Raw genomic sequence first — 57671 nt, forward strand, 5'->3', positions numbered from 1 at the left:
TTGGTTTTATCCTCCGCCACTTCAAGGCTAAACATTTCAAGTCGCTCGATTAAAGCTTTGTAGAAGTTTTCAGCATCACTACGCAGTTGAAAACAGCACACAAGGCAAGTAGACCACTGGAACCTCCCCAGTAGTCCCTCACAGAACCGGACGTGAACCTCTCAGCTCATCCGGCTCCCATTATTCAGCTGATGGTTTAATACCTAATTCCCAGTGTTTAAAGAGTCTGGGATTTTGTTTTGCAATTCTACCAATAAAATGTTCCGCCCTTTTCTTATGACGAGCGAGCCTTTTATATTTCTTTCGTGCCCACATTATTAAAGCTTTATTAATATGCCTTAACGTTGAGTACATTTCTGATTTGTAGAACTTGCCATAGTAGTTAATCCAACCTTTTATCTTTGAGTTAAACATATTTGATAGGTCCGAAAGGTCCTTTCCAGCTTTCAACTGAAGCTTCCAGTCCCTGACTTTTTGCCGAATTGATTTCTTAGATTTATTACTAATCGCAGGTGTAAAGTTTACAAAGTGCTTACCCCACCTGTTTTTGGACAGTCTTGGTCTGAACGTGTACCCCAGGAAATCAAACGTAGTGTTTTCGTGATTTTCTTTTTCTATCTTCATCCTTACAGTAAACAATCCTTGTTTTAGTTGGATGTAGTTCAAGTTTACATTCGTTCATCCTAGTGTTTAAGGATTCAAGCAGTCTCAATGCCTCATCTTCTGTCTTACAGTGGATGACTGCGTCATCCGCATATCTTGCGAATGGGTTGTTTGAATGGTTAATAGCCATCCATTTATCAAATGTGTAATGTAGAAATAGGTTCGCAAGAACAGGACTTATGACTCCACCTTGCGGTGTGCCAGCGGTACGTTCCTTTACACCTTCTTTCGTTTGGAAAGGTGCCTTTAACCATCTTTCAATATATAGTTTTACCCATCTGATATTTGTGTGCTTTTCCACTGCTTTCATTAGTAATCCATGATCAATGTTGTCGAATAAGCCTTTAATATCAAATTCTAGAACCCAATTGTATTTCCAACACCTTTTGCGGGTTATCTCTAATGCTTGAATGGCACTTTTGTTAGGTCTATACCCATAGGAATCCTCGTGAAAGAAAGTTTCTACAGAGGGTTCAAAATATAGTTTTACTACCATTTGTGCAACTCTATCTGCCACAGTTGGAATCCCTAATGTCCTAGTACCACCAGCTTTCTTCGGTATTTCTACAGCTTTAACTGCTGGAGGAAAGTAACTTCCTGAAGACATTCTATTCCATAGTTTATAGAGATTATCTTTTAGGTTCATTTCGAATTGTTCTATTGACTCTTCATCAATCCCAGCTGACCCTTTATTTGCTTTTACTCTTAGAAAGGCGTCATAAACTATCTTTTTAGATATTGCATATGGCTTTGTTTTATTCATAAGTTCCTCCCACTAATGGTTGACTTGCTCATAAAACTGAATAACATAACCCCTTTGCTCCACCTCCGTTAGGAGGTTTCATAGCTACTACGAGTTATTCCGCCCCTATACATGGCATTGGTACTCTGATTCTTGTGGGGCTTCCACTCGAATTTCTCCCTTAGCATCCATGTCGTAGGTTCCCACGTTCCACACAAAAGCCTATATTAAGTTCACGCCGCCTTTATACCGGTCACCGAACGGACAGTAAAACAGGTTTCTTCCGAACTTATCCCGAGTTAACGACTCCCCCTCGGTTTTGATGACATCTATACGCTTTCGATACTTCCTCAGCGGTTCAATGGTTTTCGTCTCCTTAATATGTACCTGACAGAATCTTGTTCTGCCTTTTCCCTAACGCTCAATACCATAGCTTTTGACTAAAGCACCTTAGGGTGGTTTGCAATCTCCACCTGTATAGCGATTGCGAGAGGCCTACTCTCATCTTAAGTGCAGCACGGCTTACTAGGTGTGCTTTTCAAGCACACTTTGTTTGCCTTCGTGGCACACAATCATCAGCATAACGAACCATATAAGCTTGACCTTTGCACTGCTTTCTGACCACCTTCTCAAACCATAAATCGAGGACATAATGAAGATATACATTAGCGAGAACGGGTGAGATAACACCCCCTTGGGGTGTTCCTTTGTCTGTATCAATGTACTTACCTTCCTCCATATACCCCCCCTTTAAGAAACGGTGGATAATCCTTAGGAAACTTGGGTCATTAATACGGTGATTTAGAAATTTCATCACCCACTCATGATCCACATTATCAAAGAATCCTTTTATATCTGCGTCAACTACATAATTAGTAGATCTGTTTTCTATATAGACATTCAGAATCTTTAACGCATCATGGCAGTTTCTATTTGGACGGAATCCAAAAGAACAATCAAGGAAGTCATTTTCGTAAATAGCGTTTAGGATTTTAGTTACCGCACGCTGAACGATTTTATCCTCGTGGTCTGGTATACCAAGTGGTCGTTTGGTCTTCGACCCAGGCTTATCAATGTAAGTCCTTTTAACAGGTACAGGTCGATAACTCTTACTCTTTAGTCGTTTTACTAGACTGTTGATGTTATCATCTAACTTGTCGCCATATTTCTCTTTAGTGACTCCATTTATACCTGTAGCTTTGCCACTTTTTAGTTCATGGTGACATTGTTTGAGATTATCTTCCGTTAATAAGTGCGCAAGAGTTGTGAACTTCATATCATGATTGGTTCTTGCTAATTCTGCTATCCTATCAAGTTTTGTTTCCATTATTCCCCTACCTCTACGTGTAGTTAATGTTTCCCAATCAAGGGTGATGACGGGTAGTGTCCTTTCCTCCGTTCGAATTACCGAACTTCATTGGTACTATGACACTATCCGACTACCTTTAGGCATTTGACAGCCCTTACTTTGTTATCGCTTGTTCGTCATTACTTATCCTTGACGGATAAGACCTAAAGGTTCTCCCGAGTTGCCGTAACATATCAATGTGTAACGTGCCATGGTCATCGACTCCGAGGAAGTTGTAATCCTCTCACCTTAGCGAAAATTACAATATTGCCTTCTGCACCCCTGAACGCATCGGCCTTCCCAACTCACACTCATTTCGAAGCTCAATCCCTTCAACCTTAAAGGCTTACGGCCCATTACCTAACTGTCTACGCTTAAAAGTAATTGTTACCAATTACTCTCCAAGACTCGCTACGAGCGAATGGTTAGTTCTTTCTCGACGGGAATCCCACCCGCTATATGTTACGACCTAGGCTCGGTCGCTCCAGGAGTCGAGCGTCTTTCGCTCCATTCCACTAGTTTTTAAAAATAGAATGCACTTTAATTGTTCGGGTTTTTCACTAACTGAAATACTTATGTCTCAGCCTCCCCTTCATTTATATCTAATAAGCAAAAGTATGGTTCCCGATTGTAGTTGATACCGTTCTACTTTTCAACCATACACTACTTGTTTTTGTGGGATTATAAAAATAAAGGGAGCCGTTTGTTGGATCTTCACCTTTAAGTGCTCGCATGGCAGCTTCGATATTTTGAGAATTAGGAGTTGCTCGATTTAATGTGCCGCTTTCCGCTGGAGTAAATTGATAATAACCATTACTAATCTGAAATAAAACTTCTTTCACGCTGTTTGGGAATAATGGGCTCTTCACACGGTTCATAATGACAGCCCCTACTGCAATTTGTCCTTGTAACGATTCTCCTCTTGCCTCACTATAAATCATCTTTGCTAGCCACATAAGGTCTTCCTGATTAACGGTTGATTCTACTTTAATAGAATCACCAGGTGTAGAATTAGCTTTAGAACCCGAAGGAATGATTAATGATTGACCAACCCTTAGGAAATCAGTACTTAATTGATTGGATTGCTTAATGCTATCAACTGTTGTGCCATTTCTTTTTGCAATATGGGATAATGTATCTCCTGCCACAACTTTATACATAGTTGTGTTGGTAGAAGCTGTATTCGTTTCAGGTTGAATGCTTGTCCCAGATGGGATTGTTAAGATTTGTCCAATTCTCAAAAAATCAGAGCTTAACTGATTAACCTGTTTGATGGTTTCCACCGAAGTCCCACTTCGTTTTGCTATAGCTGATAACGTATCACCTGAAACCACTTGATACTTACCAGAAGCAGCGTCAGTGGCAGTTCCATTTAATACAGAGGTATTTTTTGTACTCGTTGGAATTATTAGTGGCTGGTCCATTCTTAAAAAATCGGAAGTTAAATGATTCGTTTGTTTAATTTCCTCAACCGTTACTCCATAACGCTTCGCAATTCCAGATAATGTGTCACCTGAGACTACATGATACATTTCCGACGAAGTTGTTGTTTTGTTCACTATTTCGTCAGCTTTGGTACTGGATGGTATTGTGAGTAATTGGCCGATTCTTAAAAAGTCGGTGGTTAATTGATTCGTTTTTTTGATTCCCTCAACTGTTACAGCAAAATGCTTTGCAATTCCAGATAATGTATCACCTGGTGACACCATATATGAAGTATTGGTAAGATCTGAATCAGTGGTTACCAATAAGCTATTGCTAGTTGGAATTTTTAGCATTTGACCAATTCTTATTAGTTCATTACTTAATTGATTTTCATTTCTTAACGCTTCAACCGTAGTACCAAAGCGTTTTGCAATTCCGGATAACGTATCACCCGAGACAACCATATAAGATGAATTTGCTATTTGAGGCTGAATCTCTTCGGTTATTGAAGCTGCAGATGCATTTTTTGATGAAAATGTCCCGATCCCAATTGATGTAAGAACAATCGCACCTACCATTACTTTAATACTTGATATCTTTAAACTTGGTAGCATTCTTTTTACATAACCTACGGCTTCTTGTTCAATATTCTGGTTTGCTTCTTCAGATAGCTGTCCCAATTCTGATGAAAACTCAGTTCCAAGTTGGTTCATATACAAGATCACTTCAGTTTCATTACCAATAGTACTAATTTTATAATGAGTAAATGTATCCATTATTTCCACCTTTCCATTATTCATTACTATTTCCCAAAATTCGATTGGATAGTAGTAAATTTTGTTATGGAGGGAGGTTGAATTTATTAAGCAAACATATTGGCTGTAAGCTAAAGTAAAGTTCTGTTTCAATTTAATAGAACGGTCCCCTGTTAAAGAGATCCGTTCTTTACTTTACTCTTAGTTACAATTACAAATAAGAGTATATTGAGATTCCACATATAAAAATGATATTTATTCACATAATAGAAGTAATTAGAAAGGAGGTTTTCTCGTGGAAAAGGAAAACAAAATTCGAGACAAAGAAAATTTAGAAATTGCTGGGAAACAATTTGACCCATCAGATCATAATGGTAACACACAGGTAGAAAAAGGACTTGCTACTACACATGAACAAGCTGAAGACGACTACATGGAAGGTACTATTGACCAGCTCTTAAAATAGGACTTCATCCCAAATAGGTAACTCTTACAATTAAAGAAATTACTAGTATAACCAGAATGCCCTACTAGCCGTAGGGTATTTTTACTTATATGAGTTGAAAAGGATTTTTTAAATCTTCTTTCTATTCAATAAATTCTTTTAAGCAGACGAGACTTCCAGTCCAAAATATGGTATAATTTACATAATAACCAAACTATTTTATAAACCAAGGAGGAAATCTATGTATCAATTAAAAGAAAAAGAGATGCTTTTCATTTATACAGGTCCAGATGGATCTGGAAGAAAAACGTTAGCAAAAATGGTTTCAACCGCATTTGATATGGAAACCGTCCCCTCATTTACTACTCGAGCTCCTCGTCCTTTTGAAGTTAATGGTAAGGATTATCACTTTATTAAAGAAGAAACATTTCTCCAAATGAAACATCAGGATGAATTTATCGAAACCGTCAACATTCATGGAGCTTACTATGGGATTCGTGAGATTGATATTCAAAATATCTTTAATAACCATAAAGTAGTTTATTTCACCGTAAACATAGAAGGTGCAGAGCTTCTTAAAAAATTATATGGAGATCAAGTCGTCCGATTATTTATATCAGCTGACCGAGACACGGTTATTCAAAGACAAAAAGAACGTGGTGACGATGCTGAGGCTATAAAAGTACATATGGAATACTACGATCAAACAATGGCATACAAGTCCCAATGTGAGCATTCCTTTGAAAACTATGATTTACCTCAAGTGTCCTTCCAAATTAGCGAAGTAATTGAGTCTTATCTAGAAAGAAATTTAACAGTTACAGATTATTAAAGGTAAAGAGAGTAGCATTTGTTTATGCTACTCTCCGTTATTTTTAACCTGTTTTTTCATAATCATATTATTTACCTTATAAGTAATTACTAATAAACCGACATGCTTCTATAGGAGTTGGAAGAGAACCACCAGACAAAGAAGCTAATCCACTTTTCTCGGTTTCTGTTGAATAAATAATAAAATCATCTTCAATTAACCGTTTAATATTCTGTTGAACACTATTCTTACGCCACATTCCAGCATACATACTTGGAAAAAAGATGGTTGGCGTTTCAGAAGCCAGAATAGTTGCAGAAACAATATCTTGGGCAAAGCCATGTGCTGTTTTTGCTAATGTATTTGCTGATGCAGGTAAGATGACAATTGCATCTGCCCAATGTGTGAGCTCAACGTGAGGCATTTTAAAAGGGCCTTTTTCTGATAAATCTACAAATACAGTTCCATCCACACTATGTATAAGGGTACTAGCTGGTATAAAGCTCTGTGCTGCTGGCGTCATCATTATATGCATTCTACATCCGAAGCTGTTTTGTATAGCTCCAATATAAGGAATGATGTTAGAAACGCTTATCGATCCCGTAAGACCTAGTAATATATTTTTAGGCTTTGACAAAATACTACCTCCTTCTGATGATTTATTTTGATTCTATCATATATAACAAGGGAACCTGTCTAAACTGTCCCCTTCTTTGGTAAAACTCTAAACTAAAAATGAGGTGAAAGGTTTGGCAATCATTACAGTTGATTTTGATGGAACCCTATACCAGGGTAATTCCTTTAAAGCAATGTTTGAAATTGGTAAAAAGAGATTCACTACAAAACAGTGGTTAGCAGTCATTCAAGGATTAATTAAAGCAGTGTTCATTGGTCTTAGGAAAGGAAAAATTTCATTTCAACATGAATTTTTTAAAGCATTTGCTAAAACATTTAAGGGACAAACAGCTGAAGAGTTAGACATATTTTTTCAGGATCTTGTTGAGTTAGGCAAATCAGAAATTCATCACAAACTAGTCAGCAAAATTAAAGAACATCAAAGAAATGGTGACACTATTATCATATTATCAGGAGCACTTCATCCATTTTTAGTCGCTTTTACAAATTATCTAGGATTAGAGGTTGAGGTAATTAGTACAAAATTACTATTTGATCAAAGAGGTTTTTGCTCTGGTGAAATTGGCCAAATTATTAATGGAAATGTGAAAGTTGAGAAACTGAAAGATTGGATTGACCACCAACAATCCAATCAAACAGAGGAAATATGGGCATATGCTGATAGTGAAAGTGATATACCCTTATTGAAATTTGTCACTCATCCTGTCGTTGTCAATCCTAAAGAAGATATGATGAAAATTGCAAAGCAAAACCAATGGAAGATTTTTGCATCGTAAGCCTAAGATAATACGAAAAATTTAAAAACAGACCTAATTCAGTCTGTTTTTTTATGTTATAAAACTATATATTTCTGTCAATTTCTTTTAAAAAACTTCCTATTACCTTTGTATACTCTTCAGGTTCTTCGATATAAGGTAAATGAGCACTTTGTTCAAATATATGAACTTTTCCGTTGGGTGTGAGTGAACTGAAATATTCGGTAGAAGCTGGGGTAGCTTCATCATATCTTCCACATGTAAACAGTGTAGGAACCGTGATCGAATGTAATTGTGAGGTACAGTCAAAATCTTTAAGATTTCCTGTTACATGAAATTCAGATGGGCCCCACATAATGTTATAAATTTCAGGATTTTGTTGGTCTTTTCCGGCCTTTAGAAACTCTGGAAAAGGATTGAGTCGACACACAAAGTGCTGATTGAATACTTTTGTAGCTTCCTTATATTCTTCAGAATCAGTAGTACCATTAACTTCACATTTTTTTAACGTATTTTGAACTTGGATAGGGAGTTGTTTTCGATTTTCTTCCTGATCATCAGCCCACCTAGGTGCACTTAAACATGGACTAGAAAAGGTAACACTCTTTATTCCTTCCGGTTTTACAAAATAATAGGCTGCTGCTAGTGTCGTTCCCCAAGAATGACCAAGGATATGATACTCATTTAGAGATAGTGCATCGCGTATTTGTCCTAACTCCTCTACAAATCGATCAATTGTCCATAATGAAGAATCTGTAGGTCGATCCGACTTTCCACATCCTAATTGATCATAAAAAATGACAGGACGTTCTTTTGCAAGTTCCTTTAGCACCTGTATGGAATAAGAAGAAGACCCCGGTCCACCATGTAAAATAATAACCGGCGTCGTGTTAGTATGGTTATCATGAATCTGATACCATACCTTCCCACCAGTAACCTCAATATAGCCCTCTGTAATAGACATTTCTTTATCCCCTTTTCTTTAAATATATAAAATTACTTAATCTTCTAGTTACTATGTAAATTATAAAATACACAAATATAAGGTAACCAATAATTCTAATGTAACGTTATTTTCTACCTATTTCAATAAATTGGTAGAGTTATAGAGGCCTTTTTACTCTTTCTTAGATCGATCATGGCCCAATATAAAAACGTGCAGAGTCATAATGACTCTACACGTCTAATCCTTCATTTATCTAAAATTCATCTCATTTGGGTGCTTACCTCTACGTCTATTGATGTTAAGTCCATCAATCTGTGTCATCTCATCAGCCGTTAATTCAAAATCGAAAACATTAAAGTTTTCTTCAATTCTAGAAGGTGTAACTGATTTAGGGATCACAATCGTATTATTTTGTACGTGCCATCGTAATACAACTTGCGCTGGAGACTTTTGATGTGACTCAGCGATCTTTGTAATCACCTCATCCTTTAACACATCTCCTCCTTGCTCAAGTGGGCTCCATGCTTCTACGAAAATGTTATGCTTAGTACAAAATTCCTTTAGTTCATTTTGTGCTAAGTAAGGATGACATTCAATTTGATTTAATACCGGTACAACCTCACACTCATTTAATAGACGTTCTAAATGCTCAATTTCAAAATTACAAACACCAATCGCTTTTACCTTACCGTCCTGATAAAGTTTCTCTAGTGCTTTATATGTGTCTACATACTGATCAAATTCAGGAGTCGGCCAATGGACTAAGTATAAATCTACATAGTCTAAACCAAGTCTTTCCAAGCTTTCATCAAATGCCCGTAATGTATTGTCATAGCCTTGATCACTATTCCAAACCTTAGTTGTGATAAATAATTCTTCACGTGGTACTGAAGAATTTTTAATTGCTTCTCCTACACCTCGTTCATTCTTGTAGATCATTGCTGTATCAATAGATCTGTAACCAGTATCAATTGCTTTTGCGACTGCTGTGGTTGCTTCCTCGTCAGTAACTTGCCAAACGCCAAATCCAAGCTGAGGCATTTTTAAACCATTATTTAATGTAACAATGTTCATCTTCATTTCTCCTTTTTTATATAATGAATGAATTCTTCATCTATATGTAAGATTAAGTAATTCCAACCGTTATTTTGCCATTTGGACCGGTAATGATGCTCCTTGATACTAATCAAAAAAAGATATCAAAGATTCGTGCAATAATAGTAAATTATGTAATGATACCAGTACTCCGAAAACGAACTCTTCGATAATTATTTCGCGCTTCGAAATTATTAGAATATATTAAAAATCTAGCATGATAAGAATAAGTGGTCAAGTAATAAGCTTGAGAAGTCAAAAAAAGTTCCTACCAAAGTTACTATTCCTCATTTTAATCATAAATTTGAGAAATACTACCTTCAGGAGGAACAAAAATGAAACGAATCCTTTTGAGTATTTTTTTGATAGTCTCATCCGCAACTGAACATGATTTTGATGATTTAATTCTAACTTATCAAGGAGAAACTATTGCTACTATAAATCATGATGCGTTTACCTCATCTTTAACAGATCTACCATTAATCAATCATCAAATGTTTTCACAACTTCTCGATAAGCTTGAGCAACAAATTAATCAAGACCCCGTTGATGCGTTTATTAATGAACGAAATGAGATCGTCGCTGGTAGTCCAGGATATAGGCTAGATCGTGAGACTTTAACCAAAGAACTATATACCTATTTCTTAAATCATAATCCGAAAACACTTGATATCCCTACTCGTATCATTCACCCTAGAGTAAGTGGTGAGCTTCTAGCCGAGATATATGTAAAAGAAATAGGAAGCTATGTTACTTATTTTAATAAACATAAAACGAAACGTTCACACAATATTCACCTGGCTACTGAGGCAATTAACAACCAAGTTGTTTTCCAAGGAGAAGTATTTTCTTTTAACAAGATTGTAGGTAAACGAACGGTTGAAAAGGGTTACCTTCCAGCTCCTATCATTATAAAGGGAGAACTTTATGATGGAGTTGGTGGTGGAATCTGTCAAGTTTCTTCTACCTTGTTTAATGCTGTGGACAAAGCAGGAGTAAAAATTATTCAACGGTATTCTCATAGCCGAAGTGTTCCGTATGTGCCACCTGGAAGAGATGCGACAGTAAGTTGGTATGGACCGGATTTCACATTTAAAAATGAATTTAATCAGCCTATTCTTATTCGAGCAAACGCTAAACATGGTCGTGTGTTCATTCAAATTTATTCTTCCGAAGTTGTCAATGATTCAAATAAGCGCTTAAGTTTCGATCTATCAGCTCTAAATTAATAGCCCTTTACGAAATCAACCTTGTTAGATAACTTCTCATTATTTTCTACTTTTTTAAGTGTGTCAAAAAAACAGGATGTTGCTTCGTTTAATTCTGTTACAGCTGAAATATGGGGAGTAATCATCACATCCTGTCTTTCCCACAACATTGAATGTTTTGGTAAAGGCTCTTCGGTTACAACATCTAATACAGCAAACCGTAGATTACCATTGTTTAAAGCTTGAACCAACGCTTCTTCATCTACCGTTGCTCCTCTTCCAACATTGATGAAGAAAGAATTTCTCATCTGTTTGAAATAATGTTTGTTAAAGAGTTGGCTCGTTTCATTTGTTAACGGTAAGGTACTAATAATGTAATCTGCTTTTAATAAAAGAGCGGGTTCAGAATTAATTTCTACAACCTCTTTAAAGTAATCTTTTTGCTGACCCATTCTAGAAACACCATAAACGGTTGCACCAAAGAAATGAAACGATCTTGCCAAATCTTGACCTATTTCACCGGTTCCATATATGAGAATCGTTCGGTCTTTCAACATTTTAGGGGTTTTAGGCTGCCAATTTTTATCATGTTGCTTTTGTTGGAATTCCGAATGATATTGTAGATCTCTTAATACATAACTTAAGCAATACTCACTAATTCTTTTTCCAAACGAGCATATTGTTCGAGTTAATAAGATATTTTGTTCCTTCCAGCCCTCCATTGCTAAGAAATTATTAACCCCTGCGTTAAAAGAATGAACCCACTTTAATTTTGATAAATCGAAATTAGTACTGGGCCTTGAACCAACATACACATCTGCCCATATGAAATCCGCCTCTGTTATCTCTTCGACCGAGACGAAACGGAAATTCTGTGTATACTGGCTCAATTTTTGTTTCTCAAATTCCTCTTGAACGTTACCGACTATAAGGATATTTTTTATGTCCATGTGAAATCTCCTTCTTACTTTTTACTATGTAAATAATATAACTGACCAATAATGAAAACAGAGCAAATAATATTCCAATAAAAGAATAAGCCATTACATACGCGTTATACTCCGCTACTTTTATAACCAACAGATGACTATCAAACCCTAAGAGCCCCGCACCTAGCTTGATTAAAACAAGGACCATAAAGATTGTCAAAAGGCCTCTTGCTGAACCCTTTATATCCTGCTTACTTAAAGCCATATGAGAACTTATACACATAGCTAGTACGAGATATATCCAAAATAAAGGATGAAAGAGATGATCTAGAGTAAACATACTTGTCATTAATAGAATCACCGTATCTAAAGTAGACCAGACCATATATTCCACACTGTAATAGTCTATTGTAATATTCTGATGTAGACTTGCTGTAAAAATCTGAAAAGCCTCTGGAATGAAGACATACATCCCAAGTATAAGGGAACCAATTCCACTAATAATAGGCCCGATTCCTATGAAGAAATTACCGACCTGATGGTAAAGGCTGTTTAGGTTGTATTGATGTTCAACATAACCAAGAACACCGTTTGGAGCATGAACTTGTAAAAGCTTTACCTTCTTTACTCGATGCCCCCAAATAAAGCATTGGACCAAATGTCCTAATTCATGAATAGGCGTTCCGATCCATGCGGTAAGAAGAATCCCACGTGGACCAAAAGCTCTAACCAAATAAGTGTGAATTTTTCTTTCTATCCACCCAATAATAAAACCGACGGTAATGATGACCCCAAAAAGGTAAAATAATTCTATAAAACTAATTAGCATAGCTTTTAAAATGATAGACAGAAATTCCATTTCCTTACCTTTCTGAAAGTGTAAATGATGAAATCAAACTATATAATCTTTGCTATTTCCATTATACACATTAATGATTCATCTCTATCCATTCAAAATCATGTTCATCTAGTTCTACTATCTTGTATTAATGGTTAAAAACAATAATAAACAATAAAAAAGAAGTAGTTACCCTAACCTTTTAATTAGTTACTAACTACCTCTTTCCCCTATATTAAAGTGCCTCTCGAATAACCTTCTTATAATAAAGCACAGATAACAGAATAAAAATCGAGTACAGAGCTGTGTACAGGATCATCACAAGAATCATCGGTGTCCAGAGTTCTGTACCAAATAAAAACCACCCAGATTGTACCGCAAAATAACTATGAAAAAGTCCTAGAACTAATGGAATACCAAAGCTAAACAATTGTCGCACTTGAATTCCTTTAAGCAGGTCTTCTCTAGTAAATCCAAGCTTTCTTAAAATTGTATATTGTCCCTTCTCTTCCTCGCCTTCCCCCATTTGTTTAAAGTAAAGAATGCATCCTGAAGTAACAAGAAAAGTTAATCCTAAGAACCCAACTATAAACATCATAAGACCCATTGTGTTTTTCTGGCTTAGAACTAAATCCAACTGGGAATGATGTCCTGAAGTATTTGTAAACAAGTTTTGGAACAATTCATTTGCTTGCTGAAGCATGTTTTGATCGGATATAGATATTCCGATATAAATGGAACTCTCCCCTTGGATATCTGGAGGCTGATCTGCCTTTAAGCGGTGAAAGATTGAATCATCGACTATTGCTGTGGGAATACCACCATTCGTAAAATACCAAGAAATTACATATTCTTTATTTAATCCCAAATACGTTTGTGTAATGGACTCCTTTTGCCCTTTCCATATAATAGAACCTGAACCTTCCATAGGCATAAACTTTCGAAGGATATCACTATACCCAGTAAAAATCATCTCATTATCGTTTACATCAATATCCTTTAAGGCACGATCACTAATAACCGGTACTCTTAATGCAGCTGGATCTAGTAGTACATTGCTTAGAGTTATATCAAAAAGCTCTGATGCATCTACTATAGCCATCAATACCTCAATCCTCGTCTCACCATACTTAATTTCATTTTCCTCTAAAGCCTTCTTAAATAAAACAGCATCTTCTTCATTCGTTAACGAAAAATCAGCAGGAACATTATTTGACCCCATTTTCTCCGCACCATAATAAGAGATATAGCTTAATGATAATAATCCAATTGCCAAGGCTGATAGGGTCGTAATGACAGTAAGTAAGAACGAGTTCGACTTTATTCTAAACATGATAGTTGATAATGAAAGCACTTCGTGAATAGCTAAGTACCCCTTCTTCCGCTTCCTTACTAGGTTTGAAATAAAGCCTACAGAACCTTTATAAAATAAATATGTCCCAATAATGACAGACGCTAATATAAATGTCATAGCTAAAAATAACTCATTTAATTCAGTAAAATCACCAGTAAAAAGCTTTGAAGATATATAGTAGCCTATAAGAATAAGGGCAATTCCGACAACACCTACCAACATTTCAATCATGGAAAAATGCATGGTTCGGTTTTCTGTTCGTGAAGTCACATGGAACAACGATAATATGGTTTGCCTTTTGATAAAAGAATAGTTCATGATCATCATTAGTAGGAAAATGATTCCAAACACGATAAGTGTTTGTGTAAATGCTTGAACAGAGAAATGTAGCCGTGCTATCTCATTTACACCAACTATTTTGAAAAGGATCAACGACATCAACTTCGAAAACGAAAAACCTATGAAAATACCAAAGCCTAATGAACAAAAATAAAGCAGGAAATTTTCAATTGTAAGTATTCGAAAGATTTTACTACGTGTCATTCCAATTAATTGAAACAACCCAATCTCCTTACTACGTTGTTTAATAAATAAATTGTTTGCATATATGAGAAAAATCGTAACAATCCAAACAAGTAGAATTGAACCTGTTCGAATAGCTGCAGCACCTTTAATGCTGCCCTTTGTTTCATCTAAAGCTGGATCATATTGTAGCGTTACAAAGGCAAAATATAACGCTACGCTAAACACTAGTGCAAATACATATAAGTAATAATTTTTAACATTCTTCTTTAGATTTCGAAAAATAAGTTGGTTAATGCTCATATTGAACACCACCTAACACACCCTGTATTTTCATTATAGCTTGGAAGAATTCTTGTCTCGATTCCTCTCCTTTATTTAATTGTGTGTACATTTTTCCATCTTTTATAAAAATAACTCTACTGCAATAGCTTGCAGCAACTGGATCATGTGTCACCATTGCAATCGTAGTTATACGCTTTTGATTAAGTTCACTTAATTTGTTCAATAAATCTGAAGCTGACTTGGAATCTAAAGCTCCTGTAGGTTCGTCGGCAAAAATGATACTTGGATCATGTATAAAAGCTCGCGCTGCCGATGTACGCTGTTTTTGGCCTCCTGATATTTCATTTGGATATTTATCTCTTAACTCAGAGATTCCTAAATCCTTTGCCAAACCCTCAAATTTTTCAAGTGCAATTTTTCTAGGTGTTTTTGAGATTGATAAAGGTAATAAAATATTTTCTTTTACCGTTAATGTATCTAAAAGATTATAATCCTGAAAGATAAATCCTAAGTTTCTTTTTCTAAATTCAGCTAGTTGTTTTTCTTTCATGGAAGTCATTTCCTTCCCTTCAATTTCAATACTTCCATTGCTAACTTGATCAATCGATGAAAGGACATTTAGTAAGGTTGTTTTTCCTGAACCAGAAGAACCCATAATACCTAAAAACTCTCCTTTTTTAATGGTCATATCAATTCCTTTTAGCACTTCCTGCTTGTTTAACTTGTTTCCATATGTTTTATATATCTTTTTTGCCTCTAAAATGTTCATCACTCATTCTCCTTTTACTTGATAGCTTTATTATAAAAACTGCGTTTATCGTTTTCCTTCGTTTCACCTAACAAATACAAGAAGCATGTGACATTTTTGTCACATGCTCGTTATATGTACAAAATCATTATTCTTAGGAAAAGTTAATTTGCAGGTCGTACCTTCTCCGAGATTCGAGGTAATAGTTAAGTTTATGTGTAAAAAATCAACAGCTTTTTTAGTTAAATAGAGACCCATCCCCGATGCTGATTGTTCAAGATGATCTAAAGTAGATGTAAAGCCTTTATCATATATACGCGGAAGATCTTTTTTATCAATCCCTCTTCCCAAATCCTTTACTTCTAAGACTACTTGCTCATTTTCCATATAGCTAGTAATGGTTATATCCGCATCACTATACTTGATGGCATTTGTTATAAGCTGCCTTATTATAAATGCCAACCATTTCCCATCAGTTAAAACATGGGGAGCCTCAAGGTTAAGATCAAAACCGATTCCCTTTTGAATACACCAGGATTGAACAGTCTTTAACTCACTAAAAACAATTGGTTGAAGGTCTAACCGTTCAATACACACATCGTTTTCAAGGGTGAAAAGTCGTTTTTGGTGAAGCTGCTGATCTAATAACAAATATATTCTTAGCCATTCAAATGTAAGATGTGCCTTAAGTTTCTCATCCTCTATTCTCTCGATCATTAGACTCATAGCAGTTAAGGGGGTTTTTACTTCGTGAACCCATGCTAAAAGGTCATCCTTCTCCTGTTCAATCGTTATAGAATAATCAGAGAGTGTTGTTTTTAGTTGTGCAAGATGTTCAGTTATACTATTTTCAATAACTTTTTCAAAAGGACTAGTAGACTCTGGAACTGAATCTAGATCTAAGTTTTGAACTCGCTCACTAATCTTTTTGTAAAATGAAGTTTCTTTATTAAAGCGAATGCCTATGAAAATAACAAAGATGATGATTGAAAGAAAACTTATATACAAGATTGGTTGGACTGGAATGCTTACATCAAGTAAAGCAATAAAGATAATGAGAAGTTGTTGAATAATAAATAAGAGTATCCAACTACGTCTCTCTATTAAAAACTCCTTAATCATTGCTGACCTCTTCCGTTGCCACATAGCCTTGACCAACCTTCGTTTGGATAAAGTGACCCAAGTTAATTTCATCTAATCTTTTTCGTAGCCGGTTAATATTTACTGTTAATGTATTATCACTAATAAAACGTTGGTCATCCCACAAGCTATTTATGATCTTTTCACGACTTACAATTTTGTTCTTATCCTCGACTAGAACTTTTAGAATGAATATCTCATTTTTAGTTAATTCAATGCTTCCTACTTCATTAGAGACCGTATTCTTTTCAAAATCTATTGTGGCATTACACCATGTTTTTAAATAGGTCTGTCCTATACTGTAATTATATACACGGCGAAGAGTAGCTTGTATTTTTGCCACTAGCACATCAAAATGGAAAGGCTTTTGAATAAAGTCATCTGCCCCTAACTGCATAGACATAACCATATCTGATGGATGATCACGAGATGATAAAAATATAATCGGTACATTGGAGTGCGCACGAATCATACGACACCAATGAAAACCGTCGTATTTCGGTAGTTGAATATCAACCACTACTAAGTCTGGATTAATGGCTGAAAATTCTTGAATCACTTGGCTAAAGTCTGAGATACCATTTACCTCATACCCCCATCCTATAAGCCGACTCTTAATCTCTTCAAAAAGAGTTGCGTCATCTTCTATTACTAATAGTTTATACAAATTAATCACCACGTTCTTTTTGCTAGTTTGTACAATAAGCTATTATTGCTACTATAGTATAAATCATCATTATCCTATTTTGTTAAATAATGTTAAAAGATTAATCATGTTTTTTGATAAATAATCTATTGGATGATTTCACAATTCTTTTACTGAGACTGTTTTTTAATAAGTTACTGGATAGAAAAGTCATAGCTCTATCATCTCTATCATTATTCCAATAAAAGATAAAAACCCCTTATTTATCTGATCAACAGTTAAATAAGGGGGATTTTTATATGTGTTGGTTTCTACAAGGCTTTATCATTGATGGAATCTAAGTAAACCTCAATTTCATTTATAACTGATTTCACACAACCATCTTCAAATGGAGAAATTAAGTTCGCTTCTTTGACAAGCTCTGTAAAGGATTTACTTCCACCCTGTTTACATAGGTGTAAATAATCTTTCCATGCAACCTCTGCATCATCTTGATTTCTCTTCCAGAATTGAAGGGCACAAATCTGTGCAAGTGTGTAATCAATATAATAGAATGGGACTTTGTATATATGACCTTGCTGTTGCCAGAATCCACCGTTTTCTAAGAAATCATTTCCTTCATAATTTAAATGAGGTAAATACTTCTTCTCGATTTCTCTCCATGCTTGCTTGCGTTCTTCCGGAGTAACCTCTGGATTTGCATATACGAAATGCTGGAATTCATCTACCGCAACTCCATAAGGGATAAATAATACAGCTTCACTTAAATGTGAGAACTTATACTTGTCGGTATTCTCCTTGAAGAACAACTCCATCCATGGCCAAGCGAAGAACTCCATACTCATTGAATGAATTTCACAAGCTTCTAGAGTTGGGAAACCATATTCAGGCACTTCAAAACCACGGCTTTCAAATACTTGAAAGGCGTGCCCTACTTCATGCTTTAACACCCGTACATCACCGTTTGTTCCGTTAAAGTTAGCGAAGATATAAGGTGATTTATACTTGCTAATGTATGTACAATAGCCTCCACCTGCTTTTCCTGACTTACTTAATAAATCCATGAGATTGTTTTCCACCATAAACGTGTAAAAGTCATTCGTCTCAGGGGACATTTCTTCATACATCTTTTTTCCTTGTTCAACGATCCACTCAGCGTCTCCTTTAGGATCCGGGTTTCCAGTTTTAAAGCTAAAGCTATTATCATAATACTTTAACGTATCTACGCCAATCCGTTCCTGTTGTTTTTTCTTTAATTTCGTTGCTAAAGGCACAATATACTCTTTAACTTGATCACGGAATTTTGCAACCATCTCCGCATCATAATCTGTACGTGATAAACGAGCGTAGGCTAACTCTGTGAAAGAAGAGAATCCTAGTTTTTTAGCAATATTTGTCCGTACTTTTACGAGCTGATCGTATAACTCATCTAACTTTTCAGCATTCTCGACAAAGAATTTATATTTAGCTTCATTTGATTCTTTACGTACATCTCTGTCTGGAGATTGCTGATATGGAACAAGTTGAGATAAGTTCTTCACATCTCCATCAAATGGAATCTTCGCAGCAGCAAGTAAATTCACATATTCACTTACTAGTTTATTTTCTTCCTGCATGTCTTTTAGAACTTCAGGTGAAAAGGTTTTAAGCTGACTGTCAGCAAGTTGGAATAACTGTTTGCCCCACTTCTCTTCTAGTTGAGTACGAAAGTTTGAGCCTGTAAGAGCTTCATAATATTTTGTAATTAGACCTTGGTAAGCTGGTCCGACTTCATTAAAGAATTCTTTTTCCTTTTTATAAAATTCATCTGTCGTATTGATCGTTTGACGAATCTGAACAAGCTGTCTCATTGATTCAAACTCAGAACGTAACCCATTTATTTCTTTCATGACTTCATTTTGAACTTCAAAAGATTCAGCTGATTGGAATTTTACCAATAGTTGTTGGAAACCTGATTCTACCTCTTCCACGTTAGGTCTTATGTATTGATAGTCATTAAATTGCATAAAAATCCCCCTTGATACTTTTCGTATAGATATGTAAATATTCCATAAATTGAATATATCACAAAATTCTATCATTTTCGATAATAAATTTCGTGATACGAAATACATATCTGCTGTTAAAACGATAAAAACAATGTTCGTTTGGTATAAATCTAGAGAACTGAAAATATTTTATATGAAGGTTACAGTATGAAGAATGATGTAATCATTTTGATAAGAAATAGGTGAAGATCATGTTTAATGTCCATTTTTTTGAAAACAAAAACCTCTTATTAAATCAGTTGCGAAGACAAGTACCTTCTGAAGGAGAATCTTTAACGATCAAGGGGCGAAAAGGTAAAGTCACAAAGGTTACTAAAGTCGATGATAAGAAAATATTTGTTGAAGTCAGTTTAGATGCCATTATTAAAACTACTCAAGCAGCCATAGATTCTAAGAAGAAAAAACGTTAAGTTTCACAAAAAGATTATAAAATATAGAAAAGGGGCTTCGTTAAACAATAGCTCCTTTTTCTACTACCCAGAACATAAAAGAATATTAATAAAAATCTAAATTCCCCTTCATTACCTCGCAGCCCTCGCTTCAACTTCAACTTTGATTTCTGGTTTAGCTAACGCAGCAACATATGCTAAGGTCGTAGCTGGTGGAGATTGATGATGGAATTCACTCCATTTTTGTGTATAAGATTCTCTATTCATTTTTTCAGTTAACCAAATGTAAATTTTAAAAATGCTATTTGTATCGATTCCTTCACTTAATAAAATAGATTTAATGTTATCTAAAGCATTAGAAAATTGAGTTTCAGTATCAACCGGGATTGAACCATCTTTATCATTTCCAACTTGTCCAGATAAAACAATTAATTCAGCATTTCTAGGAATAACGGTTACATGATGGTATTGAGCAATCGGTGGTGCTACATTTTTAGGATTTAATTTTTTGATTTCCATGTAAGGCTCCTTTTTATACTTGATTTAAACACCCCATTCGAAAAAGTTATTGATCGTTTTTTAATTTTTAGGCTAAAGTTAAGTAATAACATCACTTTTTTTCATTTTTTTTTATTAAAAATCGTAAACCTATACACACTAATAGATATTAATCTTATAATTTGGTATAATATGTTCGTTGTTAAAAGTTTTAAGGGGGAAATTTTTTGTCAATCGAAATCGGAAGCAAGGTTCAAGGAAAAGTAACAGGTATTACTAATTTTGGAGCATTCGTAGAATTACCAGGAGGCGTAACAGGTCTCGTCCATATCAGTGAGGTTGCAGATAGCTATGTTAAAGATGTGAACGAACATCTTACAGTTGGTGACCAAGTTGAAGTGAAGGTTATTAGTGAAAAGGACGGAAAAATTGCACTTTCTATTAAAAAGGCGATTGATCGACCTGAAGTAAAAACCTCTTCTTATTCTCAACGTCCACCTCGTCAAGGTAGAGACGGTGGCTCATCTAGAGACTCTCGTTCTAAGGGTAATTTCAAACCAAAAGAGAGCTTCGAAGATAAAATGGCACGTTTTCTAAAGAGTAGTGAAGAAAACTTATCTACTCTAAAACGTAGTACCGAGACAAAACGTGGCGGTAGAGGCGGAAGACGCGGATAATTCCAACAATAAATTTTTATTTATATAACAAAGGCAAGCCAATTCATTGGGTTGCCTATTTCCTGTTCCTTAAAAAATAGTATATAATACTCCCCTCTCCCGGAAAGAATAATGATTAAATAAGAATCACAAAGGAGAGAAATATGGAATCCTCAGACCTATACCGTTCAGAAAGTGATCCACTTGGTGAAATTAAGGTACCTGCCTCTGCTTACTATGGGTCCCAGACTCAACGAGCTGTTATTAATTATCAAATCAGTGGGATCCGTTTACCCCGGTCTTTTATTAAAGCACAAGGAATTATTAAAGCTGCTGCTGCAGTTGCCAATATGGAAACAGGAAAACTTAATCAAGACAAAGGTAAGGCTATTTTAGTTGCTTCTGAGGAAGTCATCCAAGGCAAATGGGACCATCAATTTGTCATTGATGTTTATCAAGCAGGAGCTGGTACCTCACAGAATATGAATGCAAATGAAATTATTGCCAATCGTGCCTCTGAAATCATGGGGGGATCTCTAAAATCTAATCTCGTACATCCTAATGATGATGTAAATATGTCTCAATCTACAAATGATACCTTTCCATCTTCTCTACATATTGCCGCAGCAGAGAACACTGTAGAGAACCTACTACCCAATTTATTAAAATTGCAGCAGGCTCTAGAAAAGAAATCCATTGAATTAATGCCAATCCTTAAAAGTGGTAGAACTCATTTACATGATGCAGTGCCTATTCGTTTAGGACAAGAGTTTGCAGGCTTTTCTGAAACAATTAAAGAATGTTATAAAAATATTGAAACTGTCCTAGATTCTTTTTATGAAATTGGTGTGGGTGGAACAGCAATTGGAACAGGGATGAATAGTATACCAAGTTATCAGCCTGTTGTAATACGAGAGATTTGTAAAAGAACCAACCTTCCCTTTCGTAAGCCTGAAAATATGTTTTCTTTCATGCAAAATAGAAATGCCTCAATGCGAATGTTATTAGCGCTAAAGGAATTGTCTGTTCATTTAATAAAGATTACTAGTGATCTTCGGTTACTTAGTTCAGGGCCTAGAACAGGTTTAGCGGAAATTACTCTTCCTTCAGTACAACCAGGATCGACAATAATGCCGGGGAAAGTTAATCCAGCTATTTTAGAAATGACACATATGGTATGCTGCCAAGTTATTGGATTTGAGAGTGCTATGGCGACAGCAATTATGGCAAGTCAACTAGAAATAAATGTGATGATGCCAGTGATTGCTCATACCTTACTTCATTCTATTGATATCATGTCAAATGCACTTATGACATTGGTGAATAAGTGCATAAATGGTATACAGGCAAAAGAGGATAATTGTAAGAAATGGATGGAAGAAAGCTTATCATTAGTTACAGCGCTAAGCCCAATGATGGGGTATGATCTCGCTTCTCAGATTGGGAAACAAGCTGATACAGAGAAGAAAAGCTTGAAGCGGTACTTGAAGAAAAAGGATTATTTACTCCAGAAATAGAAGTATTATTAGATCCTAGAGGAATGGTTTAGATTTCTGAATTTTACAAAAATGAATAAATAATTATTTGTAAGATGCCCTACTAAAGAGAGATTAACAACCAGGTAAATTAAATTCAAAAGAGTTGATAATATGAGTATTATTCTAGCCCTTCTCGCCGCATTATTTGCATCATTTACGGCAATCCTTGCAAAAATTGGAATCGAGAATGTCGATTCCAATTTAGCTACTGCCGTTCGTACAATCGTCGTTGTTCTGATGGCGTTTATAATGGTCGTCATTACTGGACAAACTGGTGAGCTGTTTTCGGTCACGATGCATTCTTTAATCTTTCTAATTCTCTCAGGTATCACCACCGGATTATCATGGCTATGCTTTTTCAAAGCCATTCAAATTGGTGATGTGTCTAAAGTGGTTCCGATTGATAAAGCCAGTGTTATCCTTACCATACTCTTATCATTTATTATACTGCAAGAGCCTGCAACACCTCTCGTTGTAACGGGAGGAATCATTATTTCAATTGGAACATTTGTATTGATAGGAAGAAAAGAGAAACAAAAAAAGGATATTAAGTCCAATTATATATTTCTAGCAGTCCTCTCGGCTGTTTTTGCTTCTCTGACTAACATTTTAGCGAAGATTGGAATTGAAGATGTTGATTCAAATGTTGCTACGTTTATAAGAACTGTGGTGATTATTATTTTCGCTTGGGGAATTGTGTTTTTTCAAAAAACAACAAGAGAACTGAAAACTATTTCAAAAAAATCTTATATATTTTTAATACTTTCAGGTGCAGCAACTGGGTTCTCATGGTTATGTTATTTCGCAGCAATTGCAATTGGAAAAGTAAGTGTTGTCACACCTATTGATAAATTTAGTGTCGTTATTACGATGGTACTAAGTATCTTTATTTTAAAAGAAAAACCAACTAAATTTACTGTTATAGGTGGAATGCTTATCACTATTGGGACCGGTTTTTTAATCTTGTAAGCAAAAAAGCAGTAGAGCCTTTGTCTCCACTGCCGCTTTCTTTGTTTCTAATTACTATAGCATTTCACTAATTGTCTTCGGTTGCATATGAAGAGTTAAGTAATCTGGTCCGCCTGCCTTTGAATCAGTACCAGACATTTTAAAACCACCAAATGGGTGGTACCCAACGATTGCTCCTGTACAATTTCTATTAAAATATAGATTTCCTACATGAAATTCTTGTTTTGCACGCTCAATATGCTGTCTGTTATTCGTTATGACTGCACCAGTTAATCCATATTCTGTGTTGTTCGCAATTTTTAGAGCGTCGTCAAAGTTCTCTGCTTTTGAAAAAGCAACAACTGGGCCAAAGATTTCCTCCTGCATTAATCGGTCCTTAGGATTTAAATCAGCAAATATGGTTGGTTCTATAAAGTAGCCTTTTGAATGATCTCCCTTACCACCACTTACCAATCGCCCCTCTTCCTTACCAATTTCAATATACTCCATAATTTTATCAAAAGACCCTTGATTAATAACAGGACCCATATAGGTCTCCGCATTTTCCGGATTTCCAGTTATTTTTTGCTCAGTAATCTCAATCACTCGTTTTAATACTTCGTCATAAACATCAGTATGTACTACTGCACGAGATCCTGCTGAACATTTTTGTCCAGAAAATCCAAACGCTGAGGTAAATATCGATTGAGCAGCCAACTCAATATCACAATCTTTGTCAACAACGACAGTATCTTTTCCTCCCATTTCAGCAATGACTCTTTTTAAATGAGTTTGTTCTGGTTGAACCTTAGCAGCCCGTTCAAAAATACGTGTTCCCACCTCTCGAGACCCTGTGAACGTTATAATACTTGTTTTCGGGTGATCAACTAAGTAGTCACCAACTTCAGCTCCACTCCCCGGAACAAAGTTAACTACACCTTTTGGTAAACCTGCCTCTTCTAATACCTCTACAAATAATGCAGCAATAATTGGTGTGGCACTAGCTGGCTTTAGTACAACTGTGTTACCCGTTACGATTGGTGCAACGGTTATACCTGCCATGATGGCAAATAAGAAATTCCAAGGTGGAATAACAACGGATACACCTGTAGGAGTATAAATATATTTATTAATTTCTCCTTCACGACTGTTAACAGGTTTTCCTTGTGCTAGTTCAATCATTTGACGACCATAATATTCTAGGAAGTCAATTGCTTCAGCCGTATCAGCATCTGCTTCTTTCCAAGGCTTTCCAGCTTCCTTTACTAATAGAGCAGAGAAAAAATGTTTCTTCCTACGGATAATGGCTGCAGCACGAAATAATATATTCGCTCTTTCCTCTGGATTCCAATATCTCCATTCTTCAAAGGCATCTGCCGCTGCTTGAATGGCCATTTCAGCATGTTCTTGTCTGGCTTTTGAAACAGAACCGACAATCTCCTCTTTATTTGCTGGATTAATAGAATGAATTTTTTCCTCAGTAGAGAGTCTTTCTCCATTGATTACAAGAGGGTAGTCTCTACCTAAAACATTTTTTACGTTTTCTAGTTCCTGTTCAAAAGCAACCCTGTTTGCTTCATTATTAAAATCTGTAAATGGTTCGTGCTTATAAGCTGTTGTCATGTTTCATCAACCTTTCTGTTTTTCTATTTTTTAGCTAGTCCTTTCAAAACAAACGCAAGGTTAGCAGGTCGTTCCGCAAGTCTTCTCATGAAATATCCATACCAATCTTCTCCATAAGGAACATATATACGTACGTTAAATCCTTCATTCAATAGCTCCATTTGGGTCGTGCTCCTCATACCGTATAACATTTGGAATTCAAACGTATCTAACCCTATACCGTGCTCCTTTACGAGGTTTTTGGTGTACTCAATGATTTTATCGTCATGTGTGGCAATTCCGGTGTAATAACCATTCAGTAAATTATTCTTTATCAACTTTTTAAAGTTTTCATCCACGTTTTTTTTCTCAGGATATGCCACTCTAGCTGATTCCTTATAGGCACCCTTAACAAGTCTTAAGAACGGGTGGTAGGATTGTAAGTCAGTAAGGTCATCCTTGGTTCGATAAAGATAGGCTTGTAGGACAGTACTAACGTAGGTGTATTGTTCTTTAAACTCTTTAAATATGTCAATTGTCTTTTGACACCGCAGTTCGTCTTCCATATCAATCGTAACCATAACTTCATGTTTATCAGCAGTATCTAAGATTCGTTTCATATTTTCATATACTAACCGATCATCAATACCTAGTCCTAACGATGTCAATTTTAATGAAACATGAGAGTCTAATCCGTTATTTGAAATCATTTCGATCGTTTTTATACATTCATTAGCACGTTCAGTTGCTACTTCCTGATCAGTAACAAACTCTCCTAGATGATCAACCGTTACAGAGAATCCTTGACTATTTAACTCATTAATAGTGTGGATGGAACTTGAAAAATCTGTTCCTCCAATAATATTCCCAGTAGCAAGTTCTCCCCCCCAGTTTTGGGCTGCTCTATTCAATGTTTTATTTTTTGATAGATATAAGAATAAGTCTCTTGATATTGCCTGCACCATTTATCCCCCCAATCATGTCTGGTACTATACCATCATTTCCTTAAGCTCTTGTTAGAATTTCCTTCCTTAATCACATTCCCGACGATTAAAGGTACAAAACGTTTAATTTGAGATTCTTATTATAAATTCATCATCTGAAACGAATTAAAACAATTTGAACAAAATACAAAATTAGTATCTAAACTGTGTAAAACATTCAAGTGACTTGAACAAAATAATGCTCAAGCTTCGGTTGATCCAAGCTTGAGCATTAATAGTTAATAATGATTTAGTTTGATAATGTTACAGTTAATACTTGAAGGGCATTCATTACTAAATAATGTGTATCCTTTTTGTTAAATTTCCCTTCACTTTATTATTCACCCCCAACAACCTTAACTTTAGATAAAAGAGCAGTAATACACTTATGTAGTAAATTGAAATTCATACCCTATATAATTATAAGTATTTTTAAAACCGATGCTTTCAGCAATTGAAACAGATGGACTATTTTTTTTCCATACAATCCCAGTAAGGAAGTAAACTATTCGCAAAACATTCTTTCACATACATATGCACTAATTTTTGAGCTAATTTTTTCCCTCGATGTTCCATCATTGTCTCAATATCAATACCATGTACATTGTTAAAGACAAAACCTGAAAAACAAACACTTACAATGTCATTGTTATGAACCATACAATAACCTATTCCATGATCAATAAAGCTTTGCATCGAAGACCAGAACTCTAGAATTTTCTCATGCAAGAACTTAATGTTGTGAATAGAAGAATCCTTATTTTCAAGTAAAGTGGGGTTAATTTTAATAATAGTGTATGGACGTTCAATAGTAGGTTCATGTTCATACCTATAATCTTCTACTTTTAAGGTGTACACTCGTTGATTCCAACATCCTAAATTACGATGTTCAAACAGTTGGTTAATTGTTGTGTTCCAGCTCGAATGATTACCTACACCTTCAAACCAGTTCAAACCAAACGCCTTTGCTTCCGGTATAATGACTTGATCAAAGAAGTGGTTAATCTCACTATAAAATTTCTTATTTTCGGAATCTCCAATAAAGATAAACCCATCATTATTTCCTAACCAAATAAACCCAGAGGAAGGTGCTGTTAGATGATCAACAAAGATTCTCCCAGGGTTAACACCACTAACTACTGCTTTTGCTTCTACTTGCCCTCTTTCATTTAACAAATGCTTACACTTATAAAAATCAGTCTTATTAAGCTCTGTAATCATACATTCCCTTCTTTCTAAGAGACTCTGTTAAAGACTGTTGTTGATTTCCGTTCCAGGACACTCGCTTGGTTCGGGAGCCTCCTCGGCGTTACCGCCTGTGGGGTCTCCTTCACCACGCTTCTACCGCAGGAGTCTCGCATCCTTCCACTTCAATCAACTCTGATAAAAATCAACACTGTACTTTAACACAGCTTTCTAAAAAAGTACTAAGCTATAAACCCTCTATAACTATAAATTTTTCTCAGTGATTTCAAACTACTCATTAACAAATATTTGTTATACCCATTAGGATTTAAAATAAGTTCTACATTAATGTGTAAAATTCCTTTATGTCACTTACGGGTTATGTTTTTTAAGATGAGAGGTTACAATAAAATAGAGTATTTATTTTTATACATTCTATTAAAATTTGTATTTCTAATACTAAAGAAGGTTTGAGTTTTATGAATAAACAGAGATTTACATTTGTCGGAGGAAGAATCATTAAAACAGGAATCGCGGTCTTTTTAACGGCATTTATTTGCCATATGCTAAATTGGCCAGCAATGTATGCAGTTATAACGGCGATTGTAACAATTGAGCCAACTGTTGGAGATTCAATTAAAAAAGCATTTGTCAGATTTCCCGCTTCAGTAATTGGAGCTGGGTTAGCTGTAGTTTTCACGTATTTATTAGGAGATACTCCATATACGTATGCACTTGTTGCATTTACAACGATCATTTCCTGCCATAAGTTAAAGCTACATGATGGTACCCTAGTTGCTACCTTAACAGGGGTAGCCATGATCTCAACTGTTCATGACCACTATGCTGCTTCTTTATTTATACGCCTTGGCACAACAAGCACCGGACTAATAGTATCCACACTCGTGAATTTCTTTATCTTGCCGCCAAATTATTCTAGGACTATAGCAAACGAAGTCCAATCGTTGTTTCAGAAATCAGGTGTTATATTAGAAAAGCGTGCTAATGAATGGTTTCAAAAACAACCCGCTGATAAGAAAATCCGACAAGATTTTCAATACTTAATCAAACACATTGATAAAGCTGAAACCATCTGCCAGTACCAAAAGGAAGAATGGAAATACCATCGGGTGAATCGGAAGGCTATTCGACTGTTCCATTATGAATTTAAAAAATTAATCCTCTTACGTCAACTCGTGTTTCATATTGGCAACCTAGTATACCTACCTTTTTATCATGTGAGCATAGAGGAAAGTAGAAAAAAGTTAATTCTTTCTACGGTTACCTCAATTAAGAATACACTAAGTAATCAATCGTTCCTGTGTGAGGAAGACTTTCATCATAATATGGAAGAAGTTAGCACTTTATTTTCCAATCAACATTTTTCTGACCATGAAATATCCGAAACTGGACACCATATATCTCCCGAAACCGCCATTCTTTATGAGTTACTTTCTATCCATGATCTGATTAATGAATTGTGTAAAGTACAATCATTGGAAATGAAATATTTAAACCAAGGATAATGATCATTGAAAAAAGACATAAAACAAAAAAACAGCTTAGCACTTTTGGCTAGGCTGTTTGAAATTCTATTTACTTTCAGCACGTAATAAAGGAAGTGTACAGCAACGGAATGATCCACCTGATTTAATAATTTCGGTAATGTCTACTTCAATAACCTCAAAGCCTCTGTTACGAAGCTCACTATTTACTTTTTTATTAACGGGAACGCTAAGGATTTTCTTATTTCCAATCCCCAGTACATTTGTACCCAATGTAAACTGCTCGTCTTCGTCTACTTCAATTAAATTATAACGAGTTTTAAAAATCTCAATTTTGTCAGGTGTAAATGCATCTGGATATATAAGCGCAGTATCAGGAGAGACAATGTTAAATACGCAATCCAAATGTAAATACTTCTCTTGAAACTCAACTGAAACAACTTTATGGTCACTTAATATACTTTGTAAGTGATCGGCAGCTTTTTGATTCGTTCGATTACTCAAACCAACAAAGACTGTATCACGATCAATAACCACATCTCCGCCTTCAATCATATCCTCTAATAGGTTAAAGTAAGAGATTTCCTCATCATCAAGCCATTGCTTTAAGACATTTTCTTCCCCTTTTCTTAACTCATGGGCCATATGAGTAACAAAAATCGTTTGTCCAATGGTCACTCCAATATCACGTGTAAATACCTGCTCAGGATATTTTTTATGATATGGTAACAGGGTGACTTCAATTCCGTGATCTTTTAATGTCTTTACTAAATCATTATGCTGTTTAACAGCTGTTTCAATATGTATTCCCTCATTCGCGAAGTGCTTTTGTGTTTCATTTATAGCATCACGTATTGCCATATATTGAGGCTGACATAAAACAACCTTTTTTAACTCATCATATTCCGTAAAGCAAAACGTTTTTTTATTTTCATTTGTTATTTTTTCCATATTGACACTCCTATTAAAGAATTACTAATAGGTTTTCCAAAACTGATGGTATTATTTATAACCAACTTATATCCTTACAATTAGATTTTTTCTCCGATATACACTTAATGTAACACCAATAAGAAAAGAGTTTAAAACAGTTGGCGTTAATCCGTAACTTATAAAAGGAAGTGTCATTGAAATGATTGGAAGAAAACCTAAGACCATTCCAATGTTATACACAAATTGAATAGAAAAGAGTAAACATACACCTATAACAAGCTGTTTCCCAAAACGGTCTTTAATCTGAATTGAGACCATTACCATTCTAACCAGTAGTAAAGAAAGTAAACAAAATAAAAAGCCCGCTAATAACCAACCATAAAAGTAAGTAATATTTACAAAAGCTAAATCTGTGGTCATACCCACTTCAAGTTTTGGAGTTACTTGATTTCCCAACCAACCACCACTATTTAATAATTCCTTAATCCTTATATACATATAACCAGCATTTTGCGCGTATTCTTCAGGTTCTAAAAAAGCAAGGATTCTGAGTTTCTGATAATCGGCAGATAAAATCCAAAAGGCTATTAAAGAAGTAATTAAAGTGCCTATACTAGCTCCAATTATTATTTTTTTGGTTTTTCTTTTAAATGAGCTACCACAAAATAAAGCCAAGACTAGAACGCTGTAAATAAATAAATCCGGTAAGCTTGGTAATCCCAGAAACATGAATACAGTAAATAGGAAAATTCCTAAAGCAATCAATAAGTTTGGGTTTTCCTTTGAGAAATAAAAAGCCCAAAATACAAATAATAGAGGTAATACGGTTGTACCGCTTATTGTAAATCCTGCGATATTGATATAACTTGTTCCATTCACCATTGCATTTGGAAATTGATTTAGAGCTAGTAATAGTAGCAAACCTCCTGCAAGAAAGAACCAGCCTGTTTTTTCTATTTTTCGATAATCAATCAACATTGCTGCAAATGCAATTATAGTTCCTAAAACAATATAAATCATTTGTTTCAAGAAGTAGTTTTCAGTATATTGATCTTGAATAGAAATAATGGGCAGTAAACTCATAAAAAGAATGACAATATATAAGCTAGATAGCTTCCAGTCTATTTTAGGACGATAGAGTCTATTAAAATGATGGCCAATCTCAGTTGGGCTTCCCATTTGTTTTACTGCTTGTTCTTCTGCCTCTACTTCATTAATACCATTTTTTAACAACTCCGATTTAGACTGTTTTATATGATAGTTTAACTCTTTATGCACTAGTTCCTTAGCCTCTGTTGATTTTATGTTTTGGAGCACTTCTGATAAGAAGCTATCCTTTAATCTACTCACAAATTGTCACCTCTCTAAGTAGCTCTTTTAAATTATATAGCTTTGAACGGTCTTTATTTTCAATCGTTTTTAATATTTTTTTGCCCTTGTTAGTAAGCTGATAGGACTTCTGTTCATAATCTTTCCAATTTGAATGTAGATAACCTTTTTGTTCAAGCTGATGCAATGATGAATACAATAAACCCTCTTTATCTTCATACTGTTTTAAACCTCTCGCACGAAGGAGTCTATATAATTCAAATCCTGTTCTTTCTTGCATGAGTAACTGCAGAATGGATAAAAGCATATTTTCTTCCGAAGATTCATTCATATTCTTAATCTGCTGTCTAATGCTCTTCTTTTGATCTTCACTGAACGTAAGATCTTCTAATACATTTTCTTTCATTGCTCTCTTAAAGTTTTTTAAACGCTCTTCCATGATTTTACCTCCAAGCATTCTCTTAATAGTTCCTTTGCTCTTTTTAGCCTGGTTTTTATCGTATTTTCATTTAATTTTGTTAGATATGACATTTCCTTAATCGAAAGCTCCTCAAAGTAAAATAAATAAATGACTTCCCTATAGGGGTCTGGTAAATCCATCACGGTGAGTGCTAGTTCCTCGTCTTCATATTTTTGAATGATTAAGTTTTCAACGTCCGATTTTTGGCTTGAGGAAAGCTTAGATTTTTCTTCAGAGACTACAATATGTCTGTATTGCCAGCTTTTCAAGTAGTCTTTACAGTGATTAATGGCAATTCGCCAGAGCCAAGTTTTTAGGGAGGATTTCTGGTTATATTGGTTTAATTTCTGGAAACATTTAATAAATACTTCTTGGGTAAGGTCTTTTGCAACCTCCTTGTTTTTTACGTAAGAATATATAAGATATAATAATTCCTCTCCATATTGCTCCATTAAAAGATCAATAATTTCTTCTCTATCCTGTATTGTCATCTGTGCAACAATGCTCTGTTCCAATATAACCTGCTCCTTTCAACCTATTAGACGACTTTGTGTTAATTTAAGTTTTACAGTTTAAAAAATATCCTTAAAATTAGATCCAAAAACAGAAGAAAAGAGCCTGATAAATCCAGGCTCTAAATTTAAAATACTCTTTATCAACTAAGTGAGCAGTCACTAAAATATGTATGGTTTGTTAGTAAAAAATATCTTTATTTATTCTTGAAATAGAATGAATGAATAATTAAGGCAACAAGATGCTCTGGTTTGTTTTCTTTTATGTCAATGACTTGTATGTTACTAATTATATGATTTCTCTTTAGTGTACCCAGTGAAGAGTCACCTTCAGTAAGAGCAATGGTTGAGGTTACAGTCGACGCCGACGACATGTAAGTATTATTATAAATTTTATAGTTAATAGCCTCTTTAAGTTTTGCTGTGTTTTTAAGGTTAATCAATGTGTGTGCTTCTCCAATTTTTTCACCGTTTCTACTTATAAACCATTGATCTTGTTGGGTAAACCATTTTTTACGATACCAACGCACATCGTATTGATCTTGGTCAATTTTAATTTCAAGAGACAAATACCAATTAAAACCGAAAATATCAGCAAAAGCATATTGCCATTTTTGGGGGAAATACCGTTTTACATACCCTCTCTGAATATCTCCATGAAATAAGGGTTTTCTAATCATAATAGACTTTTGAATATTATAAAACGACCACCCTGGAATATCTTTAGGTTGATAGAAAAGTTCTTTTCGGGACATTCTTTTACTAATTATATAGATAACTAGAGCTCCAACTGGAAATAAGAAAATAGTCGCAAAAATATGGAGTTCAAACACACCGAATACAAGATAACGAGCAAGTGTTGTTAGTAAAAGTAAAATAAATAATAAGTTTAGTTCAATCACTTAATCACCTCAAATATTAAGAATCCACTTTCATAATGGTATATCTTATAAATCTTCCTTACATGATTTTACCATTAAAATACATTTTTTGAGTACAAATATTCATTCAATCCAAATAGCCATTCTCTAATTTGAAAATAGCCCTTTTACTTTTTATTATTATGTTACTTTAACAGATTACGTAGTTTTCCCATATAAATACTTATAAAGATGATTAAGAAAAGCGAGGTGTTTAATTGGAAAATTGGTTAAAAACAGTGATTTTAATCTATCTTTCATTATTGTTTTTTGGTAGCTTTTTAGCTGTCGGTTTCCTTTGGACGGGTTATTTTGATGATACATTCCCAGTGATTACTGAGATTAAAATCTTTTTATATTTTTTCTTTGCAGGAGCTATAGGTGGATCCCTTCGCCATCTTTACATGTTTTGTTCTAATTATATGAAGGGAGAGCTAGATGATTATAGAGTTTGGATCATGTATATCTTTTACCCAATATTCGCAACAGGTACGGCTGTTATTGCCGTAACTTTAATTGAAAGTGGAATTTTATTTATTGAATTCACAGATCATGCTGACGGACCTTTTGCCCAAATTTGCATTGCATTCTTTGTCGGATTCGGTTTTAACAGGTTTCTAAATAAGCTAAATTCAGTTTCAAAAAATATGTTTGATTCTTCCATTCAAAATAAACCCGAAAGTGAAACATTAGAGAAGGTAAATAAGAAGAGTAAAAATGTTTAGTTGGTTTGAATAACATTCAATATACCTCTGGATACAAAACAATAAAAGAGTAGATTTTGAAATCTACTCTTTCACTGTTTTAGTTATGATTTTTAAAGTTTAAACTTTTCAACAGAACTCGTTAATTCACTTGCCATTCCAGAAGACTCTTCCGATACTGCACTAACATTCTGCATAGAGGCTGTTGTTTCCTCAAATGAAGCCATCATTTCTTCTGCACTTGCTGCTGTTGTTTCTACAATCGTCGATAAATTGTTTATTAAATTTACAATTGCATCAGAAGTGGCTACTTCATCACTTGTAATTTCATCTATTTCACTTATCGCTTGTACAGTTTCGTTTACAGCCTCAACTATTTGATTGATCGATTTGCCTGCAATTTTTGCAACGTTTGTTCCTTCGTTGACAATATTTCTACTCTCAGTCATTGAAATAGCAGATTTTTGAGTAAGTTCTGCAATCTTTTGAGTTAGTTTTGATACTTCTGCTGCTCCTTGATTAGACTGTTCTGCTAGTTTACGAACCTCTTCTGCTACTACGGCAAAACCTTTACCATGTTCACCAGCTCGAGCCGCCTCAATGGAAGCATTGAGAGCCAATAGATTTGTTTGCTCGGCAATTGATGTAATTGTACTAGTAATTTGACCAATTTCATTTGAATATAATTCTAATTCCTTAATTAACAATTGGGTTTCTTCTGTTTTAAATTCAATTTCACCCATTTTGTTAATCGTTTCTTCTACCTTCTCAGCACCGCCTTTAGCAGATTGCATGGTATTTTGAGAACTAACAATACCAGTTGATGCTTTCTCCTTCGCTAGTTGAATTAAAGAAGATAATTGTATTAATGATTGTGACGCTTCTAATGTTGCATCTTTTCCTTTGGTAGAATCTTCAGCAAGTCCTTGTACCACTCGATTTAATTCTTCAACCGATGCAGTAACTTGCTCAACAGATGCTGCTGTTTCCTCTGAACCGGAAGTTAATTCTTCTGCTGATTTCCTAATTCCACCAACTAGTTCATGCATCTTTTTATTCATAGCATTTAATGCATGAACAAGCACACCGACCTCATCATTACTACTTACCTTCAGAGGATCATGAGAGAGATTTCCTTTTTCAATTTCTTTAACTCTTTCACTTGCTTCAATAATTGGTTTACTAATCAAACGAGCAAAATAGATTGAAATACCTGCAACGATTAACGCTGAAACTCCTAAAAGAGTAATAGAAGCTATTGTTAATGTTTTTATTGGTGCTTTTGCCTCTGCTTCATCAATTTCAGCAACGATTGCCCACTGCATCCCAGCAATCTCTAACGGTGCATATGCACTATATACATTTATTCCACGATAATCTTTAATGAGTTGTACATCGGTAACTCCTGCTAATGCTTCCTGTGTTGCTTTTGTATCAATTTCTTTTACACCAATATCCAATTCTTCTGTAAAAATAGAATCTGATCGCATGAATTTATTTGGTCCTACTATATACGTCTCACCAGATTCACCCATCCCAGTTCTCTCATTCATAATTCTTTGAATGGCTTCATCAGAAATTTGCAGTGCCACCACTCCAAGGAAACGACCGGTTTTATCATTAATCGGTGCTGCAATAAATGATGCATATGTTTTAGAAGGCTCATAATAATCATAGTCCTCTAAAGCTGAATCTGTCTTAGCAACATCAAATGCGTGCGCTAAGTTCGTATCTTTTAATGTACCATTGACAACATTTTCTCCCAAATCTGATTCTTTAGCTACGGTATACACAATGTCTCCTGCTGAATCAATAAGAATTAAATCATAATAACCATATTTGTTTGTAAAGTACTCTAAATCTTCATGATACTTAGAACTAACTTCGTTATATGCTGAGCTATCTATTTCATGAATAGCCGTTACTTCATCAAACTCGCTCATAGAACTTATAATTAAATTTCTCTTTGAAAGTATTTCTATATCTCCAAATCTCTCAATAAAATAGTTTTCAATCTGTGTTTTTTTGATATCTCTCACAGCCGTAAGTTTACTTGATTTTTCTTCTTCAATAGCCTCTGAAGAATTATAAATACTTACAAAACTCAAAATACCCATTGGGATAATACTCAGTGTTAATAATAAGATCGTCATCTTGGTTGCAAGTCGTTTTATTTTTATCCTTTTCATGATGGTTCACCTCTTAGTAGTAAGTCACAGTATATTATTTAGTGTCAAATATTAGATTTAATCTTGTTAGATTTAAAATCTCTTTAACTGGTTCACTTAGCTTTATTAGCTTTACTCTGCCATCCATTCCTACTACTTTCTTATGAAGACCCACTAAAACACCTAAACCAGCACTATCAATGTATTCAAGTGATTCCATATCAAAAGAAAATTCCTTAAATCCTTGGTGAATATATTGGTATGCTTCTTCTCGTAGAGTAATAGATTGCTTGACATACATTGAACCCTTCAATGTGATCTGGACCACATCATGTATGACTTCGATTGTTATGTTCATTTAAATTCTCCTTAAGGTTTTTATGTCTATGTCTCTGGCGTTATCCTTGTTAGCGCTTTAAATATATCATCAATCCTCCACTTACCATATAGTAATACGTTCCTATACTATTGTAGGAGGGTCCTATTTTTTTTAGAGTATATAAGCTAAAAGTCTGCGCTTTACAAATAATTAGTGCAGAAAAGTATCTTATTTTAACAATTGGTAAATAGACCCACAAAAGTTAATATGAGGGTCTATTTGCCAATTGTTAAATTTTTTTTAAAATTTGCTTTGTCGTCATAATCGTTGCAAATTCTTTATGTAACGTAGCAAGTTCGACTCTTTGAATCTCATCCGGAGTATGAAGGTTTCCATTCTGGTCATTAATTTCGAAGGCAGCAATTGCGTCAGACACTAGGTATGTATCAAACCCTAAATTACCACTCATCCTGGTGGTTGTGGATACACAGTGCTGAGTTGAAAGACCTGTAATGACAACTGTAGAAACCTTATTTTCTCGCAAATAAGACTCTAGTTGAGTACCAATAAATGCACTATTAACATTTTTAGTAAATACTTTTTCGTTTGGTTCCGGTTTAATCTTTTCTTTAAAATCTGTACCTTCCTTATTCTTATGATTAAGTGGAGATTTAGGTAAAAGCGATAAATGTAGAGAAAAGACAACCTTCCAGCTTCGCTTTCTCCATTCCATTAATAATTGAAGAATATTCTCCTCCGCATTCGGATTGTTTCGTTTCCCCCAATATGGATCGTCAAACCCCTTTTGAACATCCAATATCATAAGTACCGGTGGATTAAGAAATTGGTTCATAACGGCATTCTCCTATCTTTATTTACTTATTTTTACTTACTGCTTAATTCTATTCTGCACAGTACCTTATTGGTCATACAAAAAAGGTGTAGAGAACACACTCTACACCTTTTTGTAAATGAGAATTATTCATTTAATACTTTATCCATTACTGTTTTTGTATTTGGACCAAAAACTCCATCGTTTACTAATTCAGGAAATCGTTCCTGGAACTTCATTACTGCCGCTTTTGTTTGCGGTCCATATATACCATCTACTGTTACTTCATAGCTCATATCCTTTAAGCCCATTTGAAGAGTTTTCACGGCTTCCCCGCGACTTCCTAGCTTTAATAGAGTATCATCAAAACCAAATGAGTTTACCTCTTTTGATAAAGCAGCATGTGTATTAGGTCCGTATACACCGTCTTTAAGTAATTTTTTTGATTTTTGAAAAGCGATAACAGCTCTCTTAGTATTTGGACCAAACATACCATCTTCTGTTAACTCTGCACCCATAGCCTCGTTCAAGGCACGTTGCATCATTTTCACATTTTCTCCTTTTGATCCTTCTTTTAACATTCCTGATAAATCAAAAATTGAGTAGTTAATATTTTCTTCGGCAGCAGTAGCTCCTGTAGGTACTCCTAACAACAACACAGATGCAGTCAAAACTGTCGCTGACAACGTCTTCCATTTATTCAATGTATCCATCTCCCTTAATTGTCATTTCAACTATGTAACGGGAGATTTATATAAATTGTTTCAGAATTCAAGAAAATTATGAGGTTTTTAGATAACCATTTCTTATAAGACTTCAAAAATGGCTTTCGCAACACCGTTTTCATGATTCGAATCCGTAATGATATGAGCATGTTTTTGGACCTCCACAGGTCCATTCCCCATCGCAACAGCTCTTCCCGCTATTTTAAGCATCGAAATATCATTGTAATTATCACCAATTGCCATCGTCTCATTTAATTCTATTTTCTGCTCCTTTACAAAGGCGGAAAGGGCAATCCCTTTTTGAGCTTGAATACTATTAATTTCAATGTTTTCTTTACCAGATGAGGTAATCGCAACATCGTGTAGTTGCCTGAGATCATGATGAACCGCTTTTAGTTTTTCTTCATCAAATGAAAAAACAATAAATTTGTATAAAGGTATTTTGTTATCTTCAAGTAAAGGTTTAAAAGTATCAACGAGATGGACCATTCCCTGATCAAAACGGTCTTTCGCTGCTTCTATTGCTTTATCATAATTACTTCTTATACTTGCACTCATAAATATATCCATGATTACGGTTAATGCCTTATCATAATCCTTTGTATAAGTCCCTTCACTTGTATATAACTCATAATAAGCATCATGTTTTTGAAGGAGTTCAGCTAATTCTCTCGCTTTTTGTTTGGCAAGTGGATTTGAGTAGATTGACTGTCCTTCTTCGTTACGCATTTCTGCGCCATTTACAGCAATAATAGGGCAGTGAATCCCGGCTTCAACAAGAACATATTTAGCTTCTTTAAAAGACCTTCCTGTTGCAACCACTACCTTAATCCCTTTTGATTGTGCCCTCATTACAGCTTGTGCATTTTCATTGCTTACAATATGATCGTTATTCAATAATGTTCCATCCATGTCTATTGCGATACATTTTATAATAATTAAACACCCCTTGTATTGCTATATGAATACCCTCTAGTTTTTCCTTTCAAACCTTTAACTATAACTTGATCGTTTAATCAAATTGTGTGTACAGATTAGTTTGTTAAAAGAAATGAAAAAAGGCCAAATCATTAAGACTTGGCCAAGTTTAATTTCTTAAAATTTATTCGCAATCGATAGTAAACTCTGTTATTAGTAATAGATACTAAACCATTAGCAATTCCCGGATATCCTCTTCAGTAAGTGTAGATAATCCTTGATGATTAACTTGGACGATTTCGTCCACGAGAGTCCGCTTTTTATCTTGAAGATTATTAATTTTCTCTTCGATTGTTCCCTTTGAGACTAGCTTAATAACATGGACATTATTCTTTTGACCCATACGGTGTGCTCTGTCTGCTGCTTGTTCTTCAACGGCAGGATTCCACCACATATCATACAGAACAACTGTGTCAGCACCCGTTAGATTAAGACCAGTGCCACCTGCTTTTAAGGAAATTAAAAAATAGTCTCGATCTCCGCTATTAAATCGATTACAAATTTCCAGTCTTTCATCTGAAGGGGTTTGACCATCTAAATAGAAATACGCTAACCCTTGTTCAGTCAGTCTACTACCAATCAGCCCTAACATCTTGGTAAATTGAGAGAAGATGAGTACCCTTCGACCTGATTGTTTAGCTTCTTCAATAATTTGAAAAAGCTGCTCGAATTTTGCAGAACTACCTTTATAGTTATCTACAAATAAGGCAGGATGACAGCAGATTTGCCGTAATCTGGTTAAGCCTGCCAATATTTTAATTCGATTTTTCCGCAGTGTTTCTTTATCAAGCTGCTTTAATGTTTCATGCCGAAGCTTTGCTAAATACGCACCATATAATGTTTTTTGATCAGGCAACAATTCAATAGATTCAAGTGACTCTATCTTTCTAGGGAGCTCTGAAAGCACATCTTTTTTTAATCTTCGAAGTAAGAAAGGACGAACTCTCCTCGCAATTGAATCATTGTTCAACCTACTGTATTCCGTCAACCCACGAAACAGTTCTGGAAACACAATATGGAAAATTGCCCATAGTTCTTCAATTGAATTCTCTACAGGGGTTCCTGTTAGAGCAAATTTATGATTAGCTTTAACTTTCTTTACGGCTTTGGCAGTCTGTGTCAATGGATTTTTAAATGCCTGTGCTTCATCAAAAAACACTGTATGAAAGTACTCCTTGTCTATCCTATCAATATCACGTCGTATTAATGGATAAGAGGTAATAATGACATCCATGTCCTTAATCCCTTTTAAAAGTTGGTGCCTCAAACGCTGGTTACCATCTACTACTAAGACTTCAATTTCAGGAGTGAAATGAGTAAATTCATTCAACCAATTGTACGAAAGGGACGTTGGACAAACAATTAATACAGGACATCTTGATTCACGTATCTCTGAAAGATTAGATAAAATGTATGTGATTGCTTGAAGTGTTTTACCAAGTCCCATATCATCTGCCAAAATACCACCAAATCCATAACTAGCTAATGATTTCAACCATTTATATCCATTAATTTGATAGTCCCGTAGGATTGGCTCAATAGTCTTTGGAACCACAAACGACAGACTCTCTGGATTTCTTATACTTTCAAGAAACTCACGAAATGAATCTTCCACCATAAAAATATTTTTTGTTTCAATCGTATCAAGATAGTCTATACTCTCTAAAGCCGAAATACCTACTCCATCAGCCAATTTTAATTTATTATTAGGAAACCCATGAAGGAATCGTTGAATTTCGGCAAACTCATTAGTTTCTAATGAAAGCAAAGAGCCGTTTCTCATTCGATAATATTTTCGCTTTTCTTCAAGAGCTGCTAAAACCTCTCGAATATCATCATCAGGAATCCCTGTCATTTCAAACTTAAATTCTAACCAATTTGTTCTTTCCTTTTTTATCTTCACTCTAATCTTAGGTTTCGGATTATTTCTAAAAACCCTGTTTCTAACTGCAGTTGTCGCGTACAATTGAACTACTTTTTGAAGTTTAGGTACCATATAGTGTAAGAACTCATATTCCAAGTCTTCATTATGCAAATAATAACCCTCATCATTTTTAATAAAGGAACTTTCTTGCATAAGCTGAAGAATTTCTTGTTCTTTCATTTCGTCTCTGATAATTAATGAACTCGATTTTAGGTCCTGCTCTACCAATGGATTAAACATATAATGGTCATAGTAAAACTCTAAGCCGGCAAGGAGTCGGTCCTTTACACGATCTAAATAAAGTTTTGCTTGTAATGGAGTTTTTACAATATGAGCAGCTATTTGCCCTAATACATTAACTTCCCCTAGTTTTCTTAATCCTGGAACTACTTTCTCAATGAAAAATCCAATTTCTTTGTGTGGGATGGAAATTTCATTTTTTCCTGTAACGTCCATGATTCTTCTCAATTCCATAAGACGTTTTAAGTCATCCCGATTACAAGGTATCAATTTTCCATCAAACAAAATAAACTCATATAAATCTAATATAACGATTTGGTCGTAGCCATTCACGGTAAGTGTAAACTCTTTCTCTTTTGTTTCAGATAGCACAAACTGTAAAGGAAGTTTCTCAGTTGTCACTTGAAGACCTTCAAATGTTTGGCCGTTTGTATAAATCTTTACGTTTGGAGCATGTGCCAGTAAAGGAAATAACCTTTCCCAAGTAATCGGTGATAAAGGTAGCATGTCTTCTTTACCTTTAAATGAGGGGTCACTAACGAACATGTTCTCAGTTTTTATCACTTGATTAAGTACCTGGATCACATCATCTATCTCTTTTAAGAAGCAATCCTGTTCTGGATTGTACGTTAAATTAGTAGATATATGACTAGCTGTTCCGTTATACACATCCTCAAGAAACTCACGCACATACCGGACTAATATTTGGTTAACTTCCAACATTAGAGTGAGCAAGACTTGTCCAGTCGGTAATTGGTAAGGGCTACAAATAAACGTAACATCAAGAATTTTTCTATCTTCAAAATGTAATCTATATCCACTTGAATAGTTTGGCTCATTTCTAAAAATGGAGAGTAACTCATTTGATGAAGAAGGATTAAGTAGTGTATTAGAAGAATCATCAACTTGAGAAGATTGATAGTTTCCTTTTTGTTGATGTTCAAGTAATAAAAGTAAAACAGCTGCGACATGCTGACATTCTTTTTGAAAGGAGGAAAGTTTAGGACAGCTACAGTTTGTCTGAATGGATCCGGTTTCCCAATTAATCAAAACTTGAAAGTTTTCTGTTCCTTTTACTGTAGCTTCACAAAAGTTGACTCCTTCACTTTCAATGACCACTTTGTTTCCACGATAAAAAGAATCTCCTCTTTTGAAGGAGACGGTACCACATATTTCTTTTATCTTTTTTTGACTAAGCTTAAAATCCATATGCCTCCTCCTTCTAAGGAAATAAAATCTACATACACTTTTCCTACACTAATTATATCATAATATAAATCCCTTGTTGAAATTAGAAAGGATCACAACGTTATGCTGTGACCCTTCTATTTCTTATATCGTACGTTGTAAGAACTGTCTTGTACGTTCTTGTTTCGGATTATTAAAGATTTGTTCGGGTGTCCCTTCTTCTGCAATAATTCCCTTTTCCATGAATACAATTCGATCTGAAACCTCGCGTGCAAATTCCATCTCATGGGTAACTATAAGCATCGTAAGCCCAGATTGAGCAAGTTCCTTCATAACTCTTAGAACTTCTCCTACCATTTCCGGATCAAGGGCTGACGTTGGCTCATCAAAAAGCATGACGTCTGGTTCCATAGATAGGGCTCGAGCAATTGCTACACGTTGTTTTTGACCACCAGACAACTGTCTTGCTTTTGCATTCACATACTGATCCATTCCAACAACTTTTAAATATTTTTTAGCAATGGTTTCAGCTTCTTCTTTTGAACGTTTAAGAACCTTCACTTGACCTACTACACAATTTTGTAAAACATTGTGATTATTAAACAAGTTAAATTGTTGGAATACCATTCCTAGATTTTTCCGATATGCATGGACATCATGCTTATCATCCAGAATATTTTCACCTTTATAAATAATTTGGCCTCCAGTTGGCTTCTCTAGTAGATTAACGCAACGTAGAAGAGTAGATTTACCTGAACCTGAAGAACCAATGATGGTCACAACCTCTCCTTTTTGAACAGAAAAGTTAATGTCTCTTAATACTTCATGGGTTCCGAAGGATTTGCTTAAATGTTGGATGTTTATGATATTTTCCATTGCTTCCTCCTTACAACAACTTTAAATTGCAGTATTCGTGTTTTTTGAATCAATTTGATTAGGCGTTCCAATCATTTGATAATTATCTGGTCCATCAAGCCTACGTTCAAAATAACGTAATAGGATGGTGGATGATAGGGTTAATACTAAATAAATCGCTGAGGCGATGAAGAAGGATTCAAAATATTTAAAGTTATTTCCTGCAATAGATTTGGTTTGAAAATATAATTCTGTAACAGAAATAACGTTTAGAACAGATGTATCTTTTATATTAATAATAAATTGATTACCTGTTGCTGGGATAATGTTTCGGATTACCTGTGGTAACACAACATTAGTCATTGTTTGAAAATGATTCATACCAATTGCTTGTGCAGCTTCATATTGTCCCTTATCAATCGAAACAATACCCCCACGGACAAACTCAGCCATATAGGCGCCAGTATTAATAGAAACAATTAGGATTGCAGCCACAATTCGATCCATATCTAAACCAAATGCTAATGCTGCCCCATAAAAGATAACCATAGCTTGTACAATCATTGGAGTTCCGCGGAAAATTTCAATATAAATGGATAAAATCGCGTTTATTACTTTTAATAATACTCTTCTTATTCCACGCTCTGGTAGTGGTATGGTTCGGATCACACCAATTAATAACCCAATAATTGCCCCGAGAATCGTCCCTACTAGCGCAATTAATAGAGTAACCCCGGCTCCCCGAAGAAACATTGGCCAATTTTCAACTAGTATTCTTATAACCCATTCGAAGCTCATGATTCTCCTCCTACAAATGGAAACCGACTACAACTTTATGTAGCCGGTTTCTCTCTATATATTAGTTTGCTGATGGCTGGTTTTGAATCGCAGCATCCATAATGTTAATACGGTCATCTTCAGAAATTCCTGCCAATATTTCATTAATCTTTTCTGTTAGCTCGCTACCTTTTTCTAGACCCACGGCGATTGCAGTATCATCTTCAGAGGTTTCAAATCCTTCAGTGAACTCAACCATCGCGAAGTTTTCGTTTGCTGCTGAAGCACTAATACCTTCTGGACGTTCTGAAACATACCCATCAATTACGCCGGACTCAAGTGCAACTCTCATTGCAGGGAAATTGTCCATCGCTGTTTGTAACTCAACACCCTCAATTTGTTCAATTACTGAATAATGGAAAGTATTTAATTGTGCTGTGATCTTTGCTCCACTAAAATCTTGGATCGATGTAGCACTTTCAAATTCGCTACCTTTTTTTACCACCATGACTAAATCCGTTTTATAATAGTTATCAGAAAAATCAATGGTTTCTTTACGTTTTTCAGTTGGAGACATCCCAGCAATAATTGCGTCAATTTTACCTGAAGTTAGAGCTGGCACAAGTCCATCCCACTCAGTCTTTACAATCACTAATTCTTTTCCTAAGCCTTCAGCAATTTTCTTAGCAATTTCTACGTCATAACCTCCAGCGTATTCTGCATTGCCTTCAATCTTTACTCCACCATTTGTATCATCCTTTTGCGTCCAATTAAATGGTGCATATCCAGCTTCAAGACCTACCTTGAATGTATTATCTTCAGACTCTGATCCACTATCGTTTGCTGTTCCACATCCTGTTACTAGAATCATAGCCGTTAAAGCAACTGCCAAAAATAATGATAATTTTTTTCTCATAATAAATTTTTCTCCTTTTTTGTTAAAATCTTGTTGTTCAAAGGAACAAAAGGCGCAAGCGCCCCGTTTAGCCCCGACAAGTAAATGTTCTGAAGAGAAAAAAATGGTGCTCTTTCCATTTTATTCTCTTCAGGTTATTTAACCTCGAGGGGCTGGGCGCTGGAGCTAGATTGAAATGCACAGACTTGAGTTACCCACAAATGATACATTTTATAATTTCCTAAGCTACAAAAAACGACCTGAGAATGAACTCAGGTCGCCGTTATACAGAATAACCCCTAATTCCTCTTCTCAGATGAGATAGCACACCTCAATAAACAAGGAAGTTTATCGAGACAGTTCTGTAGCTCTTAACTACAGACCCAGCAAGTAGTAGATGAGGTCTACTTTTTGCTTCGGCACTATTTCCTTCTCCTTGGTATCATCGCACCTCTTGCTCTTCCAAAGACTATTAAATAATGCACCTCTACCTCACCGGAAAAGTGAGGTCTATATATTCAGTTGAATTGACACTTTTAAAATTTTACAAGATTCGACTAAAACTGTCAAACAATAAATCTGGTTATTTTTTATCTTTCTTTTTGAACTGTTTAGAATAAGTGTTTTATTATTAAAGCCCGTTTATTCCAAAAAAAATAAAGCCGACTCAGCTTGAGAGTGACTTTATTTTTATAGATCTACTAAACTGTTTTTTTAGATTAAAAGCTAGTGATGAATCATATTAATTTCCTCAACTAAGGTTCTAATCAATAATTCCAAGTCCTGTTCAAGAATGGTTAATGGTGGAGCTAATGCTAAAACATTGTTAAATCCAGCAACAGTAGCACCATTCTTCCCAATAATAAGACCTTTCTTTTTGCAGCCTGTGATGATTTCATTAATTAAATCAACTTCCAAAGGTTCCTTGGTCACTTTGTCCTTTACTAATTCGATCCCAATTAAAAGCCCTCTTCCTCTTATATCACCAACAAAAGGATGATCACTTAACAAGGTTATTAAGGTGTGTTTAAGATTATCTCCTAATTTTTTTGAACGATCAAATAGTCCTTCTGTTTCCATGATTTCAATATTTTTCAAGGCAAGTGCACATGCAGCAGGATTTCCTCCAAATGTATTGATATGACGGAAGTAATCATATTCGTCCGATCCTTTAAAGGTTTCGTAAATATCCTTTTTTACAGCCGTTGCAGAGAGCGGTAAATACCCACTTGTAATACCTTTAGCCATTGTAATGATATCAGGCTTAACTCCATAGTTCATAAACCCGAAAGCTTCTCCAGTTCGACCAAATCCACAAATCACTTCATCAACAATTAATAGAGCTCCATGCTTTTCACAAACCTCTTTTACGCCAGTTAAATAACCTTCCGGTGGCATTATCACTCCTCCACCTGTTATGATGGGCTCCATTATGACAGCAGCTATCGTTTCACTTAACTCCCACGTCATAACGCGGTCTATTTCTTGTACAGCACTAAGCTTATTGGGTTTTGTATGTTCAGGATCAGGGTTTCGATAAGTATCAGGAGGGGCAACCTTAATAAACCCAGGAGCCAAAGGTTCGTACTTATAGATCCTTTGCGCTTGACCTGTTGCAGCTAATGCGCCCATCGTGTTTCCATGGTATCCTCTATATCTTGAGATAATTTTATAGCGTTGTTGCTCTCCGTTTTGTTGATGATATTGTCTAACGATCTTAAAAGCAGTTTCATTCGCTTCTGAACCACTATTAGAGAAGAAAATGACATACTCGTCTCCAAGCATTTCATTTAATTTCTCAGCTAGAAGAATAGCTGGCTTATGACTCTGAGTTAAAGGATAATAAGCCATCTCCTTTAATTGTTCAAAGGCTGCTTCAGCAAGTTCTGTTCTTCCATATCCAACGTTTACACACCACAATCCAGACATTGCATCTAAATATTTGTTACCATCTTGATCAGTTATCCATGACCCTTCTGCTTTTTCAACAACCATTGTTGAGTCGGGGTTATATGGTTTCATAGAATGCCATAGAATATCTTTATCCTTTTCTTTAAAGCGAATGCTTTTCCTATTCTCCGACATCATCATTCACTCCTTTTCATATGTGGTTGATGAGATCTTACTAATCTAACAATCTATTTATGGGTACATTATGTATATTAAAAAAATTGTTAAAAGTGAACTTCTCAAGTGCTTGGAAGAAAAATAAAAAAACAATCCGCTACATTTAAACGAATTGTTTTTCAGCTAAATATATACAATTTTATTTTGATGCAGGAGCCAATGATGCTTCTGGTGAGGTAACTTTGTCATAAAATTGGACAAACTTATCACGGTCTTCGCTATCTCGATAAGCCATTGCGACCCGTGGATGCTCATTAAGAGCTCCAGAAATCATGTAGGGAATAATATATCCCCACTCCCACTTTTGACGCATTTCTAACATATGTTTTTCGATTACACCTAGTACTGGTTTCAATTCATAGCTTGGCTTTTGAATGTGATTAACTAGTAATTCTGTGTGACAATTCCCCGCTGCTCTACCCATTCCATACACGGATGAATCTAGGAATGTTACACCATTTTTTAAAGCCATTAAGGTATTGGCGAACGCTAACTGCATATTGTTATGAGTATGAATTCCAAGTTGCTTATTTGGAATCATAGCCTTAAACTTTTTCACTTGGTGCTCAATATCACTTGGATCTAAGCTTCCAAATGAGTCTACAATATACACTACATCAACAGGACTATTCTTCACCATTTCAAATGCTTCAATTAACTGACTTTCAGGTACACTTGATAAAGCCATGATATTAAGTGAAGTTTCATATCCTAATTTATGAAACATTTGCACAAGCTCAAGCCCTTTATCTACTTCTCGAATGTAACAAGCAACACGTATCATATCTAATGGACTCTCTGAGCGTGGTAAGATATCTTCTGGGTCAACACGCCCAATATCTACTAAAGCAGATAGTTTTGTTGATTTTTTTGTAGGGATAATTTCTTTAAGAAAATTGTCATCAAGAAATCTCCATGGATTGGGTTCGGTAGCGTTAAGAAGCTTAGCGGAATTTTTGTATCCTATTTCCATATATTCAACACCTGCAGCGCTTAGGCCATTATATAAGTCTTGAACAAATTCGACACTAAAATCCCAATTATTTACTAAACCTCCATCGCGAATCGTACAATCAATAATATTACTACGAAGTTCCATGGTATTCCTCCTGTTTCATTACATTATTTATCAAGTTTGACACTTTCACGCTTTTACGCTTTTATGCTTTTATGCGTTAAATTATCTTATATTGTTTATATCATGCTTTTTTATAAAGTGTCAATTCATTTTGATAAAATTCTGGAAATTTGATTTTGTGTTTTGGCAAAATCTTTTGGATACAAGTAAGACAAAATCTTGTAAGGGTTGATTCTGAATTTTTATTTATTTGCCTTACTAACTTTTAGCTTCTTCCCTTTTATTGTCATATCGCCCATTGCTTGAACAACGACAGAGCCTTTGCCGTTTAGGATATCGACATATGTAAGATGATCCAATATCGTAATGATCCCAATATCATCAGCTGATACACCTTCGATATTGGAAATTGCTCCTACAAAATCTACAGCCCGAAGCTTCTTCTTTTTCCCACCACTAAAATGAAGCTTCATAATTTCTTTATTAATCCGTTCTGTTTTATTATTTCTAACCACTCGACGACCACCTATTTTTTCATCAAAGGCCGCTTGTCCACGGATAACCTCGAGCTGTGATGGAGCTTCCATGTCTGTTAACTCGAACCCTAAATATCGTTCAATCGACCTAATATACTTCTCCTCATGATCAGTAGCAAGAGTAATGGCTTTTCCTTTATTTCCTGCCCTGCCTGTTCGACCCGTTCGGTGAACATAGCTCTCTTTTTCCATTGGAACATCATAATTAATAATAAGTGTTACATTATCAACATCAATTCCTCTAGAAGCAACATCAGTCGCAATCAGATAACGAAAATTACCTTGCTTGAAACCATCCATTACAGCAAATCGATCCTCCTGTAAAAGACCTCCATGTAATCTTTCGCAGGAATAACCAGACTCGTTTAATTCAGAAAAGACGGCTTCAACATGTTCCTTAGTATTACAGAAAATAATTGTGCTGTCAGGATTTTCTACCACAGTTATATTTTTAAGAACAGCGATTTTTTCCTCATTAGTAATTTTAACAAGATGATGCTCAATCGTAGTGGTTGAAGCTTCTTTTGCAGCAATCTCTATATGAATGGGATCTTTCATATATTGATGGCAAAGTTTTTCAACATCCTTTGGTAAGGTAGCCGAAAAGACCATGGTTACCCGATCTTTAGGAAGACCATTTATAATTGATTCAACCTCATCTATGAAGCCCATATTTAACATTTCATCAGCTTCATCAATAATTAAATACTTAATTTGTTCTAAGACTAGCGTGCCTCTTTCAATATGATCGTTTACTCGTCCAGGCGTACCCACAACAACATGGGTCTTCTGCTTTAATTCATCTTTTTGTTTAGTAAATGGTTCTTTACCGTAAACAGCCATCGCCTTAATTCGTTTAAACCGACCTATATTGGTAAGATCCTCGCGAACCTGGGCAGCTAACTCCCTAGTTGGGGTAAGGATTAAAACCTGTGGTAGCCTTTCCTCCCATTCAATCTTCTCGCAGATAGGAATACCAAAGGAAGCCGTTTTTCCACTTCCGGTCTGAGATTTAACCACAAGATCTTGATTGTCCATAGCATGCGGTATCACTTCCCTTTGGACCTCAGTTGGTGTTTCATACTTGAGTAGACTAATCGCCCTCTTTATTTCTTCACTAAGATGATAATCTTCAAAGCTTGCTTGTTTCATTATGTAATAACCTCATTTTCAATGTATTTGTACATAGAATTTGCAAGAAAAAACAACCATATGCAAAATATGACTATTCTTCATTATACTTGAAATAAACTGAATAGGTTAATTTACATCATTATCTAAAAAGGAAGTATCCAATTGGTTCGTCCATAAATTACTATTTTCTAAGAAACGAAACAATCATAAGCAAACCCTTATTCCAAAATAAGTATAAATAGTTGTCATTTCCACACTAATCGCATAAGATTAAATCGTATACGATTTAAATTAATGATTGATGGAGGTAATTATATGAAAACCGTTTATGATTTCACCGTTAAATCGACTAAGAATGAGGATCATTCATTGCGTAAATATGAGGATAAGGTACTGTTAATCGTTAATACTGCCAGTAAGTGTGGACTAACACCTCAATTTGAAGGATTACAGAAGCTATATGAGAAATATAACCCACAAGGATTTGAAATACTCGGCTTTCCCTGTGATCAATTTAATGATCAGGAATATGATGATATTGATGAAACTGTAGAATATTGTCAAATCAATTACGGTGTAAGCTTTCCTATGCACGCAAAAATTGATGTCAATGGGGATAATGAGGATCCCCTCTTTACCTATTTGAAGGAACAGAAAAAAGGATTGTTATCAAAAGCTATAAAGTGGAATTTCACAAAATTCCTTGTTGACCGCAATGGTAACGTCTTAAAACGCTATGCACCGTCTGTTTTACCAAGTAAAATAGAGAAAGATTTAAAAAAGCTTATTTAGCAATCGAAAGGTGAATTGTATTGAAGGACTTCTCAAATTTAGATAATCAGCTCTGTTTTGCGTTATATGAAACATCAAGTGAATTTACAAAACTATATACGAAGGTTCTTCTTGAATTCGAATTAACCTATCCACAGTATTTAGTTCTACTAACCTTATGGGAACAAGATGGTTTAAATCTCAAACAGTTAGGTGAAAAGCTTGGATTAGGTACCGGCACTCTAACACCTATGCTGAAGCGGATGGAAGTGAAGGGTTGGCTTAAAAGAGAGCGTTCTATAACAGACGAACGTAATATTCGTTTACTTTTAGAAGAGAAAGCCCTTGTGAGGAAAAAAGAAATTACTGATAAAGTTACTCAAGAAATTCTTTCCTGTACTATTGAACAGGAAGAATATTTCCTTTTAATGGAGCAATTGAACAATTTACAAAAAAAGTTAAAAAACAGAAAGAGTAACCTTCTTACAAAAAAACTGTAGGAAGGTTATTTTTTGGTCATATTGTTTTTGAAATAGTAATGGGGCATGCCTCTCTTAGTGTGAACCAGCATTTGGAATATTAGCGCTCATTCTCCAAGTAACATTTCTCCTACATCTTTAGAGGATAAATATTTTATAATGTTTATCATTTCATATAAAATGATTGTATAGGCTTAAAGAAGGAGGAATAAAATGCAGAAATCTAGCGAAAGACGACTCACCCGCTCTGAAGTACCTGAAGAGTTAACATGGAACCTCAATGATCTGTTCGGATCAACTCAGGAATGGGAAGCAGAATTAACAAAGATTGAACAAGAAGCTGCCCAAATAGAAACGTATAAAGGGTCATTACATAGCAGTGCAAAAACATTTCTTAATTGTCTTCTTGCTCAAGAACAATTGGCTATAAAATTCATTAAAGCAACCACTTATGCTCACCTTAGGAAAGCTGCTGATGGGACCGATTCAATTAATCAGTCAAACTCATCTAAAGTTTCCGCGTTAAAAGCTACAGTGGATGCTAAGCTTTCATTTATAGAATCTGAAATATTAGATTTACCAGATGGATTAATTGAGGACTTTGTTAACGAAGAACTCGAACTCCAATCATTCCAAAGACATATACAGGAGCTTCTTGAAAAGAAAGAGCATCGTTTCTCATCAGAAACTGAAAAGGTTCTGGCTGCTCTTGGTGAAGTGCTTAATGCGCCGTATCAAATTTTTGGTATGAGTAAACTAACAGATATGGAATTTACCCCAATTGAGGATGAAGACGGAAATGAACTACCAGTCTCCTTTTCTTTATTTGAAACGAGATATGAATTTTCATCCGATACAGTTCTTCGAAGAAAAGCATACCAATCATTTGTAAGCACGCTAAAGCAATACCGGAATACATTTGCTACCACTTATGCTACTGAAGTACAAAAGCAAATCACCTTTTCAAAGCTAAGAAATTACGAATCTGTTACTGAAATGCTATTGAAACCGCAACAAGTTACAGAGGAAATGTATCATAATCAGCTAGATTTCATTACAACTGAACTAGCTCCGCATATGCGTCGTTTTGCAACACTTAAAAAGAAGATATTAGGTGTTGAGGAGATGTTGTTCTGTGATTTAAAGGCTCCACTTGATTCAAGCTTTAACCCTAAAGTCTCCTATGATGAGGCAAGCTCTATGATTCTTGAGTCTCTACAAATCATGGGACCTGAGTATATCGAGATCATGGAAAAAGGTTTACAGGACCGTTGGGTTGACTTGTCTGATAATGTTGGTAAATCAACTGGTGCTTTTTGTTCTAGTCCATACGGTTCACATCCATTTATTCTTATTACATGGCAAAACACGATGCGAAATGTATTCACTCTTGCACATGAGCTAGGACATGCTGGTCATTTTTACTTAGCCAATAAAAATCAACGAATTCATAACACTCGCCCGTCCACATATTTTGTTGAGGCACCATCAACAATGAATGAGCTCTTACTCGCACAGCATTTATTTAAAAACACGAAGGAACCAAAAATGCGTCGTTGGTTAGTACTGCAGCTATTGGGTACGTATTACCACAACTTTGTTACCCATGTACTTGAGGGTGAATATCAGCGAAAAGTATACCAAACAGCTGAAGCAGGAAAAGCATTAAACGCTCAGTCATTAACTGAGATTAAAGGAAACGTCCTTTCAAATTTCTGGGGAGATACGGTTACCATTGATGATGGTGCTAAGCTAACTTGGATGCGTCAGCCTCACTACTATATGGGTTTATATCCATATACCTACTCAGCTGGTTTAACTGTTTCAACAGCAGTTGCCCAAATGATTCAAGACGAGGGCCAACCAGTAGTAGAGAAATGGTTAGATGTCCTTCGTGCTGGGGGAACGAAGACTCCTCTTGAACTCATTAAGCATGCTGGGGTGGATATGTCAAAGCCAGATGCTATTCGATTGGCTGTAACGTATGTTGGCTCTCTAGTTGATGAATTGGAGAAATCATATCAATAATCAAAAGCCCAAATTCCTAGATAAGAGAATTTGGGCTTTTTAATGTTATTTGTTTTATTTTCACAACTCTATTTTTTCAAGTATTGCCGGTACTCTAACCGTAACCTTTGTTCCACTATGATCACTTACAACACTTAAAGTGCCTCCATGTGAACGGATAATGTTTTTTGAGACAGATAAACCTAAACCTGTTCCATAATCTTTCGTAGTAAAAAACGGTGTGCCCACCTTTTGTACAATGGAGGTAGGAATGCCTTCACCATCATCGATCACATCAATGACGATGAAATAGAACTCATCCACCGAAGCATGAACCTTAATATGCCCATTTTGATTACTCGCCTCAAGGGCATTTTTTAATAAATTTACTAGTACCTTCTTTATTTGTAACGGTTCCACATTTATGTTTGGTAGATTGCTTTCTATCTCATTTGTTACCGTTATTTCTTTTTGCTCAGCTTCGTTATGAATAGATTCCAATGAAGCCTTTATGATCTCAGTAACTGATGAAGTTGACTTGACTGGTGATGATGGTTGAATCGATAGGACAAATTCACTGATTACCTCTTCGACTCGGCTGATTTCATCCATAACAATTTTTTGAAATGTAGAATCAATATTTGAATCTTTAAAAATATACTGGATGAACCCCTTAATGGATTGCATCGGATTCCCTACTTCATGTGCTAATCCGGAAGCCATTAATCCTATTTGCTCTAGTTTTTCAAGTTGACGTAACTCCTCCTCTTTGGAGAATTGAACCATAGAATGGTTTCGATCAAGATAGTTCGTTAAGATTTTTGATAAACTAGTCATTACTTCAATTTCTTCTTCCGTAAATGAATAAGGCTCAGGATCTACTGCACAAAGAGTACCAAATAAGGAACCATCCTGCAAAAGAATCGGTAGTCCCAAGTAGGAACCTACTTTAGCTTCATAAATGATAGGCATGTCCTTTGTGATAGAGCTATTTAATGTATCATTAATAATGAGTGGTTCACGACCACCAAGTTTCAGCTTACTTCAAACTACATTACTATATGGGTGCACTTCACCTTCATTAAGGAGGCTTCCATCAGAACTATTTTGTGTTTTAATTAAAGAAAAGTTTTCTTTATTAATGCGACTTATGAACAAAGTGCGTGTCCCAATAACATGGTTTGCAATTCGAATCACGTCATCTGCAATCTCATCAAAGGTTTTGTAGTGTTCATTTTTAGTTGGAATGTTAATATTGATTCCCTCCCTTAATTACTATTATAACAAAATAATTGAGGGATTTTGTAAAAAAATGTATTTGTTTGTTTGAATCTGCTCCTTACAATTCTCAAAGACTAAAAAAAAAAAAAGCCCGAACACCTGTTTTAAGGTATCGGGGCTTCTTACTATGCACTATAAGTTTTCTTTAATTCTTTCCCAAATTTTTTAAAAAAGTCCTGAATAAGTATTTTTCCAACACCCTTTAAGATACGATCACCTACCTTAGACGCTTTACCATTTACCTCCGCATTAAAGCTGTAGCTAAGGAGTGTCTTATTACCATCTTCTTTACTTAAATTAATTAGGCTCGTTGCTTCGACCCCACCAGCATCACCTTCTGCTTTAATTATTAATCTGTATGTTTTTAGTTTTTCAACTTCTTCTGTAACTATATTAGATTCGTATTTGCCGCTTACAGGTGGCACTCCAATTTTTAATTCTGCTAAATACGTATTTTTATCTACTAAGGTTAACTTTTTACACCCCATCATACACTTTTCTAGAATATCGGGATCAAATAGGCCCTCCCAGGCTTTTTCTATACTGGCATCTAGCATAATACTTCCGTTACCGTTCATTAAGTTCCCACCTCGCTGTTATATTCAAACAAAAAACACATAACCATTGTTATGTGTTTTTTATCAATATATTGTTTGGTGGTGGACATTATTCGAAAAGATTGATGAAACTATTTATACTTCAATAATAATTGGGAGAACCATTGGTTTACGTTTGATTTTTTGAAATAAAAACTCTCCTATCGATTTTCTTACCTCTTGCTTTAGAGCACCCCAATGGTGAGACGATTTATGCTGTGCTTGAAAATCATTTACTGTCCTCTTGATTAGACGATCTACTTCACCAAGTAACTCTTCAGAATCCCTTACATACACAAATCCTCTCGAAATGGTATCAGGATTTGATAGCAGCTTTCGTTCTGACTTACTCATCGTTAAAACAATGACTAACATCCCATCCTCGGAAAGTTGCTTACGATCTCGTAACACAACGTCACCTACATCACCGACACCGACTCCATCGACATACGTATTACCTGCAGCTATCTTTCTTGTGTGCCGTGCTTCTTTATTTTTAATATCAACTACATCGCCATTATTTAAAATAAAACAATGACCATTTTCTACTCCAATCGCTTCAGCCAATTCTCGGTGCTTAAATAACATTCTATATTCACCGTGAATTGGGATAAAATACTTTGGCCTCATTAAGGTTAGCATGAGCTTCAGATCTTCTTGGTACCCATGACCAGAAACATGCATACCTGTTGATACACCTGAACCATAAATAACCTTAGCACCAAGTGCAAATAATTGATCAATAACCCGTGTTACATTTTTTTCATTACCTGGGATTGGGCCTGCTGCAAGAATTACCATATCCTCTGGTAAGATTTCAGCACCCCTAAAATTCCCGGTCGAAAGTCTAGCAAGTGCTGCTAATGGTTCTCCTTGACTACCCGTACATAAGATTGCCAACTTCTCTGGAGCAAAATCATTTATTTCATTTTGATTAATCAGCATGCCATCTGGAACATCTAGATAACCGCGTTCCATAGCAACCTCAACTACATTGACCATACTTCTACCAAGGAGTGCTAGTTTCCGATTAGTCTTATGTGCAGAATCTATTACCTGTTGAACACGACTTATATTTGAGGCAAAGGTTGAAACTATCACCTTACGTTTTGCACGTAAAAAAGCCTCATCCATATGTCTACCGACCATTTCCTCTGATGGTGTGGATCCGGGACGCTCTGCATTCGTACTCTCTGATAATAGTAGTAATACACCCTCTCTGCCAATCTCAGCCATCTTATGAATATCGGAATGCTGATTATTAACTGGGGTTAAATCAAATTTAAAATCACCTGTGTGAACAACTTTCCCTTCTGGGGTATCAAAAACAATACCGAGGCAATCAGGAATACTGTGATTAACTTTGAAGAAGCTCACTCCAATTTCCCCAAATTTCAAATTAGCTTCTGAATTAATTTCATTTAATTCTGTTTCTCTTAAAATTTTATGTTCTTTTAACTTTAGTTCAATTAATCCTAATGTAAAACGTGTTCCATATACAGGAACATTTAATTTTTTTAAAAAGAAAGGTATGCCACCTATATGGTCCTCATGTCCATGTGTAACAATTAGGGCCTTCACCCTATCTTTGTTTTCTTCAAGGTATGTAATATCAGGAATGATTAAATCAATACCTAATAGGCTCTCATCTGGAAACTTATTCCCGCAATCAATCACAAAAATATTATCCCCGTATTCGATTATGTACATATTCTTTCCCACTTCATGCAAGCCACCTAAGGCATAAACCGATAATTCAGTTTGCTGTGACAGTGATTCCAAATTTATTCCTCCCATTATATGAATAATCTTGCTGATAGTATGTCCTGATTGAATGTCATTAATCAGAAATCCATTAGTAGAGTTTAAAAATCTTCAGTTACTTAGTAAACACGGACATACTCACTCAAGGAGGAAAACAATGATACAAATCTAATCTTACGAGAAACGATTGCTGATTTTGTGTAGGGATTATAAGTTCTTTCTTATAGATATACAAATAAGGTTTTAAACAAAATAAAGAGTTGGTTTTGCTCCAACTCTTCATAATATTCTAAAATAAATCTTTATTTTTCAATTCGTTGTTCAATATCTTCGTTTGAAGAACTCGTAGCTGCTTTTTTCGAAGTCCCTTTGCTTACATAAGGTTTGGCACTCTTTGCTTTTTTAGCAGCAGCCTGCCAGCGATTCCAACCTTTTTTACCAGTCCCTCTTCCTGTTCCACCTTTAGCCTTAGCCTTGCTCATACTATCACTCCTTCAAAAATAGTTGGTTAATCTTTGTAGGTACATTTAGCTTAACCAACTACATTAAAAACCTCCCCCTCGATAAAGGGACCTATTAAAGATACCAAATAAGAAGGGGAAAAAGAAGACATGAATGTTAACTAAATCGACTAAAGTGTTACAAATTTTGAACAAGATGTGTAATTCCTCTAATCACCTGAAGTAAAATCACCCTATATGTTTACTATCATCAACCGATAATTAACAATCACTCAGTAAATAGAACTTTTAAAGAAAGCTACACTCTCTTAAAGTGAGTTTAACAAGCTTAATGAACATTTTGTTCACCATGTGATTGCCGATAAAAGATAAACGCTAGTAATAACGGAACAAAGGGTACTAAAATAACCCATACAAATAGTGGATAACCACTAAAAAATACGGCATCTGGAAGAATTAAAATTGCACTTACAATCATCCTCTTCCAAGAATAAAAAAAGATGAAATCTTAGAGATTTCATCTTGGACAATTAGATTAGACTAGATTTACTTAACTAATTTTGATTAGGCTGATTCAGCAGGTATATCGGTCTTAACTGCATATTTATAAATCATTAAAAGGATTCCACCAATTAGTGCGGCTGCACCAATTGAGAAGTAAAGAGTATAAACACTATATGACTCTATTAATATTCCGCCGAAGAATGCACTTACCATACCAGATAATCCGAAAAATACTGTAATCAATAAGAGATGTCCGGTCGACTGTAGTCGTACAGGAACAATTTTTGAAACATAAGATAGGGCTACAGTAAAGAAAATTCCAAATGTAAAACCATGGAATAACTGATAAAGAACAAGTTCTTGTGGAGTCGATGCAAAGGACATTCCTACAAATCGAATAGCATAAAGAACAGCGGCAAGAATTATAAACGTAAGATCTTTAAATTTACGATACCATAAATGACTAGTAAAGAAGACAAGTACCTCAGTTGCTACACCCCAAAAGAATGCCCATCCAATTAGTGTTTCAGT

The 57671-nt window shown here is 35.2% G+C and carries 54 protein-coding genes, 2 pseudogenes and 1 riboswitch (2 of these 57 only partly in view); of the genes and pseudogenes, 13 read left to right on the forward strand and 43 right to left on the reverse strand.

What is annotated here, in order from left to right:
* The 5 genes from M1D60_RS12035 to M1D60_RS12055 all read right to left on the reverse strand — a co-directional run.
* Positions 1-35 carry the 5' end (the start) of a group II intron maturase-specific domain-containing protein gene (locus tag M1D60_RS12035; RefSeq protein WP_456279426.1) on the reverse strand. 469 nt of this gene lie to the left of the window's left edge, so the window shows 35 of its 504 coding nt (coding positions 1-35); the start codon lies at positions 33-35; its stop codon lies off the left edge, out of view.
* 145 nt (positions 36-180) lie between these two features.
* Positions 181-624 carry a group II intron maturase-specific domain-containing protein gene (locus M1D60_RS12040; RefSeq protein WP_456275131.1) on the reverse strand — a complete coding sequence of 148 codons (444 nt, stop codon included), beginning with the start codon at positions 622-624 and terminating at the stop codon, positions 181-183.
* Complete coding sequence (gene ltrA / locus M1D60_RS12045) at positions 584-1426, reverse strand: group II intron reverse transcriptase/maturase (RefSeq protein WP_456275132.1); 843 nt, start codon at positions 1424-1426, stop codon at positions 584-586. The genes M1D60_RS12040 and ltrA overlap by 41 nt, the downstream gene beginning before the upstream one ends.
* A 517-nt stretch (positions 1427-1943) precedes the next feature.
* The gene (locus tag M1D60_RS12050; RefSeq protein WP_456275133.1) at positions 1944-2732 is read right to left on the reverse strand and encodes a reverse transcriptase domain-containing protein; all 789 of its coding nucleotides are present in this window, start codon (positions 2730-2732) and stop codon (positions 1944-1946) included.
* 623 nt (positions 2733-3355) lie between these two features.
* A complete protein-coding gene (locus M1D60_RS12055) occupies positions 3356-4954 on the reverse strand; it encodes a LysM peptidoglycan-binding domain-containing protein (RefSeq protein WP_456275134.1) in 1599 nt (532 codons plus the stop codon).
* Positions 4955-5228: 274 nt separating this feature from the next.
* Here M1D60_RS12055 and M1D60_RS12060 point away from each other — a divergent pair, with 274 nt between their 5' ends.
* Together M1D60_RS12060 and M1D60_RS12065 are read left to right on the forward strand one after the other, a co-directional pair.
* Complete coding sequence (locus M1D60_RS12060; protein WP_456275135.1) at positions 5229-5399, forward strand: YozQ family protein; 171 nt, start codon at positions 5229-5231, stop codon at positions 5397-5399.
* A gap of 220 nt (positions 5400-5619) precedes the next feature.
* Entirely contained in the window at positions 5620-6210 is a 591-nt protein-coding gene (locus tag M1D60_RS12065) for a guanylate kinase (RefSeq protein WP_456275136.1), read from the forward strand.
* Between the two features lie 76 nt (positions 6211-6286).
* On the opposite strand, the gene M1D60_RS12070 is transcribed toward M1D60_RS12065, so the two are convergent.
* Positions 6287-6826: a flavoprotein gene (locus M1D60_RS12070; RefSeq protein ID WP_456275137.1), complete on the reverse strand. Its 540-nt coding sequence runs from the start codon at positions 6824-6826 to the stop codon at positions 6287-6289.
* A 112-nt stretch (positions 6827-6938) separates the two neighbouring features.
* Here M1D60_RS12070 and M1D60_RS12075 point away from each other — a divergent pair, with 112 nt between their 5' ends.
* Positions 6939-7601: an HAD family hydrolase gene (locus tag M1D60_RS12075; protein WP_456275138.1), complete on the forward strand. Its 663-nt coding sequence runs from the start codon at positions 6939-6941 to the stop codon at positions 7599-7601.
* 64 nt (positions 7602-7665) lie between these two features.
* Here the strand turns inward: M1D60_RS12075 and M1D60_RS12080 are convergent, their stop codons facing one another.
* Both M1D60_RS12080 and M1D60_RS12085 read right to left on the reverse strand, forming a co-directional pair.
* The gene (locus tag M1D60_RS12080; protein ID WP_456275139.1) at positions 7666-8544 is read right to left on the reverse strand and encodes a proline iminopeptidase-family hydrolase; all 879 of its coding nucleotides are present in this window, start codon (positions 8542-8544) and stop codon (positions 7666-7668) included.
* 231 nt (positions 8545-8775) lie between these two features.
* On the reverse strand, positions 8776-9600 hold the full coding sequence (locus tag M1D60_RS12085; RefSeq protein WP_456275140.1) for an aldo/keto reductase: 825 nt from the start codon (positions 9598-9600) through the stop codon (positions 8776-8778).
* A 356-nt stretch (positions 9601-9956) separates the two neighbouring features.
* Here M1D60_RS12085 and M1D60_RS12090 point away from each other — a divergent pair, with 356 nt between their 5' ends.
* The gene (locus M1D60_RS12090; RefSeq protein WP_456275141.1) at positions 9957-10850 is read left to right on the forward strand and encodes a VanW family protein; all 894 of its coding nucleotides are present in this window, start codon (positions 9957-9959) and stop codon (positions 10848-10850) included.
* On the opposite strand, the gene M1D60_RS12095 is transcribed toward M1D60_RS12090, so the two are convergent.
* From M1D60_RS12095 to M1D60_RS12125, 7 genes are all read right to left on the reverse strand, one after another.
* Positions 10847-11779 (reverse strand): D-2-hydroxyacid dehydrogenase, encoded by a 933-nt coding sequence (locus tag M1D60_RS12095; protein WP_456275142.1) that lies wholly within the window; start codon positions 11777-11779, stop codon positions 10847-10849. The two genes, M1D60_RS12090 and M1D60_RS12095, sit on opposite strands and share 4 nt — an antisense overlap.
* The gene (locus M1D60_RS12100; RefSeq protein WP_456275143.1) at positions 11748-12617 is read right to left on the reverse strand and encodes a hypothetical protein; all 870 of its coding nucleotides are present in this window, start codon (positions 12615-12617) and stop codon (positions 11748-11750) included. Before M1D60_RS12100 ends, M1D60_RS12095 begins: the two co-directional genes overlap by 32 nt.
* A gap of 214 nt (positions 12618-12831) precedes the next feature.
* A complete protein-coding gene (locus M1D60_RS12105) occupies positions 12832-14775 on the reverse strand; it encodes an FtsX-like permease family protein (RefSeq protein WP_456275144.1) in 1944 nt (647 codons plus the stop codon).
* The gene (locus M1D60_RS12110; RefSeq protein WP_456275145.1) at positions 14765-15526 is read right to left on the reverse strand and encodes an ABC transporter ATP-binding protein; all 762 of its coding nucleotides are present in this window, start codon (positions 15524-15526) and stop codon (positions 14765-14767) included. The genes M1D60_RS12105 and M1D60_RS12110 overlap by 11 nt, the downstream gene beginning before the upstream one ends.
* A 99-nt stretch (positions 15527-15625) precedes the next feature.
* Positions 15626-16627, reverse strand: coding sequence for an ATP-binding protein (locus tag M1D60_RS12115; RefSeq protein WP_456275146.1), 1002 nt, complete (start codon positions 16625-16627; stop codon positions 15626-15628).
* Entirely contained in the window at positions 16620-17312 is a 693-nt protein-coding gene (locus tag M1D60_RS12120) for a response regulator transcription factor (RefSeq protein WP_456275147.1), read from the reverse strand. Before M1D60_RS12120 ends, M1D60_RS12115 begins: the two co-directional genes overlap by 8 nt.
* A 290-nt stretch (positions 17313-17602) precedes the next feature.
* Positions 17603-19297 (reverse strand): M3 family oligoendopeptidase, encoded by a 1695-nt coding sequence (locus M1D60_RS12125; protein WP_456275148.1) that lies wholly within the window; start codon positions 19295-19297, stop codon positions 17603-17605.
* Positions 19298-19530: 233 nt separating this feature from the next.
* On the opposite strand from M1D60_RS12125, the gene M1D60_RS12130 reads away from it, so the two are divergent.
* Positions 19531-19749, forward strand: coding sequence for a hypothetical protein (locus tag M1D60_RS12130; RefSeq protein WP_456275149.1), 219 nt, complete (start codon positions 19531-19533; stop codon positions 19747-19749).
* 111 nt (positions 19750-19860) lie between these two features.
* On the opposite strand, the gene M1D60_RS12135 is transcribed toward M1D60_RS12130, so the two are convergent.
* The gene (locus tag M1D60_RS12135; RefSeq protein WP_456275150.1) at positions 19861-20247 is read right to left on the reverse strand and encodes a RidA family protein; all 387 of its coding nucleotides are present in this window, start codon (positions 20245-20247) and stop codon (positions 19861-19863) included.
* Between the two features lie 206 nt (positions 20248-20453).
* On the opposite strand from M1D60_RS12135, the gene M1D60_RS12140 reads away from it, so the two are divergent.
* The 3 genes from M1D60_RS12140 (at position 20454) to M1D60_RS12150 (ending at position 23389) form a co-directional block, all read left to right on the forward strand.
* Positions 20454-20903, forward strand: coding sequence for a S1 domain-containing RNA-binding protein (locus tag M1D60_RS12140; RefSeq protein WP_456275151.1), 450 nt, complete (start codon positions 20454-20456; stop codon positions 20901-20903).
* 143 nt (positions 20904-21046) lie between these two features.
* Positions 21047-22399, forward strand: a complete 1353-nt coding sequence (locus M1D60_RS12145) for a class II fumarate hydratase (RefSeq protein WP_456275152.1) — start codon at positions 21047-21049, stop codon at positions 22397-22399.
* Positions 22400-22531: 132 nt separating this feature from the next.
* Positions 22532-23389 carry an EamA family transporter gene (locus M1D60_RS12150; protein ID WP_456275153.1) on the forward strand — a complete coding sequence of 286 codons (858 nt, stop codon included), beginning with the start codon at positions 22532-22534 and terminating at the stop codon, positions 23387-23389.
* Positions 23390-23443: 54 nt separating this feature from the next.
* On the opposite strand, the gene pruA is transcribed toward M1D60_RS12150, so the two are convergent.
* The 3 genes and pseudogenes from pruA to M1D60_RS12165 form a co-directional block, all read right to left on the reverse strand.
* Positions 23444-24991 carry an L-glutamate gamma-semialdehyde dehydrogenase gene (gene pruA, locus M1D60_RS12155; protein WP_456275154.1) on the reverse strand — a complete coding sequence of 516 codons (1548 nt, stop codon included), beginning with the start codon at positions 24989-24991 and terminating at the stop codon, positions 23444-23446.
* A 23-nt stretch (positions 24992-25014) separates the two neighbouring features.
* Positions 25015-25932, reverse strand: a complete 918-nt coding sequence (locus M1D60_RS12160) for a proline dehydrogenase family protein (protein WP_456279427.1) — start codon at positions 25930-25932, stop codon at positions 25015-25017.
* Between the two features lie 407 nt (positions 25933-26339).
* A pseudogene (locus M1D60_RS12165) lies at positions 26340-27174 on the reverse strand (GNAT family N-acetyltransferase).
* 443 nt (positions 27175-27617) lie between these two features.
* Here M1D60_RS12165 and M1D60_RS12170 point away from each other — a divergent pair.
* A complete protein-coding gene (locus tag M1D60_RS12170; RefSeq protein ID WP_456275155.1) occupies positions 27618-28664 on the forward strand; it encodes an aromatic acid exporter family protein in 1047 nt (348 codons plus the stop codon).
* Positions 28665-28730: 66 nt separating this feature from the next.
* Here M1D60_RS12170 and M1D60_RS12175 read toward each other — a convergent pair whose 3' ends face one another.
* The 5 genes from M1D60_RS12175 to M1D60_RS12195 all read right to left on the reverse strand — a co-directional run bounded on the left by M1D60_RS12175 (position 28731) and on the right by M1D60_RS12195 (position 32779).
* Positions 28731-29594 carry a dimethylarginine dimethylaminohydrolase family protein gene (locus tag M1D60_RS12175; protein ID WP_456275156.1) on the reverse strand — a complete coding sequence of 288 codons (864 nt, stop codon included), beginning with the start codon at positions 29592-29594 and terminating at the stop codon, positions 28731-28733.
* 66 nt (positions 29595-29660) lie between these two features.
* Positions 29661-30926 carry an FtsW/RodA/SpoVE family cell cycle protein gene (locus tag M1D60_RS12180; RefSeq protein WP_456275157.1) on the reverse strand — a complete coding sequence of 422 codons (1266 nt, stop codon included), beginning with the start codon at positions 30924-30926 and terminating at the stop codon, positions 29661-29663.
* On the reverse strand, positions 30919-31344 hold the full coding sequence (locus M1D60_RS12185; protein WP_456275158.1) for a PadR family transcriptional regulator: 426 nt from the start codon (positions 31342-31344) through the stop codon (positions 30919-30921). The genes M1D60_RS12180 and M1D60_RS12185 overlap by 8 nt, the downstream gene beginning before the upstream one ends.
* Complete coding sequence (locus M1D60_RS12190; RefSeq protein ID WP_456279428.1) at positions 31329-31856, reverse strand: sigma-70 family RNA polymerase sigma factor; 528 nt, start codon at positions 31854-31856, stop codon at positions 31329-31331. Before M1D60_RS12190 ends, M1D60_RS12185 begins: the two co-directional genes overlap by 16 nt.
* 218 nt (positions 31857-32074) lie before the next feature.
* Positions 32075-32779 (reverse strand): hypothetical protein, encoded by a 705-nt coding sequence (locus M1D60_RS12195; protein ID WP_456275159.1) that lies wholly within the window; start codon positions 32777-32779, stop codon positions 32075-32077.
* A gap of 236 nt (positions 32780-33015) precedes the next feature.
* Between M1D60_RS12195 and M1D60_RS12200 the strand changes: the two genes are divergently transcribed.
* On the forward strand, positions 33016-33522 hold the full coding sequence (locus tag M1D60_RS12200) for a hypothetical protein (RefSeq protein WP_456275160.1): 507 nt from the start codon (positions 33016-33018) through the stop codon (positions 33520-33522).
* Between the two features lie 92 nt (positions 33523-33614).
* Here the strand turns inward: M1D60_RS12200 and M1D60_RS12205 are convergent, their stop codons facing one another.
* The 13 genes and pseudogenes from M1D60_RS12205 to M1D60_RS12265 form a co-directional block, all read right to left on the reverse strand.
* Positions 33615-34562: a methyl-accepting chemotaxis protein gene (locus M1D60_RS12205; protein WP_456279429.1), complete on the reverse strand. Its 948-nt coding sequence runs from the start codon at positions 34560-34562 to the stop codon at positions 33615-33617.
* 57 nt (positions 34563-34619) lie between these two features.
* Positions 34620-35690 (reverse strand): annotated as a pseudogene (locus M1D60_RS12210) (cache domain-containing protein); the annotation flags it as partial.
* Positions 35691-35724: 34 nt separating this feature from the next.
* A complete protein-coding gene (locus M1D60_RS12215; RefSeq protein ID WP_456275161.1) occupies positions 35725-36027 on the reverse strand; it encodes an STAS domain-containing protein in 303 nt (100 codons plus the stop codon).
* Between the two features lie 250 nt (positions 36028-36277).
* Positions 36278-36841 carry a cysteine hydrolase family protein gene (locus M1D60_RS12220; protein WP_456275162.1) on the reverse strand — a complete coding sequence of 188 codons (564 nt, stop codon included), beginning with the start codon at positions 36839-36841 and terminating at the stop codon, positions 36278-36280.
* Positions 36842-36966: 125 nt separating this feature from the next.
* On the reverse strand, positions 36967-37524 hold the full coding sequence (locus M1D60_RS12225; protein ID WP_456275163.1) for a peptidoglycan-binding domain-containing protein: 558 nt from the start codon (positions 37522-37524) through the stop codon (positions 36967-36969).
* A gap of 102 nt (positions 37525-37626) precedes the next feature.
* A complete protein-coding gene (locus M1D60_RS12230; RefSeq protein WP_456279430.1) occupies positions 37627-38484 on the reverse strand; it encodes a Cof-type HAD-IIB family hydrolase in 858 nt (285 codons plus the stop codon).
* Positions 38485-38689: 205 nt separating this feature from the next.
* A complete protein-coding gene (locus M1D60_RS12235) occupies positions 38690-41896 on the reverse strand; it encodes an SNF2 helicase associated domain-containing protein (RefSeq protein WP_456275164.1) in 3207 nt (1068 codons plus the stop codon).
* Positions 41897-42019: 123 nt separating this feature from the next.
* Positions 42020-42751 carry an amino acid ABC transporter ATP-binding protein gene (locus M1D60_RS12240; protein ID WP_456275165.1) on the reverse strand — a complete coding sequence of 244 codons (732 nt, stop codon included), beginning with the start codon at positions 42749-42751 and terminating at the stop codon, positions 42020-42022.
* A gap of 21 nt (positions 42752-42772) precedes the next feature.
* Positions 42773-43528, reverse strand: a complete 756-nt coding sequence (locus M1D60_RS12245) for an amino acid ABC transporter permease (RefSeq protein WP_456275166.1) — start codon at positions 43526-43528, stop codon at positions 42773-42775.
* A gap of 61 nt (positions 43529-43589) precedes the next feature.
* Complete coding sequence (locus tag M1D60_RS12250; protein ID WP_456275167.1) at positions 43590-44423, reverse strand: transporter substrate-binding domain-containing protein; 834 nt, start codon at positions 44421-44423, stop codon at positions 43590-43592.
* A gap of 293 nt (positions 44424-44716) precedes the next feature.
* A riboswitch (Lysine riboswitch) is annotated at positions 44717-44900 on the reverse strand.
* Positions 44901-45128: 228 nt separating this feature from the next.
* Positions 45129-46487, reverse strand: coding sequence for an aminotransferase (locus M1D60_RS12255; protein WP_456279431.1), 1359 nt, complete (start codon positions 46485-46487; stop codon positions 45129-45131).
* Between the two features lie 181 nt (positions 46488-46668).
* On the reverse strand, positions 46669-47628 hold the full coding sequence (locus M1D60_RS12260; protein WP_456275168.1) for an aldolase catalytic domain-containing protein: 960 nt from the start codon (positions 47626-47628) through the stop codon (positions 46669-46671).
* A 221-nt stretch (positions 47629-47849) separates the two neighbouring features.
* Positions 47850-49295 carry a DEAD/DEAH box helicase gene (locus M1D60_RS12265; protein WP_456275169.1) on the reverse strand — a complete coding sequence of 482 codons (1446 nt, stop codon included), beginning with the start codon at positions 49293-49295 and terminating at the stop codon, positions 47850-47852.
* Positions 49296-49592: 297 nt separating this feature from the next.
* On the opposite strand from M1D60_RS12265, the gene M1D60_RS12270 reads away from it, so the two are divergent.
* From M1D60_RS12270 to pepF, 3 genes are all read left to right on the forward strand, one after another.
* Positions 49593-50069 carry a glutathione peroxidase gene (locus M1D60_RS12270; RefSeq protein ID WP_456275170.1) on the forward strand — a complete coding sequence of 159 codons (477 nt, stop codon included), beginning with the start codon at positions 49593-49595 and terminating at the stop codon, positions 50067-50069.
* 20 nt (positions 50070-50089) lie between these two features.
* Positions 50090-50548: a MarR family winged helix-turn-helix transcriptional regulator gene (locus tag M1D60_RS12275; RefSeq protein WP_456275171.1), complete on the forward strand. Its 459-nt coding sequence runs from the start codon at positions 50090-50092 to the stop codon at positions 50546-50548.
* 192 nt (positions 50549-50740) lie between these two features.
* Positions 50741-52555, forward strand: coding sequence for an oligoendopeptidase F (pepF, locus tag M1D60_RS12280; RefSeq protein WP_456275172.1), 1815 nt, complete (start codon positions 50741-50743; stop codon positions 52553-52555).
* 60 nt (positions 52556-52615) lie between these two features.
* Here the strand turns inward: pepF and M1D60_RS12285 are convergent, their stop codons facing one another.
* From M1D60_RS12285 to M1D60_RS12310, 6 genes are all read right to left on the reverse strand, one after another.
* Positions 52616-53506 (reverse strand): ATP-binding protein, encoded by an 891-nt coding sequence (locus M1D60_RS12285; RefSeq protein WP_456275173.1) that lies wholly within the window; start codon positions 53504-53506, stop codon positions 52616-52618.
* A 434-nt stretch (positions 53507-53940) separates the two neighbouring features.
* Positions 53941-54393 (reverse strand): CoxG family protein, encoded by a 453-nt coding sequence (locus M1D60_RS12290; protein ID WP_456275174.1) that lies wholly within the window; start codon positions 54391-54393, stop codon positions 53941-53943.
* A gap of 114 nt (positions 54394-54507) precedes the next feature.
* Positions 54508-56121, reverse strand: a complete 1614-nt coding sequence (locus M1D60_RS12295; RefSeq protein WP_456279432.1) for a ribonuclease J — start codon at positions 56119-56121, stop codon at positions 54508-54510.
* A 356-nt stretch (positions 56122-56477) separates the two neighbouring features.
* A complete protein-coding gene (locus M1D60_RS12300) occupies positions 56478-56657 on the reverse strand; it encodes a DUF3934 family protein (RefSeq protein WP_456275175.1) in 180 nt (59 codons plus the stop codon).
* Positions 56658-56964: 307 nt separating this feature from the next.
* On the reverse strand, positions 56965-57114 hold the full coding sequence (locus tag M1D60_RS12305; RefSeq protein WP_456275176.1) for a hypothetical protein: 150 nt from the start codon (positions 57112-57114) through the stop codon (positions 56965-56967).
* An 86-nt stretch (positions 57115-57200) separates the two neighbouring features.
* A protein-coding gene (locus M1D60_RS12310; protein WP_456275177.1) for an MFS transporter crosses the window boundary here: on the reverse strand, positions 57201-57671 show its final stretch. Its footprint extends 699 nt past the window's final position; the window shows 471 of its 1170 coding nt (coding positions 700-1170); its start codon lies off the right edge, out of view; the stop codon is at positions 57201-57203.

The sequence above is a fragment of the Bacillus sp. AK128 genome, from assembly GCF_053903075.1.

Excerpts from the sequence above, each read along its gene's own strand:
- M1D60_RS12040 (WP_456275131.1), bottom strand. The coding sequence starts at position 624 with ATGAAGATAGAAAAAGAAAATCACGAAAACACTACGTTTGATTTCCTG.
- ltrA (WP_456275132.1), bottom strand. The coding sequence starts at position 1,426 with ATGAATAAAACAAAGCCATATGCAATATCTAAAAAGATAGTTTATGAC.
- M1D60_RS12050 (WP_456275133.1), bottom strand. The coding sequence starts at position 2,732 with ATGGAAACAAAACTTGATAGGATAGCAGAATTAGCAAGAACCAATCAT.
- M1D60_RS12055 (WP_456275134.1), bottom strand. The coding sequence starts at position 4,954 with ATGGATACATTTACTCATTATAAAATTAGTACTATTGGTAATGAAACT.
- M1D60_RS12065 (WP_456275136.1), top strand. The coding sequence starts at position 5,620 with ATGTATCAATTAAAAGAAAAAGAGATGCTTTTCATTTATACAGGTCCA.
- M1D60_RS12080 (WP_456275139.1), bottom strand. The coding sequence starts at position 8,544 with ATGTCTATTACAGAGGGCTATATTGAGGTTACTGGTGGGAAGGTATGG.
- M1D60_RS12085 (WP_456275140.1), bottom strand. The coding sequence starts at position 9,600 with ATGAACATTGTTACATTAAATAATGGTTTAAAAATGCCTCAGCTTGGA.
- M1D60_RS12090 (WP_456275141.1), top strand. The coding sequence starts at position 9,957 with ATGAAACGAATCCTTTTGAGTATTTTTTTGATAGTCTCATCCGCAACT.
- M1D60_RS12095 (WP_456275142.1), bottom strand. The coding sequence starts at position 11,779 with ATGGACATAAAAAATATCCTTATAGTCGGTAACGTTCAAGAGGAATTT.
- M1D60_RS12100 (WP_456275143.1), bottom strand. The coding sequence starts at position 12,617 with ATGGAATTTCTGTCTATCATTTTAAAAGCTATGCTAATTAGTTTTATA.
- M1D60_RS12105 (WP_456275144.1), bottom strand. The coding sequence starts at position 14,775 with ATGAGCATTAACCAACTTATTTTTCGAAATCTAAAGAAGAATGTTAAA.
- M1D60_RS12110 (WP_456275145.1), bottom strand. The coding sequence starts at position 15,526 with ATGAACATTTTAGAGGCAAAAAAGATATATAAAACATATGGAAACAAG.
- M1D60_RS12115 (WP_456275146.1), bottom strand. The coding sequence starts at position 16,627 with ATGATTAAGGAGTTTTTAATAGAGAGACGTAGTTGGATACTCTTATTT.
- M1D60_RS12125 (WP_456275148.1), bottom strand. The coding sequence starts at position 19,297 with ATGCAATTTAATGACTATCAATACATAAGACCTAACGTGGAAGAGGTA.
- M1D60_RS12130 (WP_456275149.1), top strand. The coding sequence starts at position 19,531 with ATGTTTAATGTCCATTTTTTTGAAAACAAAAACCTCTTATTAAATCAG.
- M1D60_RS12135 (WP_456275150.1), bottom strand. The coding sequence starts at position 20,247 with ATGGAAATCAAAAAATTAAATCCTAAAAATGTAGCACCACCGATTGCT.
- M1D60_RS12145 (WP_456275152.1), top strand. The coding sequence starts at position 21,047 with ATGGAATCCTCAGACCTATACCGTTCAGAAAGTGATCCACTTGGTGAA.
- M1D60_RS12150 (WP_456275153.1), top strand. The coding sequence starts at position 22,532 with ATGAGTATTATTCTAGCCCTTCTCGCCGCATTATTTGCATCATTTACG.
- pruA (WP_456275154.1), bottom strand. The coding sequence starts at position 24,991 with ATGACAACAGCTTATAAGCACGAACCATTTACAGATTTTAATAATGAA.
- M1D60_RS12170 (WP_456275155.1), top strand. The coding sequence starts at position 27,618 with ATGAATAAACAGAGATTTACATTTGTCGGAGGAAGAATCATTAAAACA.
- M1D60_RS12175 (WP_456275156.1), bottom strand. The coding sequence starts at position 29,594 with ATGGAAAAAATAACAAATGAAAATAAAAAAACGTTTTGCTTTACGGAA.
- M1D60_RS12185 (WP_456275158.1), bottom strand. The coding sequence starts at position 31,344 with ATGGAAGAGCGTTTAAAAAACTTTAAGAGAGCAATGAAAGAAAATGTA.
- M1D60_RS12190 (WP_456279428.1), bottom strand. The coding sequence starts at position 31,856 with ATGACAATACAGGATAGAGAAGAAATTATTGATCTTTTAATGGAGCAA.
- M1D60_RS12205 (WP_456279429.1), bottom strand. The coding sequence starts at position 34,562 with ATGAATAAAAAGATGCATGAACTAGTTGGTGGAATTAGGAAATCAGCA.
- M1D60_RS12215 (WP_456275161.1), bottom strand. The coding sequence starts at position 36,027 with ATGAACATAACAATCGAAGTCATACATGATGTGGTCCAGATCACATTG.
- M1D60_RS12220 (WP_456275162.1), bottom strand. The coding sequence starts at position 36,841 with ATGAACCAATTTCTTAATCCACCGGTACTTATGATATTGGATGTTCAA.
- M1D60_RS12235 (WP_456275164.1), bottom strand. The coding sequence starts at position 41,896 with ATGGATTTTAAGCTTAGTCAAAAAAAGATAAAAGAAATATGTGGTACC.
- M1D60_RS12240 (WP_456275165.1), bottom strand. The coding sequence starts at position 42,751 with ATGGAAAATATCATAAACATCCAACATTTAAGCAAATCCTTCGGAACC.
- M1D60_RS12245 (WP_456275166.1), bottom strand. The coding sequence starts at position 43,528 with ATGAGCTTCGAATGGGTTATAAGAATACTAGTTGAAAATTGGCCAATG.
- M1D60_RS12250 (WP_456275167.1), bottom strand. The coding sequence starts at position 44,423 with ATGAGAAAAAAATTATCATTATTTTTGGCAGTTGCTTTAACGGCTATG.
- M1D60_RS12255 (WP_456279431.1), bottom strand. The coding sequence starts at position 46,487 with ATGTCGGAGAATAGGAAAAGCATTCGCTTTAAAGAAAAGGATAAAGAT.
- M1D60_RS12260 (WP_456275168.1), bottom strand. The coding sequence starts at position 47,628 with ATGGAACTTCGTAGTAATATTATTGATTGTACGATTCGCGATGGAGGT.
- M1D60_RS12265 (WP_456275169.1), bottom strand. The coding sequence starts at position 49,295 with ATGAAACAAGCAAGCTTTGAAGATTATCATCTTAGTGAAGAAATAAAG.
- M1D60_RS12270 (WP_456275170.1), top strand. The coding sequence starts at position 49,593 with ATGAAAACCGTTTATGATTTCACCGTTAAATCGACTAAGAATGAGGAT.
- pepF (WP_456275172.1), top strand. The coding sequence starts at position 50,741 with ATGCAGAAATCTAGCGAAAGACGACTCACCCGCTCTGAAGTACCTGAA.
- M1D60_RS12285 (WP_456275173.1), bottom strand. The coding sequence starts at position 53,506 with ATGCCTATCATTTATGAAGCTAAAGTAGGTTCCTACTTGGGACTACCG.
- M1D60_RS12290 (WP_456275174.1), bottom strand. The coding sequence starts at position 54,393 with ATGAACGGTAACGGAAGTATTATGCTAGATGCCAGTATAGAAAAAGCC.
- M1D60_RS12295 (WP_456279432.1), bottom strand. The coding sequence starts at position 56,121 with ATGTACATAATCGAATACGGGGATAATATTTTTGTGATTGATTGCGGG.
- M1D60_RS12300 (WP_456275175.1), bottom strand. The coding sequence starts at position 56,657 with ATGAGCAAGGCTAAGGCTAAAGGTGGAACAGGAAGAGGGACTGGTAAA.
- M1D60_RS12305 (WP_456275176.1), bottom strand. The coding sequence starts at position 57,114 with ATGATTGTAAGTGCAATTTTAATTCTTCCAGATGCCGTATTTTTTAGT.